Origin of the sequence: Kitasatospora sp. NPDC018058, assembly GCF_044327205.1 — a bacterium.
GTDB lineage: Bacteria > Actinomycetota > Actinomycetes > Streptomycetales > Streptomycetaceae > Kitasatospora.
Genome location: NZ_JBIRFA010000010.1, coordinates 164,610 through 220,519, shown reverse-complemented (window position 1 = coordinate 220,519; position 55,910 = coordinate 164,610). Strand labels below are relative to the sequence as shown.

The following is a 55,910-nucleotide window of genomic DNA, read 5'->3' as shown; positions in this document are numbered from 1 at the left end:
GGGTGGGCCAGCCCCGCGTAGGTGCCGCGGATCTCCTCGGGGATGCCCGGGTGCAGCTGGGTGAGGCCCTTGACGTGGGCCTCGTAGATGACGGTGCGGTGGTAGTCCGTGCGCGGCGGGTGGTCGGTGCCCCAGTCGAAGTACGGGTTGATCACCACCGAGTGCATGGTGTGCGGGGCGGAGTCGAGGTCATTGCGGCGCTCGGGGGCGCCGAAGTGGTAGCCGTAGACCGACTCGTCCCAGTCGATGTGCCCGCTCATCGCTTTGGCGTACGGGTCCAGCAGGAGTTTGGCGCTGTTGTGCCGCTGGCCGAGGCCCGGGTTGTACGGCCCGTGCACGCGGAAGCCGTAGCGCTGGCCGGGCTGGACGCCCGGGAGGTAGGCGTGGCGGACGAAGGCGTCCGTCTCGCGCAGTTCGACGGCGGTCTCCGAGCCGTCCTCGTCGATCAGGCACAGCTCGATCCGGTCGGCGCTCTCCGAGAACACCGCGAAGTTGGTGCCGGCCCCGTCGTAGGTGGCGCCGAGGGGGTAGGGCTTACCGGGCCAGACCTGCATGAGTCATCAACTTCCTTGCTGCCGACCAAAACTGACTTATAGTCCGAAAATCTGCCCGGACCCGGACGCTCTCTTCCCGGCCGGGCGGCCGGGCATGTGCGACGCTCGCGCGCCGTGACGCAACGCACAGCCCGCATACTCCCCGAGCCCTCCCCCGGCGGCCGGGAGATAGCGCCGGGGTTCGCCCGAACGGGTGTCCGGCGGCCGATCTTGTGAAGAGAAGGGGCCGGCGGTACGGGAGGGGCCCTCGGGCAACCGGCTGCGGGCGGCTCGCGGCGGGCAGTACCCTTGATCGTCCGGCCGCCCCGGCGGACTATCGACAGTCCGTCAACGGTCCCCGCGCCCGCGGGGGTCGGCCGCAGCAACCAGATGAGGTGGCGCATGGTGTTCCCCGCCGGCGGCCGTGGCCCCGGGCCCGACGGCCCCGACCGGGGCGGTGCCCGCAGCGAGGCGCCCACGATGGTTATGCGCCCCACCCTGACCGGCCGCGCCCTGGTGCCCGCGCAGGGCGGCCCGGTCGAGGTCCCCGCGCTCGCCTGGTCGGCCGGCGAGTGGGAGGACGCCTACCAGCGGGTGCGGCTGTCCGGCCGCGCCTACGTCTGGCTCAACCTGGTCGAACAGCGGCTGCGCTCCCTGGTCGACGAGGTGCTGCACCCCATCTACGCCCCCGCCCACGGCGAGGACTGGGTCACCGCCGCCGCCGGACCGGCCGGCGAGGAGTGGGCGCACCGGGCCGGCGCCGTACGCGAGGTCAGCCGCCGCAAGGGCTACCTGCTCGACCCGGCCGACGACGACCCGCTGGTCTTCCTCACCCTGCCCCAGCTGCGCGAGCTGATGGTCCAGCACTGGCCCTGCTTCGAGCCGTACCTCGCCGACCGGCGCGAGATCGAACTCGCCCTGGACGAGCTGGAGGTGGCCCGGCACGTGGTCTCCCGCAACCGGGTGCTCACCCAGACCGTGTTGGCCCAGACCGAGCGCGCCGCCGCCCGGCTGCTCGCCGTCCTGGACGGCGGCGCGGGCGGGGTGCCCGCCGACGTGGTGGAGTCCCTGGTCGCCGGGCGGTACGCGGACGTGGTCGCGGTGCACGCCGACCGGGTCCGGCTGCAGCGCGACCTGCCGGTGGAGGACCTGCTCGACGGCGCCCGGCGGCTCGACGCGCTCGGCATCGGCCTCGGCATGCTCTGCCAGAACTACACCGGCAAGCGCCTGGTGCGCCTCGCCGGCGAGGGCTGCCGGGTCCGGCTGCTCTTCCTCAATCCGGCGAGCAGCGCGGTGCGCCGCCGCGAACGCGAACTCGGGCTCTCCCGCAGCGAGTTGTCCCGCTCGATCGAGATGAACATCATGCATGTGCGCCGGGTCCGGGCCCGGCTGCGAGACCAGGGCGGCTTCGAGATCCGGGTCTTCGACGAGACCCCGCGCTTCACCGCCTACCTCGTCGAGGGCCCCCGCCCGACCGGCCAGGTCGGCGGCCGCCGGCAGAGCCGGGACCTCGGTGTCATCCAGCCCTACCTGCGCCGCTCCCGGGGCATGGAGTCCCCGGCCCTGATCCTGCGCGGCGGCGCCGGCCAGCAGCCGGGCGGCACCGAGCCGGGGCTGCTGGAGGTCTACCGCGAGGAGTTCGAAGGGGTCTGGGCGGACTCCCGGTCCGTATCCTGAGCAGTGTTCTTCAGGGATGAGGGGGCCGCTGGTCAGGGCGGTGTGGACGCTGGAAGACTGCGCGGCGTGAACAGCCTCCCCGCCTGGACCCTGGAACCCGCAGGCCCCGCAGACCTCGAACCCGTCGTCGAGCTCAAGGCCCAGGTCATGCGCGCCGACCTGGAACGCCTCGGCCGCTGGGACCCGGACCGGTCCCGGGAACGCGTGCGGAAGTCCTTCTCCACCCGGTACACCTCGGTGCTGCTGGTCGAGGGGGCCTTCGCCGGCTGCGCCACGATCCGCCCCGACGAGCAGGGCGGGCGCCACCTGGAGCTGTTCTACCTGGCCCCGCACCTCCAGGGCCGCGGCCTCGGCACCGCCGTGCTGCGCCACCTCCTCGCCGACGCCGACGCCGCCGGGGAACCGATGCGCCTCGTCGTCCTCCAGGGCGGCGCCGCCCGGCGGCTGTACGAGCGGCACGGCTTCACCGTCGTCCACGAGGACCCGATCGACGTCTTCATGCTCCGGGAGCCGGCGCCGCCCGCGGGTACCGGCCCGGACGCCGATGTCCTCGCCGGGCCCGCCGCCTGACGGAGGATCACCTGGTGCAGTAACGATTCACCCAAGTCAGCTGGCCTGTGCGACTTCGATCATGGTAGGTGTAGCCCCCGTGGAGATCACGGGGGAGAGCGGGGCCGTACTGCGCCTCGAAGACGTACACCGCACCTACGGAGCCGGGCCGGAGGCCGTACGGGCGCTCAGGGGGGTGGACGTCGCCTTCGACCGCGGCACCTTCACCGCGGTCATGGGGCCCTCCGGCTCCGGCAAGAGCACGCTGCTGCAGTGCGGCGCCGGCCTCGACCGGCCCGACAGCGGCCGGGTCACCCTGGACGGGACCGACCTCGCCGGGCTGAACGAGACCCAGCTGACGGTCCTCCGCCGACAGCAACTCGGCTTCGTCTTCCAGGCGTTCAACCTGGTCGGCTCGCTCACCGCGGAGCAGAACGTCGGCCTGCCGCTGCGCCTGGCCGGACGCCGCCCCGACCGCGCCGAGGTGCACCGCGCGCTCACCCAGGTCGGCCTCGGCGAGCGCGCCGGCCACCTGCCCTCCCAGCTCTCCGGCGGCCAGCAGCAGCGCGTCGCCATCGCCCGCGCCCTGATCACCCGGCCCCGGATGCTGTTCGCCGACGAGCCGACCGGCGCCCTGGACAGCTCCAGCAGCCGCGACGTGCTCGCCCTGCTGCGCGACCTGGTGGACCGTGAGGGCCAGAGCACCGTCATGGTCACCCACGACCCGGTCGCCGCCTCCTACGCCGACCGCGTGCTCCTCCTCGCCGACGGCCGGATCGTCGACGACATCCCCCACCCCACCGCCCAGCAGGTCGCCGAGCGGATGACCGCGCTGGAGACGGTCGCATGACCTCGCTCGGCACCCTCCTGCCCGTCGCCGCCGCCAGCCTGCGCCGCCGGAAAGCCGCCTTCGCCGGCTCGTACGTCGCCCTCACCCTCGGCGTCACCCTGGTCGCCACCACCGGCAGCCTGCTGGGCGAGACCGCCGGGGACGACTCCCCGCTCGGGGCGCCCTCGCTGCACAAGGTTCTCCAGTTCACCTCCGCGATGGCCGCCTTCGTCGCGGTCTTCGTCGTCGTCGGCACCTTCGCCTTCGCCGTCGCCCAGCGCCGCCAGGAGATCGCGATGCTGCGCGCCGTCGGCGCCACGCCCCGGCAGATCGTCTGGCTGATCACCGGCGAGGCCGCCGTCGTCGCCCTCGTCTCGGCCGTCAGCGGCTGCCTGCTGTCGCTGCCCGGCGCACCCGCGCTGGCCGCCTGGCTGGTGGACCGCGGCGCCGCGCCCGAAGGGTTCACCGCGCGGCCCGCCGTCGGCCCGATGCTGCTGGCCGCCGCCGTCGGCCTGCTGGTCGCCCTGCTCGGCGCCGTCACGGCCGCGCTGCGGGCCGGACGGGTGCGCGCCGTGGAAGCGCTCGGCGACGCGGCCGTCGACCACAGGGTCATGACCAAGCCGCGCTGGACCTTCGCCCTGCTCGGGCTGCTCGCCCTGGCCGGCAACGTCGGCTACTACCTGTCGGCGTCCACCATGCCGCCCGCCCCCGGCGACCAGCCGGACGACCCGCAGCTCGCCTCCCAGTGGGTGCTCGGCGCCGACCTGCTCACCATCACCGCGCTCGCCCTGTTCGCGCCGGTCGTCGTCCCGCCGCTGGTCCGGCTGCTCAGCGCGCCGCTGGCTCGCCTGACCGCCGCCGCCCCGCTGCTGGCCCGGCAGAACGCGCTCACCGCCGTGCGCCGCACCGTCTCCACCGCGACCCCGGCCTTCCTCACCATCGCGCTCACCGGCACCGTGGTCGGCTCCACCGCCGCCTTCGCCGACGCCATGACCGCCCAGGGCAAGGCCACCGCGGCCGCGCGGTACGTGCTGCGCCCCGGCGCCGCGCCGCTGCCCGCCGACGCCGTCCACCGGCTCACCGCCGGCACGCCCGGACTGCACGCCACCGCCACCACCTCCACCGTGGTCATGGGCCTGGGCGCCGACCGGCCCGCCTTCGACGACCACGGCGAGGACTCGGCCGCCGGCGTGCCGTCCGCCGCCACCGTCGTCGACGGCGACCTCGCCGCCGCCTGGACCCTGCCCGCCGTCGAGGGCAGCGCCGCCGAACTGCGCGGCGCCACCCTCGCCGCCTCCACCGACCAGGTCCGCGGCCACGGCTGGAAGCTCGGCGACCAGGTCAACCTGCGGCTGGCCGACGGCACCGTCACCAGCCTGCGGCTCGCCCTGGTCTACCGCACCCAACTCGGCCTGGACGAGGTCCTGCTCAGCGGCGAGGCCGTCTCCGCCCACCTGCCCGGCGCCCGCCCCGGGGCCGTCCACCTGAGCGCCGAACCCGCCGACCGGCTCGGCGGCGTGCTCACCGACGCCCACGCCCCCGGGCCCGACCCGAACGCCCACTACGCCTGGATCGCGACCACCACCATCCTCGGCCCGGCCCTGCTCTACGCGCTCATCGCCATCGTCAACACCATGGTGATGAGCACCGCCGACCGCCGCTGCGACTTCACGGTGCTGCGGCTGGCCGGGACGGTGCGCCGTCAGGTGCTGCAGATGGTCGCGCTGGAGGCCGTCCTGGTCGTCGCCACGGCCGCCGCGCTCGCCCTCGCCGTCACCGCGCTCACCCAGTACGGCACCACGGCGCTGCTCAACCACCGCATCCTGGCCGGGCAGACGAGCGTCGGGCTCGACCTGCCCTGGCTGCCGCTCGGCGCGGGCGCGGGCGTCTGCCTGGTGCTCGCCGTCACGGCCAGCCTGCTGCCCAGCAGGCTCGCCCTGGCCGGGCCGGCGGCGGCGCGCTAGGCCCGGCCGGTCATCGTCCGGGAGGACCGTTCGGCCCCGGCACGCTCCCGAGCGCGCCGGGGCCGCCCCCGTCCGGGCGGGCCCGGCTGCCACGGGTGGTTCGCAGCCGTCGACGGACACTCCCAACCTGCCGTCGGAAGGGGGGAGTCGTACCGGCCGGGGCGCCGTCGGCCACCGGCCTGCGTCCCCCCTCCCGGCCGCGGCTGAGCAGCCGGGCCGACTCCCCGGTAGGCCGGGTTGTCGGTGGGGCGGGTGATGATAGGGGCTGTTTCGAGCGGTTGGACGAAAGGACACACCTGATGAGCTGGTGGCAGCAGCCACTGGTCGGCTTCGACCTGGAGACCACGGGCACCGACCCGGCCGTGGACCGCATCGTCACGGCCGCGCTCGTGGACACGGTCGGCGCCGTGCGAGTGGAGGCCGTCAACTGGCTGCTCGATCCCGGGATGCCGATTCCCGCCGAGGCGGAGGCGATCCACGGGATCGGGGACGAGCTGGCCCGCGGCAAGGGGCGGCCGGCCAAGGAGGCGGTGGAGGAGATAGCCGCGGCGCTCTGCGAGCGGATCGCGGCCGGGCGGCCGGTGGTGGCGTTCAACGCGCCCTTCGACCTGTCGCTGCTGGACGCGGAACTGCGCCGGCACGGGCTGGCGACGCTGGCGGAGCGCCTGGGCGGGCCGGTCGGGCCGGTGCTGGACGCGCTGGTGATCGACCGGGCCGTGGACAAGTACCGCAAGGGCTCGCGCACCCTGCAACGGGTGTGCGAGGTGTACGGGGTGGAGCTGACGGACGCTCACGAGGCGGGCAGCGACGCGCTGGCCGCCGTACGGGTGGCCGTCGCGCTGGCCGGGCGCTATCCGACCGAGGTGGGGGAGGTCGCGCCGGCCGAGCTGCACCGGCGGCAGATCGACTGGTACCGCGAGTGGGCCGAGGGGCTGCAGGCCTGGCTGCGCCGCGGCAAGGACCCGCTGGCCGTGGTCGACTCGCGCTGGCCGTCCAGATCGACGGATCTGCCGGACGCGGCCGGATGACCGTACGCCTCGCCCGCCCCGGCGACCTGCCGGGCTTCCTCGCCCTGGCCGCCGAGGTCGAGCACTGGTTCGGCCCGATGGTGGCCGAGCCCGGCTTCCACCGGGCGGTGGGCAGGAGCATCGACCGGGGCCTGGCCACGGTCGCCGAGGACGGCCGAGGTGTGCTCGGCGGCCTGCTGTTCGGCGACCGGCCCCCGCTGCACCACCTGCACTGGCTGGTGGTCGCCGAGCGCGCCCGGGGCACCGGCGTCGGCCGCGCCCTCGTCGAGGACGCGCTGCGCCGGCACGTCCGCGCCCCGGCCACCGTCGAGGTGGTGACCTTCGGGCCGGACCACCCCGGCGCGGTGACCAGCGGCGCCCGGGTGTTCTACGAGCGGCTGGGCTTCACCCCGGCCGAGCCCGCCGCCCCCGGGCCCGAGGGCGGCTCCCGCCAGGTCTACCGGCTGCACGTGGCCTGACCGCTACTGCGGACCCAGCCCCGCCGGATGCGTCGTGCCCGCCGGGCGGACGAACACGTGCGGTCCGTCGGGCGGCGGGGCCCACCTTTCGCGGGGTAGCCCCAACTGCCTTATACGGCGGGGAAGTCGAAGGTGTACCCCTGCGCGATCAGCCACGGCAGCAGCTGCTTGAGCGCGGCCACGGTCTGGCTGCGGTCGCCGCCGCCGTCGTGCATCAGGATCACGCCGCCGGGCTTGAGCTGGCTCTGCACGGTGGAGACGATCGCGGGCACGCCCGGGCGGGACCAGTCGCGCGGGTCGACGGACCAGGCGAGCGAGGACATCCCCAGGCCCGCGGTGATGTGCTCGTTGTCCGCGTTGAAGCCGCCGCCGGGGGCGCGGAACCAGGTGACCTGGGTGCCCGGCCCGCCGGCCTGGACGATCATGTCGCGGGCGGCGGTGACCTCGTACACCGCCTTGTCGTGCGGGAGCTTCGCGAACGGCTGCGGGTGGTGGACGCTGTGGTCGCAGAGCCGGTGCCCCTCGGCGAGCACCCGCTTGACCATGGCCGGGTTGGCGGCGGCGTTCTGGCCGACCTCGCAGAAGGTGGCCTTGACGTGGTACTGGGCGAGCAGGTCGAGGATCTGGGGGGTTGCCGGGCCGGGGCCGTCGTCGAAGGTGAGCGCGACGGTACGGCCGCCGGAGGCGGTGGAGCCGATCACCGTGCCGGCCCCGGCGTGCGCGGGCGGCGCGGCCGGGGTGGCCGTGACGGGGGTGGCCGTGACGGGGGCGGTCGCGTCGGGCGTGGGGCTCCCGGTGGGCGACTTCGGGCTCTTCGGCTTCCCGGAGACCGGTGGGACCGCCGAGCCGGTGCCGCCGGCGGCGTCCGAGTCCGAGGTGGGCGCGATGGTGGTCGCCGCCGTCCCGGTCGGCTGCTGCGGCGAGGCGACGCCCGCGGACTGGCCGCCGGCCGGCGACGGCGCGTTGGCGCTCGGCGACTGCAGGGCTCCGCTGGCGGTGCCGCACGCGGACAGGCCCAGGAGGGCGGCCACCGCGACGCAGCCCGCGATCAGCTGGCGGCGGCCACGGGTCGGGCGGGTCGGGAGGGACGGGCGACGGGTGGCGGTCGCGGGCACGCGGCGGCTCCTGAGGTACGGGATGGGGGCCGATTCCTCGGTCAGGATGACTGTCCGATAGGACGCCGATCGTACGTGCCCAGGTTGCGCGCCGGACCGATCCGGCTTAAGAGCCTTCTCACACTCGCCCGGCTTGGCGCCCGCCCCTCAGTCGAGGTATCTCCGCACCGTCAGAACGGGTACCACCGCACCTCGGCGGCCCCCTCGCGCAGCGAGTCCACCCGGCGCCGGAACTCCGCCAGCGCGGCCGGGTTACTGGCCGCCTGCTGCGCCACCCAGGAGGCGCTGGCGGTCTCCCGGGCCCCGCGCAGCACCGCGAATCCGGGCCAGTCGCGCACGTCCCAGCCGTACGCCTCGGTGAACGCCCGGTACTCCTCGCCCGGCACGCCGTACCGGTCGTGGCTGAGCGCGAGGACCACCAGGTCGTGCTCGCGCAGGTCGTGCGAGACGTTCTCCAGGTCGAGCAGCACCGGCCCGTCCGGGCCGACGTGGACGTTGCGCGGCAGCGCGTCGCCGTGGATCATCCCGGCGTGCAGCCGCGGGGCGAGGTCGGGCAGGGCGGCCTCGAAGGCGTCCCGGCGGTGCCGCAGGAAGGCGACGTCCTCGGGGTCGACGTGGCCCTCGGCGGAGGCCAGCCAGCGCTCGACCGGCTCCAGCAGGTCGCGCCGCCCGAGCGGGAAGGGCGGCAGCGGCAGCCGGTGCAGGGCGCGCAGCAGCGGGGCGAGGTCGGCCGGGCGGGCCGGGCGGACGGCGGGGGCGAGCCGGTGCCAGAAGGTGACCGGGTGCCCGTGGGCGAGCTGCGGCTCGGGCGCCACCTCCCGGTACGGGCGGACCACCGGGACGCCCCGGCCGGCCAGCCAGTGCGCGACGGTCAGCTCGCGGTGCGCCCGGTCGTACAGCTCGGGACCGCGGCCGACCTTGGCGACCACGGCCGGGTCGCCGAGGTCGAAGACGGCGTTCTCACCGAGCGCGAGCAGCCGGGCACCGCCGGGGCCGGGCAGTCCGGCGGACTCGCAGGCGTGGGCGAGCAGCAGCCTGGCGCGGCCCTCGTCGAAGGGGATCATGGCTGGGCTCCGTTCCGCCGGCGGTCATCCGGAGGGCCCCGGACGGTGATCATCATGACGCACGGAGGCCGGGCCCCGCGCGCTGCGGGACCCGGCGTCGGTGTGAACGGAGAGGCCTCAGACCTCGACCCGGCGGTGCCCGGGGCCGTCGGCCGGCGTGGTCGGCCGCTCCTGCGGGGCGCGCCCGGCGCCGACCGGCGGGACGGACTCGCCGTGCGAGAGGTTCGGCAGCCAGCCCAGCCAGCGCGGCAGGTACCAGTTGTGTTCGCCGAGCAGGCTCATCACCGAGGGCAGCAGCACCGCGCGGATCACCGTGGCGTCGATCAGCACCGCGACCGCCAGGCCCACGCCCATCTGCTTCATCGCCTGCATGGACAGGGTGCCGAAGACCGCGAACACCGCCACCATGATCACCGCGGCGCTGGTGACCACCCCGGCCGTGGAACGGATGCCGTGGGCGATCGCGGCCCGGGTCGGCAGGCCGCGGTCCCGGCCCTCCTTGATCCGGGAGACCACGAAGACGTGGTAGTCCATCGAGAGCCCGAAGAGGATCACGAAGAGGAACAGCGGCACCCAGGACTCCACCGCGCCGACCCCGGCGGTGCCCAGGAGCGAGGCGCCCACGCCGTGCTGGAAGACCAGGGTCAGCACCCCGTACGCGGCGCCCACCGAGAGCAGGTTGAGCACGACGGCGGTGACGGCGATCGCGAGTGAGCGGAAGGAGGTGAGCATCAGCAGGAAGGCGAAGGCGACGACGAAGCCGAAGACCAGCGGCATCGAGCCGGTCATCTTGGCGTTGAAGTCGTACGACCCGGCGGTGCGGCCGGTGACCGGGGCCTCGGTGCCGGGCACCGTGAGGACGGTCGCGGGCACCAGGTCCTCGCGCAGGGTCTTCAGTGCGTCGTTGCTGGTGGCGTCGTTGCCGGTGCCGTTGAGCGGGATGTCGACGGTGGCGACGTTCCGGTCGGCGTGCACCGTGACCCCGATCGGGCCGTGCATCCGCCCGCTGGCCAGGGCCCTGGCCTTGAGGTCGGCGATCGCGGCGGTCATCGCGGGGGAGGAGATGTCGGCGGCCTTGACCACCACGGTGGCGGGGGCCGGGCTGCCGGGGAAGGCGGCCTCGATCTTCTGTGAGGCGGCGACCAACTCGTTGCCCTCGGGCAGCTGCTGCTGGAAGGTCAGGTTGGCGGTGTGCATGGTGAGCAGCGGTGCGGCCAGGCCCAGCAGCACGGCCCCGGCGAGCACGGTGGAGGCCAGCGGGCGGCCCAGCACCGGGGTGAGCACGGCGTTCCAGAACCGCCCGCCGGTGCGGACGGCGTCGGGGCGGCGGAGCTTGGCGAGGAAGGGCAGCCGGCCCTTCTCGACCCGGTCGCCGAGCATGGAGAGCAGTGCGGGCAGCACGGTGAGTGAGCCCAGCACGGCGGTGATCACGACCACGATGGTGGCGTAGGCCATCGCCCGGAAGTCGGCGATCCCGGTGAGGAACATGCCGGCCATGGCGACCACCACGGTGACGCCGGAGACCAGCACGGCCCGGCCGCTGGTGGCGGCGGCCACCGTCAGCGCGGTGGCCGCGTCGCGTCCGGCGGCCCGCTCCTCGCGCTCGCGGCGCAGGTAGAAGAGGCAGTAGTCGACGCCGACGGCGAGGCCGACCAGCAGCATCACCGAGCTGGCGTCGTTGCTGGTGTGCAGCAGGCCGCTGCTGAGCGCGACCAGCCCGCCGGCCGCGACGAAGGCGGTCAGCGCGAGCACCACCGGCAGGACGGCGGCGACCAGCGCGCCGAAGGCGATCAGCAGGATGCCGAGTGCCAGCGGCACGGCCGTCCACTCGGCGCGGGCGAAGTCGTTCTTGAACTGGTCCTGGATCCACTTGCCGGAGCTGGCGTCGCCCAGCTCGACCACGGTGAGGTCCGGGTGCTGCCGCTGCACCCCGGCGACCGCGTCCATGACGGACTGGACGCCGTCGACGGCCTCCTCCCGGTCGCCCTTGAGGGTGAGCAGGACCAGGACGGAGTGGCCGTCCCGGGAGACCGCCTTGGTGTCGTAGGGGGAGCGGACCTCGGCGGCCTTGCCGGTGCCGTCGACGGCGGCGACCACCTGGGAGACGACGGCCTTGAAGTCCGGATCGTCGGCGCTGCGGGTGGTGCTCTGGACCAGGACGGTCTCGCTCGCGGGGCTCTTCAGCCCGGCCTCGTCGAGGATCTTCGCGGCGCGGGAGACCTGGCCGGGCATCGACTCGGACTCGGTCACCTCGGTGCTGCCGTGGACGCCGCCGAGCACGGCGGCCAGGACGACGAAGAGCAGCCAGCCGAAGACGGCGGTCTTTCTGTGTCGGGCGCTCCAGGCGCCCATCGCGGCAGCCGTGCCGAGTCTGGTTTTCACGGGAGGTCCCCCCTGGGAGAGCGGCGGTGGGTCGCCGAGGTGAGCGGCGGTGGCCCGATCGCCCCGACCGCCGGGAATGTGTCCGCCGGGTACCGCGCCGGCGTCACAACCGACAGTAGGGAAGCGGGGGTTGAGCGGTAATCCGGCTGGCGGGTGAGCGCGCCCTGGTGCTCGCCTCGGGGGCGGGGTGGGGTTTTCCCTACCCCGCGACCCTGACGCCTCCTCCTCGGAGGTAGGGGGCAGACTCCACCCTGAGGGGGAGGTGTCTCCACCCGGAGCACGAGGTCAACCGGGGTCCGCCTGGGAGAAACTGGGTCGGGGCCGGTTCGGGGCGGCCCCGTACGGGGGTTGGAACACGGGGGCTCCTTGCCGGGCGGCAAGCGCGTACTCGTAGGATGGCGCCCACATTCACTTACCTGCCGACCGGCAAGGGAGCTGCCTCGCGCGCTTCCCGTGCCGGTCCTTACCGTTGCCCAGCGTCCCGTCCCCCAAGGGCTGCGGTGAACCATGCCCAGGAGGCATCGAGCATGTTCCACCGACTAGGACAATTCGCCGTACGCCGCGCTTGGTGGGTGATCGCCGCGTGGCTCGTCGCAATGGTCGCCATCTTCATCTCCTCGCCCAAGGTGAGCTCCCAGACGGACGAGGCGTCGTTCCTGCCCAAGCACTACGAGTCCATCCAGGCCGCAGAGGTGCAGGCACGGGCCTTCCCGGCCGCCTTCACGCCCGACGCCCTCATCCTCTTCGAGCGCAACGACGGCGCCGCGCTCACCGACGCCGACACCAAGGCCATGGGCAAGCTGACCCAGGACCTGATGGCCAAGAAGATCGACGGGGTCGAGACGGTCAACCCGCCGGTCGAGAAGCTGGGCTACTCGCAGGACCACAAGTACGCGATGGGTACGGTCGCCATCGCCAAGGACAAGCAGCAGGACCCGAACGTGATCGTGGACGTCGCCAAGGCGCTCCGCGACGACGGCAAGGAACTGGCCGCCGGCACCGACCTGAAGTTCCAGCTGGGCGGCTCCGCCGGCCAGGCCCTGGACCAGAAGGAGTCCTCCAACGACACCGAGGGCATCATCACGATGGCCACCCTGCTGCTGGTCATCGTGATCGTCGGCATCATCTTCCGCAGCGTCCTGGCCGGCCTGCTGCCGATCCTGGTCTCGCTGATCATCGCCCTGCCCACCTCCATGGGACTGATCAACTACGCCACCAAGGCCTTCGACCTCAAGAGCACGGCGATCCTCACGCCGATCCTCATCGTCGTCGTGCTCGGTGTCGGCACCGACTACTTCCTCTTCCTCGCCTTCCGCTACCGCGAGCGGCTGCGGGCCGGTGAGGAGCGCAAGGACGCCGTCGTCAGCGCCGTCGGCCGGGTCGGCGAGGCGATCGCCTCCGCGGCCGGCGCCGTCACCATCGCCTTCGCCGCGCTGATCCTCTCCAGCCTCGGCATGTTCCAGGCCCTCGGCCCGGCGCTGGCCATCGCGGTCGTCGTCACCGCCCTCGCCTCCGTCACCCTGGCCCCGGCGCTGCTCGCCGTCATCCCGGCCCGCGGCGTCTTCTGGCCCGGCAAGAAGTGGATGCGCGAGCCCAGCGACGCGCGCTTCACCGCGCTCGGCCGGGTCGTCCAGAAGCGCCCGGCGCTCACCGCCGTCGCCTCCGGCGGCGTGCTGGTCGCCCTGGCCTTCGGCGCCCTGGGCTACAACGGCCTGTTCGACATGGCCGGCAGCTCGATGCCGAAGGAGAAGGAGTCGATGGTCGTCCAGGACAAGATGTCCACCGCCTTCTCCAAGGGCGCGGCCTCTCCCAGCCAGGTCTTCCTGAGCAGCACCGACGGCAAGAAGCTCGACCCGGCCTCCTTCCAGGCCTACGCGGACAAGCTCCATGGCGTCGCCGGCGTCGCCCAGGTGTTCCCGCCCTCTCCCGCGGGCCAGAACAAGACCATCAGCGACGACGGCACCACGGCCCAGTTCACCGTGATGCTCAAGGACGAGCCGGCCAGCAACGAGGCCATCGACACCGTCACCGAGCTGCGCGAGGTCGCCCACGGCCAGGCCCCGGCCGGCACCGAGGCCAAGGTCGGCGGCCTCAGCTCGGTGTTCAAGGACATCAACCTGGCGATGACCCACGACTACAAGCTGGTCTTCCCGATCGCCGGGCTGCTCATCCTGCTCATCCTGGCGCTCCAGCTGCGCAGCGTGGTCGCCCCCTGGTACCTGATGGCCTCGGTCGGCCTCGGCTTCGGCGCCACCCTCGGCGCCACCACGCTGCTCTTCCAGAAGATCGGCCACGAGACCGGCCTGATGTTCATGATGCCGATCCTGATCTACCTCTTCGTGGTGGCGATCGGGACCGACTACAACATCCTGATCATCGCCCGCCTGCGCGAGGAGGCCCGCGCGGGCCGCTCCCCGCGCGAGGCGGCCCGCGAGGCGCTGCGCCACGGCGGCCCGACCGTCGCGGCGGCCGGCTTCATCCTGGCGGCCTCGTTCGCGACCTTCATGCTCGCGGGCAACACCTTCATGATGGAGTTCGGCTTCGCGATGGCCTTCGGCATCGTGCTGGCGGCCTTCGTGATGGCGATGTTCTTCACCCCGGCGCTCACCGCGTTGATCGGCAACAAGGCCTGGTGGCCCGGCCACGGCGGCGACGCCCGCCCCGGCCACGGCCCGGCCCCGCTGGCCGACGCCCACGGCGTGCCGGAGCCGGCCGGTCGGCGCTGAACCCGGCACCCGGCCACGGCCTGAACACGGGCTGAACGGCAGGCGGCGCCCCGCTCCGGCGGGGCGCCGCTCCCCGTTTCCCGGGGGCGGCAAACGTGATCTGTCGGGCAGAAAAGTGCCCGGTCAATCGGGGTGTCGCCGTGCTACAGTCGAAGCAGTTGCAGTTTTGGTTCCCATGAACGCTTGTGTGCGCCTGATGGTCCCAACCAACAGGCGCATTTGTTTTGTCCGGTGTTTCAGTCTCCGGATGGGGATCGCGGCTACTCCGGGATTCACGAGGTGTGAATCCCTGATGCCCCAATAGGAGGAGACGGTTATGGCTACCGGCACCGTGAAGTGGTTCAACAGCGAAAAGGGCTTCGGCTTCATCGAGCAGGACGGCGGCGGCCCGGACGTGTTCGCCCACTACTCGAACATCCAGGCCCAGGGCTTCCGTGAGCTCGTCGAGGGTCAGCGCGTCGAGTTCGACGTGACCCAGGGCCAGAAGGGCCCGCAGGGCGAGAACATCCAGGTCATCGGCTGACGTCAGTCACCACGCTGACGCGCGATCCTGTGATCTCGTGAAGCGGGGGCCCGCACCGCTCGACGGTGCGGGCCCTCGTTCATGCCGCCGAACGGCCGGGGCGGCGCACTCCAATCCGACGGCCGACCAGCCCGCACCCCGGGCTGCGGACCGATGGACGGAGACCCCATGACCACCCCTGCCCGCCCGCCGCGCGACCGCGGCTCCCGCACCGGCGACCAGCACCGCCCGGCCGACCAGGGCCGCCGCACCGACCGCCCGCGCCGCAGCGGGGAGAGCGCAGAGCGCCCCCGCAAGCCGCGCAGCCGCGCCGGTGCCCCCAAGGCCGGCACTCTCAAGAACGCCCGCACCACCGCCGCCGAGCCCGCCGACTTCACCGTCGTCGAGGGCACCCCGGCCCGGCCCCCGGCGGCCACCTTCGCCGAGCTCGACCTGCCCAAGGCGATCCTCACCGCGCTCACCCGCGAGGGCGTCACCGAGCCGTTCCCGATCCAGGCCGCCACCCTGCCCGACTCGATCGCCGGCCGCGACGTGCTCGGCCGCGGCCGCACCGGCTCCGGCAAGACCCTGGCCTTCGGCCTGCCGCTGCTCGCCCGCACCGCCGGCCGCCGAGCCGACGCCCGGCACCCGCTGGCGCTCGTCCTGGTGCCCACCCGTGAGCTCGCCCAGCAGGTCACCGAGGCGCTCACCCCCTACGCCAACGCCGTCAACCTGCGGATCACCACCGTCGTCGGCGGTATGGGGATCGGGCGGCAGGCCAACGCGGTGCGCCGCGGCACCGAGGTCCTGGTCGCCACCCCCGGCCGACTGGACGACCTGATCGGGCGCGGCGACGTCAACCTCTCCGACGTCGCGATCACCGTTCTCGACGAGGCCGACCAGATGGCCGACATGGGCTTCCTGCCGCAGGTCAGCAAGCTGCTGGAGCAGGTCGCCGAGAACGGGCAGCGGATGCTCTTCTCCGCCACCCTGGACCGCAACGTCGACCGGCTGGTCAAGCGCTTCCTGAACGACCCGGTCACCCACTCGGTCGACCCCTCGGCCGGCGCGGTCACCACCATGGACCACCACGTCCTGCAGCTCGAGCCGGCCGACAAGGCCTCCACCACCGCCCACATCGCCTCCCGCGACGGGCGCGTGATCATGTTCGTGCACACCAAGCACGGCGCCGACCGGCTCGCCAAGCAGCTGCGCGCCAGCGGCGTCCAGGCCGCCGCCCTGCACGGCGGCAAGTCCCAGCCGCAGCGCAACCGGGTCCTCGACCAGTTCCGCGACGGTGAGGTCAGCGCGCTGATCGCCACCAACGTGGCCGCCCGCGGCATCCACATCGACGGCCTCGACCTGGTCGTCAACGTCGACCCGCCGATCGACCACAAGGACTACCTGCACCGCGGCGGCCGCACCGCCCGGGCCGGCGAGTCCGGCACGGTCGTCACCCTCGTGCTGCCCGAGCAGCGCCGCGAGGTCAACCGGCTGATGACGGTCGCCGGGATCCGCCCCACCGTCACCAAGGTCCGCCCCGGCGACGCCGACCTGGCCCGGATCACCGGCGCCCGTACGCCCAGCGGCGTCCCGGTCCCCCTGGCCGTCCCGGCCGCCGCGGCCGTCGCGGACAAGTCGGCGGCGGAGAAGCCGGCCGACGGCAAGGCCGCGACCCCGCGCCGCCGCCCCGCCAAGCGCTCCGGGCTGCCCACCGACGTCGACATGAACGGCAACCCGCGCCGCCCGCGCCCCAAGCAGCGCCTCGGCGCGGCCGGCCAGGGCGAGCGGCCCCAGGCCGCCGGCTTCATCGGACGCTCCTCGGGTCGGGCCAAGCCCGGCAGCGGCTCCAAGTCCGGCTCCAACTACGGGACCGGGCGCCAGCGGCGCAAGGCCGACTGACGGTTGTCGTCGGGGCCCCTCGCGGTGAGGGGCCCCGGGCCCTTCGCGGTGAGGGGCCCCGGGCCCTTCGCGGCGTCAGGTGGTCACGGCCGCGGCGGCGGGTGCCAGCCTCCGCAGCCGCTCCGACGTCTCCGGATCGCGCGGCGCCATCACGATCAACTGCAGCCCCTCGGCGGCCAGCAGCACGTGCTGGTCGATCCGCAGCTCGCCCAACTCCTCGTGGCGCACCACCTTCTCGGCACCCGTACGCTCCGCGACCTGGTGCTCGTCCAGCCAGCGCTCCGCCTCCGGGTGCTCGCTGCGCACCTGCTGGATCATCCGGCCCAGCCGGCGGCCCACCGCCGTCGCCTCCCCGCCGCGCTCGGCGTAGGCGGAGCGCAGCTGGGCCAGGAAACGGCGGGCGTGCTCCTCCCAGTGCTCCACCCGCCGCCGGTGCAGCGGGTTGCCGAACACCACCCAGGCCAGGTTGCGCTCCTGCGGCGGCCGGGCGGACAGCCCGAACAGCGCGTCCGCGCCCGGATTCCAGGCCCGCACATCCCAGTTGGCGTCCATCACCCAGGCCGGCGACGGCCACTGGGCGTGCATCAGCCGCAGCAGCGCCGCCGGGACCTCGGCGGCCGCGGTCACCTCGCCGTCCAGCGGGTGGCTGCTCGCCAGCCGGAACAGGTACGCCGTCTCCGCCCGGTCCAGCCGCAGTGTCCGGGCCAGGCTCGCCAGCACCTCCGGGGACGGGTGGATGTCCCGCCCCTGCTCCAGCCACGTGTACCAGGTCACCCCCACCCCGGCCAGCAGCGCCAACTCCTCCCGCCGCAGCCCCGGCGTGCGCCGCCGAACCCCCGGCGCCAGCCCCACGTCCTGCGGCGTCAGCCGGGCCCGCCGGGTGCGCAGGAAGCTCGAAAGCTCCGCGCGGCGCTCCTCCACCTCGTTCATGTCCCCCGCCCTTCCTGGTGGTCGAACTACCAGTATCCCCACGCACTGCTGCGTCCCCGGCGGTCGAGCGAGGCTTGATCACGACAACGCACCGCATGCGCAAGGGACTCGTGATGAACCGTCAGAACCGTACTGTCCGCCGCGCCCTGGTCGCCCTCGCGGCCGCCACCCTCCTCGGTACCGCCGGTACGCTACCCGCCGCCGCGGCCGCCCACGGCCCGGTCCCGGCCGTGATCGCCGGCCACGCGCCCAGCCTGGTGCCCGAGACCGCCGTCTGGGACGCCGCCCACCACCGCTTCCTGGTCGGCTCGCTGCGGCACGGCACCGTCTCCGCCGTCGCCCCCGACGGCAGCGTCCGCACCCTGATCGACGACCCCGACACCCTGATCGAGATCGCCGGCCTGCGGATCGACCCGGTCCACCGCCGCGTCCTGGTCACCAACCTCGACAACGGCATCGGCGAGCGCACCGGCCCCGCCACCCTCGGCCGGGTCGCCGGCATCGCCGCCTACGACCTGGACACCGGCCGCCGCCTCTTCTACACCGACCTCGCCGCCGTCGCCGGAGACGGCGGCGGTCACCTCGCCAACGACATCGCCGTCGCCCCCGACGGCACCGCCTACGTCACCGACTCCTTCGCCCCGTACGTCTACCGGGTCGCCCCCGACGGCACCGGCTCCGTCCTGCTGCGCGACGACCGCCTCGCCGCCCCCGCCGGCTCCTACGGCCTCAACGGCATCGCCTACCAGGACGGCCGCCTCCTGCTCGGCAAGTGGAACGACGGCACCCTCTGGCGGCTCCCGCTGCGGGACCCGGCCGCCCTGCGCCGGGTCGAGATCGCCGACGGCGGCGCCCTGCTCCACCTCGACGGCATCCTCGCCCGCTCGAACGGCACCCTGGCCGGCGTCACCAACCTCTTCTACGGCGCCGGCCGCGACGCCGAGGTGGAGCTCAGCTCCGACGACCACTGGCGCACCGCCCGCCTCACCGCCGTCCACCCCTCCGCCGACCCCACCCCCACCGCCGTCACCAACGGCCCGGCCGGCGGCCTCTACCAGCTCTCCGGCGGTCTGACGGAGGCCGACGCCGGCCACCCGACGGACACCTTCACCCTGCGGCGGGTGTGACCGGCCTGAAACCACTCCGCCCGATCGATGTTGGCGAGATACAATGCTATGTACATCACCAACATCGATCGGAGGTGCCGGGTGTCCGTGACGCAGATCGACATCGACGAAGAGGCGCTGGAGCGCGCGATGGCCCTTGCCGGAGTGCGAACCAAGAAGGATGCCGTCAACCTCGCGCTGCGCTTCTACGCGGAACAGCAGGAACGCGCGGCTCGCATCAGCAGGCATTTCGAGCGTGCCCGGGACTGGGGAGCGGTTGAGCACGCCGAGCGGCTGCACCAGGCCGAGAAGGATGCTCGGTGATCTATCTCCTCGACACCTCCGCCCTGGTTCGAGTGCTGCGCGAGCCGAAGCTCCAGAACGCCTGGTACGACGCGATCGACGCAGGGTCGATCGCGTCGTGCTACCCGCAGCGTGCCGAGTTCCTCTACAGCGCGCGGGACGGCCGGGAGTACGACGAGATCTCCGAGATGTTCGCCGAGCTCTACCCGGATGTCTCGGTGCCGAAGAACGCGGGACGCTGGATCGACACGGTGCAGCGGCGGATGGCACTCGGCGGGCAGCACCGCAGTGCTTCGGCGGTCGACCTCATGATCGCGGCGACGGCTGCCCACCACGGACTCACGGTCCTCCACGACGATGCGGACTATCGCACTGTGGCGCGCTACGCCGCCGACCTCAGCGAGCACAGCATCCTGGACTGCGGGTGAATCGACCCGGGGCTCAGGCCGTGAGCGCTGGAACGGCCCGCGCCGCCCGCCGGGCCTCGTCGTAGCGCTCCAGCAGCAGGGCGGCCAGTTCCGGGGCGGGGCCGAGGGGGTCGGCCACGGTGTCCGCGCCGTGCGCCGCCGCCGCGATGCGGTCGGGGAGCAGGCCCGGGGCAAGCAGGTAGGGGGCGACCGCGGTGTGCGCGGCGCCCGCGGCGCGCAGGGCGGCGAGGGCGTCGGGGACGCGGGGGCCGGCGGCGGAGGCGTAGGCGACCTCGACGGCGGCCCAGCCGCGGGTGCGCCGCCACTCGGCGGCCACCGCTCGGGTCGCGGCGTCGGCGGCCGGGTCGGAGGAGCCCGCGGCGGCGAGCACCACGCCGGTGCGGGCGCGGACGGCGGGGCAGCCGGTGTCCACCCCGGCTTCGGCGAGGCGGCGGTCCAGGGCGGCGAGCAGTAGCGGGGAGGGGCCGAGCACGTCCGCGACGGGTAGCCGGGAGCCGGCGGCGCGCAGGGCGGCGGGGATGTCGTGCTTGGCGTGGAAGGCCCGGTTGAGCAGCAGCGGGACGGCCACCGCGTCCGCGAGCCGTCCGACCACCTGGGGGATCCGCGGCGCGCAGTGGTCCAGGTAGGCGGTGGCGACCTCGATGCCGGGCCGCCGGGCCCGCACCTCCTCGACGAGCGCGGCCACGGTCGCGGCGTGGCGCGGGTCGCGGCTGCCGTGGGCGATGAGGAGCAGGGCGGGCATCAGCGGGGCCTCACTTGGCGGAGGCCAGCAGGCCGCGGTTGCGCAGCACCCGGCGCTCGACCGGGGTGAATACCAGCAGCTCGATGGCGATGCCGACGAACAGGATGAGGATGATGCCGAGCAGCACCCCGGACATGTCGGAGAACTCGCGCTGGTCCTCCAGGAACCGGCCCAGGCCGCGGCCGAGGTCGGGGGAGGAGGCGACCAGCTCGGCGGCCATCAGCGAGCGCCAGGAGAACGCCCAGCCCTGCTTGAGGCCGGCCAGGTAGCCGGGCAGCGCGGCCGGGATCAGCACGTGCCGGGCGCCGGACAGGCCGGTGGCGCCGATGGTGCGCCCGGCCCGCAGGAACAGCGGCGGCACCTGGTCGATGCCGGCCACCAGGCCGTTGGCGATGGACGGGACGGCGCCGAGCAGGATCACCGCGTACATCATCGAGTCGTTGATGCCGAGCCAGATGACCGCGGCCGGCACCCAGGCGACCGAGGGCAGCGACTGCAGACCCTGCAGCACCGGGCCGATCGCGGTGCGCACCGGCCTGACCCGGGCGACCACCAGGCCGATCGGGGTGCCGATGACGACGGCGAGCAGGAAGCCGGACAGGCCGCGCCAGACGCTGGTCCAGATGATCGAGAACAGCGTGCCCTGGTACCAGAGGTCCTGCGCGGAGTGCCAGACGTCCGCCGGGCTGGGCAGCTTGTACGAGGAGGTGAGGTGCAGGCTGTACGCGCCCTGCCACAGCGCGAGCACCACCAGCACGCCGACCAGCGGCGGCAGCGCCTTGGTGCGCAGCACCTCGCCGAGCGAACTGCGCTGCGCGGAGACCGAGTCGAGGGCGTCCAGGCCGGCGCCGACGTCGGCGGTGTCGCTGTCGGGGCGGGACAGCGCGGTGTCAGTGCTGGACATGGCGACGGATCTCCCCACGCAGTTCTTCGGTGATCTCGATGGACAGGTCGGCCACGCCCGAGGACTCGATGCGGCGCGGCTGCGGCAGGTCGATCCGCCACTCGCGGGCGACCCGGCCGGGGCGGGAGGAGAGCAGCACGACGCGCTGGGCCAGGCGCACCGCCTCGCGCACGTTGTGGGTGACGAACAGGACGGACAGCTGCCGTTCGGCCCAGATCCGGGTGATCTCGTCGTGCAGCACGTCCCGGGTGATGGCGTCGAGCGCGGCGAACGGCTCGTCCATCAGCAGCACCTTGCTGCCCTGGGCGAGCGCCCGGGCCATCGCCACGCGCTGGCGCATGCCGCCGGACAGCTCGTGCACCCGCTTGCCGTAGGAGCCGTTCAGGCGGACGAGTTCGAGCAGGCGCTCGGCCTCGGTACGGCGCTCGGGGCGGGGCACGCCGGCCAGCTTGAGGGCGAGCTCGATGTTCTTCCCGGCGGTGAGCCAGGGGAACAGCGCGTGCTCCTGGAACATCAGGGCGGGGCGGCCGCCGGGCACCTCGATGGTGCCGCGGCTGGGCTTGTCCAGGCCGGCGACCAGGTTGAGCAGGGTGGACTTGCCGCAGCCGGAGGCGCCGAGCAGGGTGACGAACTCGCCGGGCGCGACGTCGAGGGTGATGTCGTCCAGGACGTGGGTCTGCGCGCCCGGGCGGCCGAAGGACTTGTGCACGTTCGCGATCCGGACGGCGGGCGCGGCGCCGGGGGTGTCGACGACGGGGGTGTTGGCCTCGGTGGTCAGTGCCGGGGTCATCCGGGGACCTCCTGCGTGAGTGGTCTTGGGCCCCTCCTGCGCGTCGGCGGGCAGGGAGGGAAGCGGCTTCGGAGCTGGGGCCGGGGCCCGGCCCCGCCCGTCCCGGTGGGCATCGATCGGGGATCGACCGGACGGGCGGGGGACCGGACCGCGGAATCGGGGGCGAACTTCCTCGCGGAGGGAGCTACTTGGCGCCGAGTCCGGCGTCCGCCACGGGGGCCTGGCCCTGGGCCGCGAGGACCTTGTTCAGCAGGGTGAGGTCGTAGATGCCGTTCAGGTTCGGCTTCTTGAGCAGCCCGGCGGTCACGGCGTGGTCGGCCTCGGCCTGCAGGGTGTTCGCCAGCGGGTCGTCCAGGAAGTCGATGTCCTGCCAGGCCGGGTCGAGGACGGTCGGCTCCAGGGCGTTGCCGGCCTCCTTCCTGATCGCCTCGTTGGCGTCGGCCTTGGCCTTGCCGGGGTCGGCCTTGATGAAGGCGTTGGTCTTCACCGAGCCGCGCAGCACGGCCTCCACCACGTCCGGGTGCTCCTTGAGGAACTTCTGCGAGACGATGATGTTGGTGATCACGAACTTCTTGTCCGGCCAGACGTCCTTCTCGTTGAGCAGGACCTTCGCGCCGAGCGTGACCAGCTTGGAGGCGGTCGGCTCGGGCACCCAGGCGCCGTCGATGGAGCCCTGCCGGTAGGCGTCGGGGGTGACCTTGTTGTCGGTGCGCACCACCGAGACGTCGCCCGCGCCGGAGGCCGCGTCGACCTTGTAGCCCTTGCCCGCGAGGTAGTTGAGCAGCGCCACGTCCTGGGTGTTGCCCAGCTGCGGGGTGGCGATCTTCTTGCCCTTGAGGTCGTCGAGCGAGGAGACCTTGTCCGGGTTGACGACCAGCTTGACCCCGCCGGAGGCCGAACCGCCGATGATCTTCAGCGACCTGCCGTCGGACTTGGTGTAGCCGTTGATCGCGGGGGAGGGGCCTATCCAGCCGATGTCGATGGAGCCGGCGTTGAGCGCCTCGATCTCGGCCGGGCCCGCGTTGAAGACCTGGGTCTTGACCTGGGTGGCGCCCAACTCCTTCTGGAAGATGCCCTCCTGGAGGCCGACCAGCGCGGTGCCGTGGGTCAGGTTGGCGAAGTAGCCGATCTTCACGGTGTCGGCGGAGAGCTTGGCGCCCGAACCGCCGGCCGCGGCCGCGGAGTCGGCGGAGCCCTTGTCGGCGGCCTTGGAACCGTAGCCGCAGGCCGACAGCAGGGCCACGGCGGTCAGGCCGGCGACGGCGGCCGCGGCGCGGCGTCTGATCCGCCCGGCGTCGGGGCGGGACAGCCTATGGGAGGGAACGCTGCGGGAGGGTGTCGGGTTCGGTGCCATGGTGAGTCCTGTTCGCGGACGGACCGTCAGGAGGCGGTCCCGGGCGGGAGGTCGGAAGGTGGTGCGCGCGGCATCGAGGTGCCGGGGCAGGCCGGGCTGCGGTGGGGGAAGCGGCCCGGTGACAGGGCGGTCAGCCCTGTCGGCCCACACATCGGGTCAAGCCGCCCTGGCCGCTGCCGAGGACGCCGCTGCCGATGCGGCCGCCTTCCTTGTCCATGCCCGAGAACGCCTCGCTGGGCATCAGACCCAGTCCTCCTCTTCGGATGCGTCGGGTACGTCGTCGGTGCGTACGGTCTCGAAGGCCTCGCCCGCCATGCCGGCGGTGAGGGTGGTGCCGTCGGCCGGGTCGATCAGCAGGAACGAGCCGGTGCGGCGGTTGTCGCTGTAGCCGTCGAGGGCCAGCGGCTCGGCGGTGCGCAGCACCACGTGGCCGATGTCGTTGACGTTCAACCCCTCGGCGCCGCTGCGCTGTTCGAGGCTGTCGATGTCGATGCGGTAGGAGATCTCCTTGACCAGCGCGCGCACGGTGCGGGTGGTGTGCTTGAGGAGCACCTTGTCCCCGGTGCGCAGCGGCCGCTCGTTGAGGTGGCTGACGGTGGCCTCGATGTCCTTGGTGGGGACGGGGGCCGTGCCGGCGGCGATCAGGTCGCCGCGGGAGATGTCGAGGTCGTCGGCGAGGCGGACGGTGACCGACTGCGGGGCCCAGGCGATGTCGGTCTCCCGGCCGAGCGCGTCGATCCCGGCGACGGTGGTGGTGTGTCCGGAGGGCAGTACGGTGACGGTGTCGCCGACGCGCAGCACGCCGGAGGCCAGCTGGCCCGCGTAGCCGCGGTAGTCGGGGTGTTCCTCGGTCTGCGGGCGGATCACGTACTGGACCGGGAAGCGGGCCGGTTCGACGCTCGGGTCGCTGCCGACCGGGACGGTCTCCAGGTGTTCCAACAGGGTCGGGCCGCCGTACCAGTCCAGGTGTGCGGACGGTTCGACGACGTTGTCGCCGGCGAGGGCGGAGATCGGGACGGCGAGGACGTCCTTGACGCCGAGGGAGGCGGCGTAGGCGGTGAACTCGGCGGCGATGGCGGCGAAGACGGGCTCGGCGTAGTCGACGAGGTCCATCTTGTTGACGGCCAGCACGACGTGCGGCACGCGCAGCAGCGCGGCGACGGCGGCGTGGCGGCGGGTCTGCTCGACGACGCCGTTGCGGGCGTCGACGAGGACGACGGCGAGTTCGGCGGTGGAGGCGCCGGTCACCATGTTGCGGGTGTACTGCACGTGGCCGGGGGTGTCGGCGAGGATGAACCGCCGCCGCGGGGTGGCGAAGTAGCGGTAGGCGACGTCGATGGTGATGCCCTGCTCGCGCTCGGCGCGCAGGCCGTCGGTGAGCAGCGCGAGGTCGGGCGCGTCCTGGCCGCGGCCCAGGGAGACGCGCTCGACGGCCTCCAGCTGGTCGGCGAGCACCGACTTGGAGTCGTGCAGCAGTCGGCCGACCAGGGTGGACTTGCCGTCGTCGACGGAGCCGGCGGTGGCGAAGCGCAGCAGCGATGTGGCGGTGGCTTCCTGGGTGGTGCTGGTCATCTTAGAAGTACCCCTCGCGCTTGCGGTCTTCCATCGCGGCCTCGGACAGCTTGTCGTCGGCGCGGGTGGCGCCGCGCTCGGTGAGGCGGCTGGCGGCGATCTCGGCGATCACGGCCTGGATGGTGGTGGCGTCGGAGTCGACGGCTCCGGTGCAGGACATGTCGCCGACGGTGCGGTAGCGGATCAGCCGCCGCTCGACGGGCTCGCTGTCCTTGGGGCCGCCCCACTCGCCGGCGGTCAGCCACATGCCGCCCCGGGCGAAGACGTCCCGCTCGTGGGCGTAGTAGATCTCGGGGAGGTCGATGCCCTCGCGCTCGATGTACTGCCAGACGTCCAGTTCGGTCCAGTTGGACAGCGGGAAGACCCGCACGTGCTCGCCGACCGCGTGCCGGCCGTTGTACAGCGACCACAGCTCGGGGCGCTGGCGGCGCGGGTCCCAGGCGCCGAACTCGTCGCGCAGGGAGAAGACGCGCTCCTTGGCGCGGGCCTTCTCCTCGTCCCGGCGGCCGCCGCCGAAGACGGCGTCGAAACGGTTCTTCTCGATCGCGTCGAGCAGCGGCACGGTCTGCAGCGGGTTGCGGGTGCCGTCCGGGCGCTCGCGCAGCACGCCGCGGTCGATGAAGTCCTGGACGTGGGCGACGTGCAGGCGCAGGTTGTGCTCCGCCACGACGCGGTCGCGGTAGGCGAGGACCTCGGGGAAGTTGTGCCCGGTGTCGACGTGCAGCAGCGAGAAGGGGATGGCGGCGGGCCGGAAGGCCTTGAGTGCCAGGTGCAGCATGACGATGGAGTCCTTGCCGCCGGAGAACAGGATCACCGGGCGCTCGAACTCCCCCGCGACCTCGCGGAAGATGTGCACCGACTCGGCCTCCAGCGCGTCCAGGTGGGACAGCGCGAACGGGTTGTCGTCGATACGGACCGGGCTGTCGGTCTCGGTGGTCATGCGAGTCCCCTCTCGGTCAGGAAGGCGTGCAGCTCGGCGGCGGACTCGGCGACCGCGCGGCCCTGCGTCTGGAGGCGCAACTCCGGGTTCTCCGGGGCCTCGTACGGGTCGTCCACGCCGGTCAGGCCGGAGATCTCGCCGGCCGCCTGCTTGGCGTACAGGCCCTTGACGTCCCGTTCGGCGCACAGCTCGACCGGGGTGGCGACGTGGATCTCCAGGAACTCGGTGCCGGCCGCCGCGTGCCGCTCGCGCACCGCGGCGCGGGAGTCGGCGAACGGGGCGATCACCGGGGCGAGCACCTTGACGCCGTTGGCGGCCAGCTTCTCGGCGACGAAGCCGATCCGGGTGACGTTGGTGTGCCGGTCCTCGCGGGAGAAGCCGAGGCCCTTGGAGAGGAACTCGCGGATCTCGTCGCCGTCCAGGACCTCGACCTTGTGGCCCTCGACGCGCAGCCGCTCGGCCAGGGCGAAGGCCAGCGTGGTCTTGCCCGCGCTGGGCAGCCCGGTCAGCCACACGGTGGCGCCGCGCTCGCAGGGGGCAGCCGTGCGGGCCGCCGCCGTGCCCTCGACGGAGCCGCGGCGACTCAGGGTGTGAGCTGTCACGGTTCTTTCCTTACGCAGTAGTTGGCAGGGGCTCAGAGATGGATGCCGCACTCGGTCTTGCCGGAGCCGGACCACCGGCCGGCCCGGGCGTCCTCGCCCTCGGCGGGCTTGCGGGTGCAGGACAGCGGGGAGCAGCCGATCGAGGTGTAGCCCTCCCACAGCAGCGGGTTGAGCAGCACGCCGTTGGCGGCGACGTAGGCGTCCACGTCCTCCTGCGTCCACCGGGCGATCGGGGCGATCTTGACCTTGCGGCGCTTGGCGTCCCAGGCCACCACCGGGGTGTTCGCCCGGGACGGCGACTCGTCGCGGCGCAGCCCGGTGGCCCAGGCGTCGTAGCCGCCGAGGCCGCGGTTCAGCGGCTCGACCTTGCGCAGCGAGCAGCACAGGTCCGGGTCGCGGTCGTGCAGGTTCGGTCCGTGCTCGGCGTCCTGCTCGGCGACGGTCTTCAGCGGGGTGAGCGTGATGACGTTGACCGGCATGGTCGCGGCCACCGCGTCGCGGGTGCCGATGGTCTCCGCGAAGTGGTAGCCGGTGTCCAGGAACACGACGTCCACGCCGGGGAACACCGAGGAGGCGAGGTGGGCGACCACCGCGTCCTCCATCGAGGAGGTGACACAGAACCGCGTGCCGAAGGTGTCGGCGGCCCAGCGCAGGATCTCCTGCGGCGTGGCCTCCTCCAGCTCGCGGCCGGCCCGGACGGCGATCTCCTCGTAGTCAGTCGTCGTGCTGCTCATGGGACGCACCCCCGTTGGTCGGTGACAGCAGGCCGAGGAACTTCAACTGGAAGGCGCGGCGGCAGCCGTGGCATTCCCAGGCGCCGTGCCCGGCCTCGGACGGGCGCAGGTCCTCGTCCCCGCAGTAGGGGCAGAAGAACGGGGCGGCACGCTCACTCACGACAGCTGTTCCTCGGTGGCCCGGGCCGTCCACTGGGCGAAGCGCTCGCCCTCGGTGCGGTCGGCCTGGTAGCGGGTCAGCAGGCGCTCCACGTAGTCGGGCAGGCCGGCGCTGGTGACCTTGAGGCCGCGGACCTTGCGGCCGAAGCCGGCCTCCAGGCCGAGCGCGCCGCCCAGGTGCACCTGGTAGCCCTCGACCTGGTTGCCGTGCTCGTCGGTGACCAGCTGGCCCTTGAGGCCGATGTCGGCGACCTGGATGCGGGCGCAGGCGTTCGGGCAGCCGTTGATGTTGATGGTCAGCGGCTCGGCGAACTCCGGCAGGCGCTGCTCCAGTTCGTCGATCAGGGTGCGGCCGCGCTCCTTGGTCTCGACGATGGCGAGCTTGCAGTACTCGATGCCGGTGCAGGCCATGGTGCCGCGGCGGAACGGCGAGGGGGTGACCCGCAGGTCGAGCGCCTCCAGGCCGGCCACCACCGACTCGACGTGCTCCTCGGCGATGTCGAGGATCAGCATCTTCTGCTCGGCGGTGGTGCGGACCCGGTCGCTGCCGTGGGCGGCGGCGAGGTCGGCGATCCGGCCGAGCAGCTTGCCGTCGACCCGGCCGACGCGCGGGGCGAAGCCGATGTAGTACCTGCCGTCCTTCTGCCGGTGGACGCCGACGTGGTCGCGCCAGCGGGCGGCGGGCTCGGCGGGCGCGGGGCCGTCGACCAGCTTGTGCTCGAGGTACTCGTCCTCCAGCACCTGACGGAACTTCTCCGCGCCCCAGTCGGCGACCAGGAACTTCAGCCGGGCGCGGTTGCGCAGGCGACGGTAGCCGTAGTCGCGGAAGATGCCGATCACGCCGCCGAAGACGTCCGGCACCTGCTCCAGCGGGACCCAGGCGCCCAGGCGCACGCCGAGCTTGGGGTTGGTGGACAGGCCGCCGCCGACCCACAGGTCGAAGCCGGGCCCGTGCTCGGGGTGGACCACGCCGACGAAGGCGACGTCGTTGATCTCGTGCGCGACGTCCAGCAGCGGGGAGCCGGAGACGGCGCTCTTGAACTTGCGCGGCAGGTTGGAGAAGTCCTTGTTGCCGATGAAGCGGCGGTTGATCTCCTCGATGGCCGGGGTGCCGTCGATGATCTCGTCCTCGGCGATGCCGGCCACCGGGGAGCCGAGGATGACGCGCGGGGTGTCGCCGCAGGCCTCGGTGGTGGACAGGCCGACGGCCTCCAGCTTCCGCCAGATCGCCGGGACGTCCTCGATCCGGATCCAGTGGTACTGGATGTTCTGGCGGTCGGTCAGGTCGGCGGTGCCCCGGGCGTACTGCTCGGAGACCTCGGCGACGGCCCGCAGCTGGGGGACGGTCAGCCGGCCGCCGTCGATGCGCACGCGGAGCATGAAGTACTCGGCGTCCAGCTCGTGCGGGTCCAGGATCGCGGTCTTGCCGCCGTCGATGCCCTCCTTGCGCTGGGTGTAGAGGCCCCACCAGCGCATCCGGCCGCGCAGGTCGGCGGGGTCGATCGAGTCGAAGCCCCGGTGCGCGTAGATCGTCTCAATACGTGTCCGCACATTGAGACCGTCGTCGTCCTTCTTGACCTGCTCGTTGGCGTTCAGAGGAGTGAAGTGGCCCATGCCCCACTGGCCCTCGCCGCGGTGGCGGGTCACCTTGCGGGCCGCGGCAGGGCGGCGCGCGGCGGCGCGGTCGGCCGTGGGCTCGACGGTCTCGGGGGAGGTGGCCATGGTGAAGTCCTTCGGGGCAGGTGGCTCTGACGCCGGGTCGGTCGCTGGGCGTGCTCGGCGGTGCGCTGCTGCTGTGACCTGCTGTTTCTCAGGACCGGGGGAGCAGTGACCGGGGCCGGGCGGGGCGCCTGCGCAGCCGCTTCAGCGGGGACGGCGGGGTGGGTGGCGCCGGGTGCGGTGGTGGCGGCGGGGTGGGGCTCAGGTCACCGGACAGATGGCGCTGGACACGCGAAGGAGATCGACGTGGAGTCGACCTACCAGGGTGGTTCCGGCGCTAGACATGGCAAGAGATTCGCACGGCGCGGGACTCGCGGTCCACTGACATCCAAATGGTGGACTCTGGAGTTTCACGATTCGGAACGCCGAACGGTTCCCGCCGCTCCCCGCCCGGTGTCCGGCCACACGCCCGTACCCCCGGGGGGAGATCAACCGGAGCGTCCCGGCCCGATACCGTTAGCCCTGTGCGAGCAGCAGGCGATACGAGCAGACCGAGCCCCGAGCGGCCCTCCCGGCGGCGGGGCAAGGGCTCCCGGCGCGCGGCCAAACAGGCCACCTGGCGCCGCACCGCGTGGGAACTGGTGAGGGACACCACCAACACCTGCGTGGAGTACCGGGTCACCGGCCTCGCCGCCGAGGCGGCCTTCTTCACCCTCCTGTCGATCCCACCGCTGCTGCTCGGCCTGGCCGCCACCCTCGGCTACCTCGACGAGTTCGTCGGCGCCGGCACCATCGACCGGCTCAAGCACGACATCGTCTCGGCCTCCGGGACGGTGCTGTCGGACTCCTCCGTCAACGAGGTCGTCAAGCCGCTGCTCAGCCAGGTCTTCGACCACACCCGGCCGGACCTGATCTCGCTCGGCTTCCTGCTGTCGCTGTGGTCCGGATCCCGGGCGCTCTACATCTTCATCGACACCATCACCGTGATGTACGGGCTGGACGGCAAGCGCGGCATCGTCAAGACCCGGCTGCTGTCGCTCGGCCTCTACCTCGGCGCCCTGGTGATCAGCTCGCTGGTGCTGCCGCTGATGATGGCCGGGCCCGGGCTGGTCGAGAACGCCGTGCACGGCATCGCGGGACTGGTCGGCGCCGCCTACTGGCCGGTCGCGATCCTGCTGCTGATCGTCTCCCTGACCACCCTCTACCACCTGGCCGTACCGGTCTCCACGCCCTGGCGCGAGGACATCCCCGGTGCCCTGGTCGCCCTGGTGGTGCTGGTCTTCTGCAGCGTCGGCCTGCGGCTCTACCTGGTCAGCTCGGTCGAGGGCCCCTCGGTGTACGGCTCGCTGGCCGCGCCGGTGGCCGTCCTGCTGTGGATCTTCGTGGTGGCCCTCGCGGTGCTCATCGGCGCCGCCATGAACGCCGCCATAGACCGCCGCTGGCCCACTCTGGAGACCGCCGACGCCCGCGCCGAGAACGAGCGCGCCCACGAGGAGGCGGCCGCCGCGGTGGTCCGCGAGGTGGCCGCCCGACGGGCCGTCGAGCGGGCCCGGCGCGCCCGCGAGCTGGGCCTGGCCGAGGGCGCCGAGGAGGAGTGGGGCGAGGAGGAGGTCGACGACGTCGACGTACCCGCCGAGTACCCCGAGCGGTGGGCCGACATACTGGCCGCCGACAACGTGCGCGGCCGCCTCACCGCCCGCGGCGGGCCGCACCACCGGCCCGCCCCGCCGCCGCCGGACAGCGACCGGCCGGCCGGGCCGCCGCCGCCGGAGCGGCCGGCGCCGAGCTACCCGCCCAGGCCGCCGCGCCCGCCGTGGGAGCAGCGGTAGCGGGCGATCGCAGTAACGGGCGATCCGGGACATACGGGCAGGGCCTCCCCCACGGGTGCGGGGGAGGCCCTGTGTGCGTCCGCGGCCGGATGTGACGACCGGGTGGTGATCAGGTGGCGGCCGGGTTCGGCGGATACGGCGACTGCGGGGGCTGGCCGTAGCCGTGGGTGGGCTGGTCGGCGACCGGGGGGTAGCCGTAGGAGGGCTGCGGGTCGCCCGGCCCAGGGCCTCCGGGCGGCGGGCCGGCGGGCGTGCGGCCGAACGCGGGGCGCAGCTCGGTGGGGGCGCCCGGGTCCGCGGCACCGGCCGGGGCGGGGCTCGGGTCGGTGCCCGGGGCCGTACCGGGGCCGGGGCCCGGGTCGGTGCCCGGCGCGGTCGGGGCGGGCGTCGCCGAGCGGGCGGCCGCGCCGACCTGCGCCGGGAGCGGCTCCGGGCTCGGCGGGGCCGGCTCCAGGGCGGTGCGCCCCGAGGAGTCGCTCAGCTTGATCAGCAGCGCGACCATCAGCCAGTTCGCCAGCAGTGAGGAACCACCGGCGGCCAGGAACGGCAGCGCCTTACCGGTCAGTGGGACCAGCCCGCTCACACCGCCGACGACCACGAACACCTGCAGCGCGAGCGCCGCCGACAGACCGGTGGCCAGCAGCTTGCCGAACGGGTCGGTCAGGCCGACCGCGGTGCGCAGCCCGCGCTGGATCAGCAGCACGTACACCAGCAGCACCGCCGTGACCCCGGCCAGGCCCAGTTCCTCGCCGATGGTGGTGAAGATGAAGTCGCTGCGCCCGGCGAAGCCGATCAGCCAGGGCCGGCCCGAGCCCAGGCCCGTCCCGGTCATGTGCCCGGTGCCGAGGCTGAACAGCGCCTCGGCGGGCTGCTCGGAGATCGCCGGGTCGTGCACCGGCTTGTAGTAGTCCATCGGGTGCAGCCAGGCCTCGACACGCCCGTGAACGTGCGGCTCCAGGGTGCCGACCACCGTCGCGCCGCCGACCGCCATCAGCACGCCGAGCACCACCCAGCTGGTGCGCTCGGTCGCCACGTACAGCATTACGATGAAGAGGCCGAAGAAGATCAGCGAGGTACCCAGGTCACGCTCGAAGATCAGCACCAGCAGGCTGATCGCCCAGATCGCCAGCACCGGCCCGGCGTGCCGACCGCGCGGCAGGGTCATCCCCCAGACCCTCCGCCCGGCCAGCGCCAGCGCGTCCCGGTTGGCCATCAGGTAGCCCGCGAAGAAGATCGTGATCGCGACCTTCACGAACTCGTCCGGCTCGAAGGAGGGCAGCCCGGGGAGCTTGATCCACCGCTTGGCGCCGAAGCTGTCGGTCGGCGAGAACACCGGCGCGGTCAGCAGGATCAGCGCGCCCGCCATGAGCACGTAGACGTACCGCTGGAAGAAGCGGTGGTGCTTGACGAAGACGATCAGTGCGAGCGCCGCCGCCACCGAGATGAACACCCACATCAGCTGGGACGGCGCGGCCGGGAGCTTCTGGTAGTCGCCCTTGACCGCGTGCGCGGCCTTGTAGCTGAAGTCCAGCCGGTCCAGCAGCATCAGCCCGAAGCCGGTCAGGAACACCCCGATCGGCAGGATCAGCGGGTCCGCGTACGGCGCGAACCGGCGCACCGCCAGGTGCGCCGCCGCGACCAGCGCCCCGAGGGACAGACCGTGGACGAGCAGCCCGGGCGGCAGCTTGCCGGTCAGCGCCAGCGAGGCGTCGATGTGTCCCGCCAGACAGACGGCCACCGCGAGGACCAGCAGGCCCAGCTCGATATTGCGGTGGCGCGCGGCCAGCCGGCGGCCCTCGCCGCGTGCAGTGCTTTGCACCTCTTGTCGTCCCCTTGTTGTCACCCACGTGGCCGGTATCGCCGACGGTGCATCCTGCCAGACGAACGTGGCTCTCCGCCGGTTGCGGTCCCGGGGCCGGCAAGGGCAGAACTTTGCCTTGGCAAAGCTTTGTTGGGACTGGGTAAAGCTTTGTTCAGGTCGGGGTATAGAGGTGGGCCCCGCCCGGGGCGGGCCGTGTGGGGAGGGTCATCATGGCCGGGCGCCGCGGCCTGTGCCCGGCGCCCTTCCCGGCGCCATCCGGCGACGGCCGGGTGGCGGCTGCGGACGAGGTGAGTGGACGGAATGGACGGCGCGGCGCTTGCGTACAGCGGACCGCCCGCGTGGCAGTGGTCCGACCTGGTCACCTCCTGGACCTTCGAACCGCTGGTGCCCGCGCTCTCGGTGCTGCTCGGCGGCTGGTACCTGGCCGCGGTGCGCACCGTCCACCGGGGCGGTGAGCGCTGGCAGCCCACCCGCACCGCCGCCTTCCTCGGCGGGCTGCTGCTGTGGATCTGGTGCACCTGCTCCGGCCTCGGCGTGTACGAGCGGATCCTCTTCACCGACCGGTCCGTGCAGGTCGTGCTGCTGCTCATGGTCGTCCCGCTGCTGCTGGCGCTCGGCGCGCCGATCTCGCTACTGGTCGAGTCCTCGCCGGAGCACCGCCGCGAGCGGATCCTGCGGGCGCTGCGCAGCCGGCCGTCCAAGGTGCTGATGTTCCCGGCGGTCTCCACCGCGCTGCTGATGGCGCCGCCGTGGCTGCTCTACTTCACGCCCTGGTACGAGTGGTCGCTCTCCAGCGGGGTCGGCAACGTGGTGCTGCACCTGGCACTGGTGTTGCTCGGCCTGGCGTACTTCTGGCCGCGGCTGCAGCTCGACCCGGTCGGGCACGAGTACCCGCACCTGGTCGGGCTGTTCATCACCTTCGCCGAGGTGATCTTCGACGCGGGCCTGGGGATCGTGCTGATCTACGGCGGCCACCTCGTCGCCGAGCACTACTACGTGGCGCTCGAGCGGCCCTGGGGACCGAGCCTGGCGCAGGACCAGACCTGGGGCGGCAACGCCTTCTGGGTGCTGGGGGACCTCGTCGGGCTGCCGTTCCTGGCCGCGCTGGTGCGGCGGATGGTGGTGCAGGGGCGCGAGGAGATCAAGGCCGTGGACGCCGAGCTGGACGCCCGCTTCGAGGCGGCCGCAGCGGAGGCCCGGGCGGCGGGGCTGCCGGAGGAGGAGGAGACCGGCATGCGGCCCTGGTGGCTGGACGACCCGAACCTCAAGCACCGGTACGGCGGCTGACGGCGGCCGTTCGGAGAGGGGCGACGTCGGCCTCTGGCTGGACTCGCTTCGGCCGCCGACCGGGCCCCATTCCGGCTCCTTTCCGGCTCCTTTCCGGCTCCTTTTCGGCCTCCGCGAGTGCGTTTGCGCAGGTCGAAAACAGGTTGGCCGTGCACCTGCCGCTTCGCTAGCGTGTGAGCGTCCGGTTCGGGGGCCGTTGGGCCACCCGAGGAGTAGAGAGCAGGAGGTGAACCCCGTGGTCGTTGTCGCCCCGATAGCTGCCCTGGGCAGCACTCGCGTTCACCTCCTTTTCCCGGCCGCAGGCTGAGCCTCCCGCGCCAGCCGTAGCCCGCCGGGACCATCTCCTCCCGAAGGGCCACTGCGTTGTTCAACGCTGCCTCCGTTCCGTCGTACGCTCCCCTCTCCGCCTCTTCGTCCTCCGCCGAGGACTCCCCGCTGTCCCGCTACGGCTGGACGCCCGAGCGCACGCAGCTCTTCGCCCCGCTCGCCGAGGCCGGACTGCTCCCCGCCCGGATCGTCCGGGTCGACCGCGGCCAGTGCGACGCCGTCCTGGCCGACCCGGAGACGGGCGGGCTGCGCACCGTCCGGCTCGACACCCGGCCGGTGGGCGACGCCGACATGATCAACTGCCCGTGCACGGGCGACTGGGCCGCCGTCGACCTGAACGCCCAGCCGATGGCCGCCGTCGCCACGCTGCTGCCGCGCTCCACCGCGATCATCCGCAAGGTGGCCGGCAAGCGCTCCGACGGCCAGGTGCTGGCGGCCAACGTCGACACCGTGCTGATCGCCGCCTCGCTCGCGGTCGATCCCGACCTCGGGCGGATCGAGCGCTTCCTCGCCCTGGCGTGGGAGTCCGGCGCCGAACCGCTGGTCGTCCTCACCAAGGCCGACCTGGTCGACGACGCCGAGTTCATCCGCGCCGACGTCGAGGCGGTCGCCCCCGGCGTCACCGTGCTGGTGGTCAGCGCCGAGACCGGCGAGGGCATCGACGTGCTCCGCGCCTGCGCCCCCGGCACCACCGTGGTGATCGGCCAGTCCGGCGTCGGCAAGTCCACCCTCACCAACGCCCTCGTCGGCACCGAGGTGATGGCCGTCCAGGAGGCCCGCTCGGTCGACCAGAAGGGCCGCCACACCACGACCACCCGCGAACTGACGGCGCTGCCCGGCGGTGGCGTGCTGATCGACACCCCCGGGCTGCGCGAGGTCGGCCTCTACGGTGGCGAGGGGGTGGACCTGGCCTTCGCGGACATAGCCGAGCTGGCCGAGGAATGCCGCTTCCACGACTGCAGTCACAACACCGAGCCCGGCTGCGCGGTCCGGGCGGCGCTGGCCGACGGCACCCTGCCGCAGCGCCGGATGGACAGCTACCTCAAGCTCCAGCGCGAGAACGAGTGGATCGCCTCCCGCTCGGACGCCCGGGTGGCCAAGGCCCGGTTGAACAAGTGGAAGACGATCACCAAGTCGATGCGGGCGGCGGGAGGTCCGGTGAAGCGCTGATCCGATCTGGCCTGGCCACGGCCTTCCGGGCGCGCGGTGGGCGCGGGCGGTCCGGACCGCCCGCGCCGCCAGCCGGCCCGGACGGCGTGGGCGGCACGTACGACAGGTGCCACAGGTGCGCCAGCGCGACAGGTGCGGCACCGGCGGCAGGCGCGGAATCCGGCGCCCTTCGGGCCCAGGCGTGGGCAGAGGGTGGGAAGGTGGTGGAGGAGGCGGCAGGAGGGCGGGCGGGGGAGGGGGAGGGCCCCGAACGGTGATGTCCGATTCCCGCCAGTCACCCCCCACCCGGTACCGCAGACTGGACAACGTGATCGACGACGACATCCGGTACCGAGCCGTGGACAGCCGCGACGCCCGCTTCGACGGCGTCTTCTTCACGGCCGTCACCTCCACCGGTATCTACTGCCGACCGAGCTGCCCCGCCGTGACCCCCAAGCGCGCCAACTGCCGCTTCTACCCCAGCGCCGCGGCCGCCCAGGGCGCCGGCTTCCGCGCCTGCCGCCGCTGCCGCCCCGACTCCGTGCCGGGCTCCCCGGAGTGGAACCACCGCGCCGACCTGGTCGGCCGCGCGATGCGCCTGATCGGCGACGGCGTGGTGGACCGCGAGGGCGTCGCCGGTCTGGCCGACCGGCTCGGCTACAGCTCCCGCCAGCTGCAGCGCCAGCTCACCGCCGAGCTCGGGGCCGGCCCGATCGCCCTGGCCCGCGCCCGCCGCGCCCAGACCGCCCGTCTGCTGCTGCAGACCACCGAGCTGCCCGTCACCGACATCGCCTTCGCGGCGGGCTTCGCCTCCGTCCGCCAGTTCAACGACACCGTCCGCGAGGTCTACGACCGCACCCCCACCGGCCTGCGCGCCGAGGTCGCGGCCGGCCGCCGCACCGCGACCCCGGCCGGCGGTCTCACCCTGCGCCTCGCCTACCGCGGCGCGATCGACAGCGACCACCTGATCGACTTCCTCGCCCTGCGCGCCGTCCCCGGCGTGGAGGAGGTCGTGCCCGGCACGCTCCCCGGCGTGCGCACCTACCGGCGCACCCTCGCGCTCCCGTACGGCCACGGCATCGCCGAGGTCGACGGCCTCGCGCCGGACCAGCCGCGCACGCGCGGCTGGCTCGACTGTCGTCTGTTGCTGGCCGACCTGCGTGACCTGCCGACCGCCGTCCAGCGGCTGCGGACCCTCTTCGACCTGGACGCCGACCCGGACACCGTCGACGAGCAGCTCGGCGCCGACCCGGTGCTCGGCCTGCTGGTCCGCGAGCGCCCGGGCCTGCGCTCGCCCGGCCACGTGGACCCGCATGAGCTCGCCGTCCGCGCCGTGCTCGGCCAACAGATCACGGTCGGCGCCGCGCGCACCCTGGCGGGCCGGCTCGCCGAGAAGTACGGCACCGCGCTGCCCGAGCCCAACGGCGGCCTGCGGCTGCTCTTCCCCACGGCGGCGGCCATGGCCACCGCCGACCCGGAGGACTTCGCGATGCCCGCCGCCCGCCGCCGCGCGCTCACCGGTCTGTGCGCCGCGCTGGCCGAGGGTGTGGTCCGGCTCGACGCCGGGGTCGACCGGGAGGAGGCCGCGGCCCAGCTGCTGGCCCTGCCCGGCATCGGCCCCTGGACGGTCGGCTACCTGCGGATGAGGGCCCTGGCCGACCCCGACGTCTTCCTCCCGAGCGATGTGGGCGTCAAGCACGGCCTCACCCGGCTGGGCGCCGACGGCGACCCGAAGTCCGCCGCTCGCGCGGCCGAGGCCTGGGCCCCGTGGCGCTCCTACGCCGTCCACCGGCTGTGGGCCGGCCTCGAGAACACCAGCCCGAGCCCGAACCCCAGCCCCACCAGCACCAGCCCGAGCCTCAGCTCTAGCACCAGCACCGGAACGGAGCACGACCCGGCATGACTACCACCGTCTACACCACCATGGAGAGCCCCTTCGGCCAGCTGTTGCTCAGCGGCGTGCTGCCCGAGGACGGCGGCCCGGCAGCCCTGGCCACCGTCACCGCGCCCGGGCAGAAGTACGCGCTGGCCGAGCCTGCCGACGACTGGGTGCTCGACCCCGAGGCCCTCGCCCAGCCGGTGGCGCAGCTGACCGCCTACTTCGCCGGCGAACGCACCACCTTCGACCTTCCGCTGGCGCCCGAGGGCACCGAGTTCCGGCGCCGGATCTGGGCCGCGCTGGACGAGATCCCGTACGGCAGGACCGTCACCTACGGCCAACTCGCCGAGCTGGCCGGGCAGGAGCCGCGGATGGTCCGGGCGGTCGGTGGCGCGGTGGGCGCCAACCCGCTGCTGATCGTCCGCCCCTGCCACCGGGTGCTGGGTGCCGGCGGCGCGCTCACCGGCTTCGCCGCGGGCGTGGACCGCAAGCGCTGGCTGCTGGAGCTGGAGAGCGGCACACTCTTCTGACTCCGGGGCCCGCGACCCGGGCCGGCCGTCTGACCCGGGCCGGGCGTCCGACCCGGGCCCGGGGTCGGTTCAACCGCGCAGGTCCACCCGCCAGTTGTTGCTGCGCATGAACCGCCCGGGCGGGAACTCGAAGTCCGTCTGGCCGAGCAGCGTGAACCCGGCCTTCGCGCAGACCGCGTTGGAGGCGGGGTTGTCCACCGACGGGAAGGCGTGCAGGTGGCGATGGGCGGCCTCGCGCCGGGCGGCGGCGACGGCGGCCCGGGTGGCGGCCACCGCGATGCCCCGACCCTGGTGGCCGGGCAGCACGTTCCACCCCATCTCGTGCACCGTCTCGCCCTCCCAGGTCCGGGTGCCGTAGCCGACCGTCCCGACCGCCTCCCCCTCGGGCAGCAGCACGATCCGGTACATGCAGCCCAGACCGGACGGGACGAAGTCCAGGTAGCGCCCGTGCCGGACGAGCAGCTGCTCCTCGGTCTCCGGCCCGCCGACGTGCTTCTTCATCTCCGGCGTGTTGACCCGGCGCAGCAGCGCGAGGTCGGCGTCGGTCCAGGGCTCGATCTGTACTGCCACGGTGGTCATACCCGGGGACGGTAGCGCCCGTCGGACTGCGTCGACCAGCGGTTTACCCGGCCGAACGCCCCTGCTCGGCGGTGCCCGGCTGGGCCAGGGCGCGGGCGAGCTGCTCCAGCGCGGGCAGTGCGTGGACGACCGCCGCGCGGTCGGCCGGGTCGAGGGTGTCCAGGGCGGTGGCGATCCGGCGCTCGTGGGCGCGCTGCCAGTCGTCCAGCTGGCGCCGCCCGGCCGGGGTGAGGGCGATCCGGGCGGTGCGCCGGTCGCCGGGGTCGGCCTGGCGGTCCACGAACCCGGCCTCCAGCAGCTTGCCGATCAGCCCGCTGACGGTGTTGGGTGCGAGTCGCTGCCGTGCGGCGAGTTCGCCGACCCGCAGCGGCGCGGCGGCGAGCGTCTGGAGGAGCTCGACCTGCGCCATCGGCAGGGACTCCCACGGGTAGTCGATGCGGATGCTGCTGCGCAGCGCGCGGCGCAGCCGGGTGACGGTGTCGGTCAGTCGCCGGGCGTGCTCGACCGCCGGGTCGGGGGTTTCGGCGGCGGGGTCGGGAACGTGCGGTGACGACGGCATGGCGGACAGCGTATCGCCTGGTACGGGGCGTTTTCGGGGGGCCGTCCGGCTCTCGGACGCGCCGTGGACGCAGTGTGAGACGTTTCGTGTCGCAGAGCGATCGGCTCGTAGAGGGAACATGTCTGCCTCCGATATATTTGAGGTATGAACGCCACCGCCCTTGCCGCGCGCCTGCTCACCGAGCGGCCCCGGCCCCGCGGCATCGCCGGCTGGCGCCACGCCCACTGGCTGGCCGTCGGCACGGTCTGTCTCGGCGCCTTCCTCGGCCAGCTCGACGCCAGCGTCATCGCCCTCGTCTTCCCCGCCCTCGGCCGCCACTTCGGCGCGGGATTCGCCGCCGTGGAGTGGGTCGCCCTCGCCTACCTGCTGGTCCTGGTGGCCCTGCTGGCCCCGATCGGCTGGCTGTCCGACCTGGTCGGCCGCAAGACCATGTACATCGGCGGCTTCGCCGTCTTCGGCCTCTCCTCGCTGGGCGCCGGATTCGCCGGCAGTCTGTGGATCCTGGTCGCCTGCCGGGCGGTCCAGGCCGTCGGCGCCGCGATGATGCAGGCCAACAGCGTCGCCCTGGTCGCCCGCGGCGTCCCGGAGCACGCGATGCGCCGCGCGCTCGGCATCCAGGCCGCCGCCCAGGGCCTCGGACTGGCGCTCGGCCCCAGCCTCGGCGGGCTGCTGGTGGAGCACGCCTCCTGGCAGTGGGTGTTCTGGGTCAACGTGCCGATCGCGGTGTTCGGCATCGTGGCCGGCTGGTACCTGCTGCCCCGCACCCGGACCTGTACCCCGGGGGCGGCTGCGACACCGCGCGACAGCGAGCCGCGGGCGCCCCGCTTCGACCTGCCCGGCATGCTGCTGCTCACCGGCGCGACCACCGCGCTGCTGCTCGCCCTGTCCACCGCCTCCGGCCTGCCCCTGCCCGGCTGGGCCGTCGCCGTGCTGCTGCTCGCCTCCGTCGTGCTGGCGCTGGCGCTGGTGCGCCAGGAGCGGCGGGCCGCCCGGCCGATCCTGGCGCCAGGGCTGGTGAACACCCCGGGCGTGCGGTCCGGGCTGGTGGTGGCGCTGATCGGCTACCTACTGCTGTTCTGCCCGCTGGTGCTGGGCCCGGTGCTGCTCACCGGTGCGGGTGTGTCGACGGCCGCCGCGGGCCTGGTGGTCACCCTGCTGCCGGCGGCGTTCGCGGTCGCCGCGACGGTCGGCGGCGCGCTGCTGCCCCGGGGCTGGTCGGACCTGGCCCGGTGCCGCTTCGGCGCGGGCCTCGCGGGTGTGGGACTGCTGCTGTTCGCCCTGCTGCCGGTCTCCGGCGCGACGGTGGCGGCCCCGCTGCTGGTCGCAGGGTACGGGCTGGGCCTGCTGCTGCCCGCCAACAACGCGCTGGTGATGCGGGCGATCCCGGCGGAGTGCTCGGCCGTCGGCGGCGGCATGGTGAACATGGCGCGCAGCCTCGGCACCGCGCTCGGCATGGCGCTGTCCGTCCTCGGTGTCCACCTGGCGGGCGCGGCGTCCGGTGGGCGGACGGTGCTGATCGTCCTCGCCGTGGTCGCGGTGGCCGCCACCGCGCTGACCCGGCCCGCCCCCACCGGGGCCCGCCCCTCCGCTGCTACGCGGTGACGTTCAGGGCGTCCTGGGCCCGGTTCAGGCCGAGCCGCACCAGCGTCTCCAGGGCGTCCGCGCAGCGGTCCAACACCCCCGGCATCGCGGCCAGTTCGTCGTCCGAGAACTTCTTCAGCACGTGGTCGCCGATGCTCTGCCCCTTCGGCGGGCGGCCGATGCCGAACCGCAGCCGGATGAAGTCGCGGGTGCCCAGCACCTCGCCCACCGAGCGCACCCCGTTGTGGCCGCCCGGCCCGCCGCCGCGCTTCAACTTGCCGGAGCCGTACGCGAAGTCCAGGTCGTCCTGGACGACCACCAGGCGCTCGACCGGCACCCCGTAGCGGCGCAGCAGGGCGGCCACCGGGCGGCCGGACAGGTTGATGAACCACAGCGGCTTGGCCAGCAGCACCCGGCGGCCGTCCACCTCGATCTCCGCGACCAGGGTGGCGAGCCCGCGCCGGCGGAACCGGGCGCCGTGCCGCTCGGCCAGCCGGTCCACGGTCAGGAAGCCGGCGTTGTGCCGGGTCAGCCGGAACCACGGGCCGGGGTTGCCCAGGCCGGCGATCAGCCAGGGCGCGTCGGCGGTGGTCGCACCAGCGGTCATACGGGGTCTCCAGAGGTCGGGACGGCGGACGGCCGGGGCGCGGTGCGGACGGTACGGGACCGCCGCCGCGCCCCGGCCGTCCGCCGTCCGGGAAAATCGGGCCGGCGCACTGCGGAACGGGGGAGTTGCGGTCGTCAGGACGCGGGCACGCCGGGGGCGGCGCCGCGCTCCTTGAGCATGTCGGTCATCAGCTCCAGCTCGGAGGTCTGGGCGACCACCATCGACTGGGCGAGCCGCTTCTCGACGTCGTTCTTCGCCAGGTCGACATAGCCCTGGGCCATCTCGACCCCGCCCTTGTGGTGCTCGATCATCAGCTGCAGGTAGTACACCTCGGCGTCCCGCCCGCTGAGCGAACGCAGCTTCGCCATCTGGGCGTTGGTGGCCATGCCGGGCATCAGTGAACCGTCGTGGGCCGCGTAGTCGTGGTCCATCCTCATCCACGCCATCGGCTTGGCGGTCGAGTGCTGCGACAGCCCCCACTGGTCGAGCCAGCCCGTCATCATCCCGCGCTGGTTGGCCTGAGTGTTGATGATGTCGAAGGCCAGGTTGCGGGTCGGCTCGTCGCCGGTGCGGTCCCGGACGATGAACGACAGGTCCACCGCCTGCTGGTGGTGGGTCGCCATGTCGCGGGCGAACCCGGCCTCGGGCGAGTCGTCCGCCGGGACGGCCACCGAGGCCGTGCCGGAGGCCGAAGAGCCGCTCGCCACCAGGGCCGGCACCCCGAGCGCCAGCGCCACCGCGGCGGCCAGCGCGGCCGGCCACCACAGCCGCCGACGGCCGGGACGGGCCGCCGACTCCTCGGCCGCCTTCGCCGCCGTCGCGTCCTCCTGCGGGAGGTCGGCCGCCGAGGCCTCCTCGGGGCGGGCCGCGTCGGCGGTCACATCTGCCCCATGGTGCAGGAGGCGCCCGGCTCCTGGGTCTGCTTGCCCTGGACGTACTTGGTGAAGAACTGGTTCACCCGCGGGTCGCTGGCGCTGTCCACGACCAGCTGGGTGCTCCAGGCGTTCAGGGTGATGGTGCCCTGCTCGTCCGGGTACGGGCTCATCAGCGAGTACGGGGTGGTCTTGACCTTGTCGGAGAGGGTCTTGATGTCCTCCGGGGTGGCCTTGCCGTTGTACGTCACCCAGACCGCGCCGTGTTCCAGCGAGTGGACGGCACGCTCGTTCTCGACCGGCTGGTCGTAGACGTGGCCCATGCAGTCCAGCCAGATCGCGTTGTGGTCGCCGCCGACGGGCGGGGTCATCGGGTAGTTGACCTTCTCCTTGACGTGGTTGCGGCTCAGGTCGCCGAAGGTCTTCACGCCCGGGATGTCCGCGTTGGCGGCGGCCTCCTTGTCCTTCTTCTTCTGGTTCTGGTCCATGACGATCCAGGTGCCGGTGGCGATCGCGCCGATCACCAGCACACCGGCCACCACCGAGGCGATGACCTTGTTGCGGCGGTCGCGGCGCTCCTCGGCGGCGCGCAGCTCGGCGATCCGGGTGCGGCGGTCGGCGACGCCCTTGGCGCCGGGCTTGTTGGACTGCTTCGAGGCGGAACCCATGATGGTTGTCCTTGTCCCCGCCGCGCACGGCTGGTGGCGGCGGTCGGCTGTAGTGGGGGGAGGGGCGGACCCGCCGACGGCGAGCGTCGGCGGTGGGTTCCGCTCAGGACCGGTGGACCTGGAGTTCGTGCAGATCGGGCGCCGGGTGCGGGCCGTCCAGCAGCCCCGCGGGCACCACGCGGGGCAGCGCCTCGGGCGCCGGCGCGACGAGTGGTGAGACGGCGGGCTGCGGTTGCGGCGGCGGGTTCGGCAGTTGCGCGTCCTGCGGGCAGAACGCGTGGCTGGAGCAGCCGTTGTTGCGCGGCGGCTGGCCGTCGGCGGTGCACAGGATCCAGTGGTCCTGCTCCGCGGCGAGCCGCTGGTGGTGCTCGGACGCCCTGGCGGCGTGGCCGGCGTGGGGAGTCTGCGCAGTGGCGTCCGCGGCGCTGACCACCGAGACGGCGCTCGCCGGGGCCGGCGCCGGGCGGACGGGAGCGTCCAACCCGTTCGCCTGGCCCGCGCAGGGCAGCGCCGTCAGCAGGGCGACCAGCAGCAGGACCAACAGCGCACCCGCCGGGCGGCCCGCCCGTGCGGCCCTCCCCGGTCGGAGCGAGCTGGGGGCCGACGCGGTCATGCGCACATTTAATCAGCCGAACGGGTGAAGCGATGCCCCTCCTCGGACCCAATTTTCAGCGGCCTGTGCCCCGCAATGTCCAGGAAACGCCCTGCTCGGGGCACATCCGGCAAGCCCGGACGGAACGGAAGTGAACGCCGTGACGACGGCCCCGCCACCGCCCGGCCGCGCCTTGACGAAACCGCCTGGTGAGCGCGGTGGCCGGGATGATCCGGTCGGTGACCGGTTGTCGCCGAAACCCGGACAGGGCCGTTGCGCTTGGAGACAATGACGCCAGTCCGGCCCCGCCGGGGGCGGCGCGACCACGGACCGACCAGGAGCCGCCAGATGAGCAAGCAGGGTGCACCCGCACAGCCGCCCCGGCCGGGCGACGGTTGGTGGGACACGGTCTACGACGGCCCGGCGGGCACCCTCCCCGACACCCCGCACGCCGACCCGGGCGAGGGCAGCGTGGACGACTGGTTCGACACGGCGGTCGGGCTGATCGGGCAGCAGCGCTCGGCGGCGCCGAAGGCTGCTCCGGGGGAGGACGCCGTGCCGGAGACGGTCGCGGAGGCCGTCGCGGAGCCCGAGCCCGTACCCGAGCCCGTATCCGTACCCGAGCCCGGGCCCGCGGCGGGTCGGGACAGCATCGACGACTGGTTCGACACCGCGGTCGGCGTGATCGAGGGGACCGGTGGGATCGGACGCCAGCGCACCTCGACGGAGACCCATCAGTTCCCCGCCCCCTCCTTCGCCGCCGACGCGCCGCGGGCGGAGGCCGCTCCTGCGCCCGAGCCCGCTCCTGCGCCCGAGCCCGCTCCTGCGCCCGAGCCCGCTCCTGCGCCCGAGCCCGCTCCTGCGCCCGAGCCCGCTCCTGCGCCCGAGCCCGGGCAGGAGGCCCAGCCGGAGCCGGAGCCCGACGTGCCGCCCGCCCCGGTCTCCCTGGAGAAGCCCGCCCCGGCCCCCGCTCCCGAACCCCCGGTCGCCGAGGAGCCCGCTCCCGAACCGGAGCCGGAACCCGCCCCCGAGCCGGAACCCGCTCGCGAGCCGGAACCCGCTCGTGAACCCGACCCCGACCCCGACCCGGAGCCCTCGCCCGCCCCGCAATCCCCGGTCGCCAGGACCCCCGCCCCCGAACCCGAGCCCGACCACGCCCCCCAGCCCGACCCCGAACCCGCGCCCCCCGTCCCCGACCCCCGTCTGGCCATCCGCGCCCCCCTCGCCGAGACCGGCCCCACCGTCCCGCACGTCGGCGAGCGCCCCCCGACCTACGGTCCCGAGCCGACGGCCGTACCGGAGACGGACCCGGGCTCGCTCGGCTCGGTCGTCCCGGACACCGCGCTGGAGGGCGCCCAGTACGGCGGCACCGTGCTGCGCGCCGTCTCCGTCCGGGGCGACTCCGCCCGGTACCGGGGCGAGCCGCGCCGCGACAGCCTGCTGGTGACCAGGTTCGGTGACGGCTCCGACGGTCTGCTGCTCGCCGTTCTCGCGGGCTTCGAGCGTACGGGCGACGCCGAGGACGAGGCGCTCGCCGCGGAGACGGTCGCCGCCGCCACCGGCGAGGCCTGCCGCCAGCTGGCCGCCGCGATCGGGCGCAGCCGGGCCGGCCTGGCCGCCGATCTGCGCGACGGCGCCCGGGACCGGCTGCGCTACGGCCTCCAGCGTCTGGCCATCAGTGCCGCGGCCCCGCTGCGCGCACTGGCGTCCCGGGCGGAGGGGGACGACCCGCCGTCCCCGGCCTCGCTGCACTGCCAGATGGTGTCGCTAGACCCGGCGGCGGGCTACCGTGCGGCCTTCGGCGTCGGCCCGGGCGGGCTCTACCTGCTGCGCTCCGGCCATTGGATCGACGCCTACGCGGCCCGGCTGCTCCACCACCCGGACGGCCGGCCGCCGGTGCCGGACGGCCCGGTGCCGGACCCGCGCCCGTTCCGTTTCCGGCTGGTCCCCGCCACCCCGGGCGACATCCTGCTGCTCTGCACGCCGGGCCTGGCCGGTCCGATCGCGGACGAGCCCGCCGTCGCCCACTTCCTCTCCGCGCACTGGGCGCATCCCCACCCGCCGGGCACGGTCGACTTCCTGCGCCAGGTCCAGGTCCGTGCCAAGGGCTACGCCGACGACCGCACGGCGGCCGCGATCTGGACCGAATGAGTCGACGCCCCTGCGCCGGAAGCCGGTCAGGCCGACGTCCGGTGCGTGCGGGCCTGAGCCCCCGCCGGTGATCAGGCCCGCAGCAGGATGGTCGCGACCGCGGTGGCCTGGCCGAGGGCGGCGGGCCGGTCGGCCTCGGGCAGGCCGATGGCGATCGGGACGGCGAGGCCGTCGAGCAGGGCGCGCAGCTGGACGGCGCGGTCGGCGGCGGGGCCGGGCGTGAAGTGGCCGGCGGCGGTGCCCTCCTCGATGAGGGCGACCAGGTCGGCCTGCCAGGGGGCCTCGATCTCCTGCTGGCCCTGGCGGATCTCGGCACTGGCGGGGGAGCGGCCCCACACCTCGACCCAGAGGATCCAGCGCGGGTCGCCGGGCCCCTCGGGCAGGTAGAGACGCAGGTAGGCGTCGAGGCGCTGCCAGGGGTCGGGGGCGTGGTCGGCGAGGGCCTCGCGGCGGCGGGCGCCGAGCTGCTCCTCGCTCCAGCGGAGGGTCTCCAGCAGCAGCTGGTCCTTGCTGCCGAAGTAGTAGAGCAGGTGCCCGGCGCTCATCTGGAGCTGCTTGCCGAGCCCGGCCATGGTGAGCTTGGCGAGCCCGTGTTCGGCGATCGCGGCCCGGGCGGTGGCGAAGACCTCCTCGCGGGGGCGCGCCGGCCGGCGCGGGCGGGCGTCCGCCATGTGCAGTGCTCTCCCTCGGTGGTGCGGAGCTCAGAAGGCTACCCGGGCGGGAGCGCGCGGCTCCCGCCCGGGGGCGGACGTCAGAGCGCCTTCGGCTGCTGCTGGGTGATGCAGTGGATGCCGCCGCCGTTGGCGAAGATCTCCCGGGCGTCGACGAGTTCGACGGTGCGGCCCGGGTAGGCCTTGGCGAGGATGTCGGCGGCCTCCTGGTCGCGCGGGTCGTCGAAGGCGCACAGCACGACCGCGCCGTTGGCCACGTAGTGGTTGATGTAGGAGTAGTCGACCGGCTCGCCGTCCTCGTCCAGCAGGACGGTGGGGGCGGGCAGTTCGATGACCTCCAGCGGGCGGCCCTGGGCGTCGGTGGAGGCGCGCAGGACGGCGACCAGCTCCCGGCAGACCTCGTGGTCCGGGTGGGCCGGGTCCGGCTGGACGTGGGCGACCACGACGCCCGGGCGGACGAAGGAGGCGACGATGTCGATGTGGCCGCGGGTGCCGAACTCGTCGTAGTCGCGGGTGAGTCCGCGCGGCAGCCAGATCGCCTTGGTGGTGCCGAGGAAGGCGTGCAGCTCGGCTTCGACCTCCTCCTTGGTCCAGTCGGCGTTGCGGCCCTCGCCCAGCTGGACGGTCTCGGTGACCAGCACCGTGCCCTCGCCGTCGACGTGGATGCCGCCGCCCTCGTTGATCAGCCGGGAGGCGAAGCGCTGAACACCCGTCAGTTCGCCGATGTGTTCGGCGATGTGCTGGTCCTTGTCCCAGCGGGCCCAGGACTGCGCGCCCCAGCCGTTGAAGATCCAGTCGGCGGCGGCGACCGTGCCCTCGCCGTCGATCAGGAAGGACGGGCCGATGTCGCGCATCCAGGCGTCGTTGAGCGGGCGCTCGACGATCTCGACCCGGTCGGAGACGTACCGGCGGGCGTCCGCCGTCTCGCCGGTGTTGACGATCAGCGTCACCGGCTCGTACCGGACGATGGTGTCGGCGACGGCCGCCCAGGCCTGGCGGGCCGCGTGCAGCTGCTCGGGGCCGTCGAAGGTGGGGTTGGCGGTCGGGAAGGCCATCCAGGTGCGGTCGTGGGGGTGCCACTCGGCGGGCATCCGGTAGCCGAGGGAGGCGGGCGTGGGGGTGGTCATCATCAGGTCCTTGAGGGGGAGGATCAGAGGAAGTAGAGGCGGCTGAGCGAGACGCTGTCCGCGGGTTCGGAGCGCAGCGGCGAGCCGTCCAGCGAGACCAGCCCGGTCTCGGTGACCTCGACCTGGCCGATCCGGGCGTTGCGCACCATGTCGCGTGGCCCGATGCCGCGGGTGCCCCGGACGCCGACGCGGCGGCGGCGGGTGGGCAGTCCGTCGGCGGGGCGGTCGAGGTAGGCGCCGTCGGCGGCGGCCTGGGCGACGAAGGCCACCGAGATGTCGGCGGCGGTCGCGCCGTGGGCGCCGAACTGCGGCCCCAGGACGAGCGGTTCGCAGCGGTCGGTGGAGGCGTTGGGGTCGCCGACCACGCCGTACGCGGGGAAGCCTGCCTTGAGGACGAGCTGCGGCTTGGCACCGAAGTGGTCCGGGCGCCACAGCACGATGTCGGCGAGCTTGCCGACCTCGATCGAGCCGACCTCGTGGGAAAGGCCGTGCGCGATGGCCGGGTTGATCGTCAGCTTGGCGATGTAGCGCAGCACGCGCTCGTTGTCGTCGCCGCTCTCGGCCGTCCCGTACGAGCCGGTGCCGTCCAGCGGGCCGAGCTCGGTCTTCATCTTGCCGGCCATGGCGAAGGTACGGCGCACCGTCTCGCCGGCCCGGCCCATGCCCTGGGCGTCGGAGGAGGTGATGCCGATGACCCCGAGGTCGTGCAGCACGTCCTCGGCGCCCATGGTGCCGGCCCGGATGCGGTCGCGGGCCATCGCGGCGTCACCGGGCAGGTCGACCTTGAGGTCGTGCGCGGAGACGATCATGTCGAAGTGCTCGCCCAGCGCGTCCCGGCCGAAGGGGAGGGTGGGGTTGGTGGAGGAGCCGATGACGTTCGGCACGCCCGCCATCTTCAGCACGTTGGGGACGTGCCCGCCGCCGCAGCCCTCGATGTGGAAGGCGTGGATGGTCCGGCCCTCCAGCACCTTCAGGGTGTCCTCGACCGACAGGCACTCGTTCAGGCCGTCGGTGTGCAGGGCGACCTGGACGTCGTACTCCTCGGCGACCCGCAGCGCGGTGTCCAGGGCGCGGGTGTGGGCGCCCATGTCCTCGTGCACCTTGAAGCCGGAGGCGCCGCCCTCGGCCAGCGCCTCGATCAGCGGGGCGTCGTCGGAGGACGAACCGCGGCCCAGGAAGCCGATGTTGACGGGCCAGGCGTCGAAGGCGTTGAACGCGTGGCGCAGCGCCCAGGGTGAGTTGACGCCCACGCCCCAGACCGGGCCGAACTCCTGGCCGATGATCGTGGTGACACCGGAGGCCAGCGAGGCCTCCATGATCCGCGGCGAGAGCAGGTGGACATGGGTGTCGATGGCGCCGGCGGTGGCGATCAGGCCCTCGCCGGAGACGATCGTGGTGCCGGTGCCGACCACCACGTCCACGCCGTCCAGGGTGTCCGGGTTGCCGGCCCGGCCGATCGAGGCGATCCGGCCGCCGATCAGACCGATGGACGTCTTGCGGATGCCCTGGACCGCGTCGATCACCAGTACGTTGCTGATCACCACGTCGCAGGTGTCGCGGACGGCGGCGGGCTTGAGGTGCAGGCCGTCGCGGGCGGTCTTGCCGAAGCCGGCCAGGAACTCGTCGCCGGGCGCCTGGGAGTCGGACTCCACGCGGACGATCAGGCCGCTGTCGCCGAGCCGGATCCGGTCCCCGGCGCGCGGACCGTGCACGGAGATGTAGTCGTGGGGGGAAATGGCCGTCATGATCCCACCTCGCTGCGCTCGGCGGGGCACGCCCGCGTGGCAGCTCTGTTCGACTGCTCGCCTCGCTCGCTCATGAGGGCACCTCCGTGTCGTCGAAGCTGGTCAGGTAGCCGGTCGCGCGGGCCTTCGCGAGGGCGGCCTCCTTCGCGCCGGGCGCGTCCAGGGGCCCGTCCACGAGCCCCGCGAAGCCGATCGCGACCCGCTGGCCGCCGATCGGCACCAGGCCGACCTCGACGGTGGCGCCCGGGTCGAAGCGCACCGAGGAGCCGGCCGGGACGGCCAGGTGGGTGCCGTAGGCGGCGGCGCGGTCGAAGGCCAGACGCGGGTTGGCCTCGAAGAAGTGGAAGTGCGAGGTGACCGAGATCGGCACCTCGGAGGTGTTGTGGACGGGGAGCAGCAGCGTCTCCTCGATCGGGTCGTAGCCGACGCCGTCGCCGATCAGCGCGCCGCCGGGGGCGTCGTCGCCGAGCGAGCCGGCGCCCTTGAACGGGTCGTTGACGACGGCGAGGCGGGTGCCGTCCTCGAACACGGCCTCGACCTGGACGACGGTGACCACGTCCGGCACGCCGGGCAGTACGTCGTCGGCGGTCAGCACGGAGCGGCCGGCCTCGATGGCCTCGGCCAGGCGCAGGCCGTCGCGGGCGGCCTCGCAGACGGTGTCCGCGATCAGGGCGGTCGCCTCGGGGATGTTGAGGCGTACGCCCCGGGCGCGGCGGGCGCGGGCCAGTTCGGCTGCTGTGAAGATCAGCAGCCGGTCCCGCTCGGTGGGGGTCAGTCGCACGGTTCCTCGCTCGCTCGTCGCCGGGGAGGGGGTCGGCTCAGGGCCGGGGGGCTTCCGGGGTGATGTTCGGACCATCGTTTAGAACGTCGTTCAAACATCTCGGGACATTGAACCCGGACCGGGCCGCCCTGTCCAGCGTTGCCGCTCCGGCCGGGTCCGGCCTGTCGGGCGGGCGGCGAGGGTGAGGACGGGCGTCCGACGGGGTGGGGAGGGCGTTCGGCGGGGGAGCGGGGCCCGGCGCGCGGCGGTAGCGGAGACGGGGCGCGCGGTCCGGCGCACGATCCGAACGGGCGCCGGGTGTGCGCGGGATCGAGTGGGGGCGGGCTCGAAAACCGCCTCTGCGCTTCGCAAACCTGTCCGGCGCGGGCAGTTGGATCACGCGAACCTCCCCGTGCCCCTTTCACCCCACGTGATCGGACGCACACTGTTGCAAACGCCGTCAACTGGGCATGAGGATGGTGGTCAGAACGAGGGGGCCACCCGGCCGGCGGGGGATCCGGAGGCGGGGGCCCGGATTTGAGGGCGGGGGCATGTGTTGATGGACGGTCAGTCGCGATTCCCGAGGCAGCGGACGAGTTCGGGCGACGCCTACCGGTCCGGGCCGGCCCAGGGCCCGGCGGTCGGCACCGGGACGACCGTGTCGGGCGCGTCGGCGCCCGGGTGCGCCTTGCACCGCCGGCTGCATCTGACGCTCGACCCGGCCGACCTGATCGCGGTCGGCGCGGTCCGGCACCGGCTGCGTACGGCGCTGAGCCACTGGGGGGTGCCGGAGCTGTCCGACACCGCCGAGCTGCTCTCCTCCGAGCTGGTCACCAACGCGCTGCTGCACACCGGCAAGGGCGCCGTCTTCGACGCGGTGCTCGGCTCGGACAGCCGGCTGCGGGTCGAGGTGCAGGACGGCGCGAGCCGGCTGCCCGGGCGCCGCCGCGATCCGGAGGCCGAGTACGCGACCTCGGGGCGCGGCCTGACGCTGGTGGAGGCGCTCGCGGACTCCTGGGGGGTGCAGCTGAGAGGCGACGGCAAGGTCACCTGGTTCGAGCTCGCCCTGCCGTAGGCGCTGTCGCGGGTCCCGCCGTGAGCCCGAGCGCCGCGTCACTCGTGCACGCCGCCCGCGCGATTGTTCGTCATCGATTGATCCGTTCTCGAAGCAAGCCCTGAACAGAAGGCGGAACGCAAGATTTCCGGCCCGTTGCCATTGCCGCTCGGCCGAACATTGGCCAGGATGGTGGGAATGTGTGTCCACGTGCGGGAAGCAGCGGGGAGACCGAACCTCGACTGACCACCGTCCGTCGGCACCGTCCGATCCAGCACGACCCATCACATCGCCACACGGCCCGTCCGAACGGTCGGCGCGGTCCGCCATGGCGGCGGCAGGAGCAGCATGCCCACTGAGCCCGAGTCGCCGGGGCCGGCGCTTCCTCCCGGCGCGTCCGCCGTGGAGCCGCTGCCAGCCGCCCGCCCGCCCGCGCAGGCCACGCGTCGGAACCCGCTGCGCACGCCGCCCGTGCTCGCCTCCGGTCGGCTGGCCCCGGTGCTGTCCGGCGGACTGCCGCCCTCCTCCGCCGACACCATGCCGGACTGGCTGGAGCCCGCGATGGCCGCCAACGGCATCGGCTCCTTCGACTGGGACATCCGCCGCGACATCCTGGAGGGCGACCAGCGCGCCTGCACGATCATCGGCCTGGACGACGTCGAGCGCGGCCGCTTCGACCGCACCGCCGCCTCCTTTCTCTCCCTGCTGCACCCCGAGGACGCGCCCGTGGTGCGCCGCCGGGTCGAGCGCGCGGTGACCGAGCTGGGCCAGTGCGGCGCCTACTACCGCACCGTCGGGCCGAACGGCACCATGCGCGCGGTGCGCTTCCGCGGCCGGGTGCTCGCCGACGCCTTCGGCCGCGCCTCCCGGATGGTGGGCTTCGTCTGGGACGCCACCGTCGAACTGCACAAGCGCGACCGCGCCGACCGGCTCGCCCTGCTGCGCGAGGAGCGCTCCCGGTTCATCAAGGAGGCCGCCCGCGCCCTCTCCGAGGCGGTCACCGTCCGGGACGTGGCCCGGGTCTTCACCGAGCTGCCGCTGCCCGGGCTGCCGCCGGACGGCCTGGTGCTCGCCTCCTTCGAGGCCGGCCGGGCGCAGATCCTCGGCGCCTCCGGCTACCGCTCCGAGTCGCTCGCGGTCTGGGACCGCGCCGTGCTGCCGCCCGGCCACCCCGCCGCCGAGGCGCTCCGGTACCGCGCCCCGGTCTTCATCTCCAACCGCGAGGAGTTCCGCGAGCGCCACGGCGACGTCTGGGAGCAGACCAGCCGCACCGGCCGCGGCTCCTGGGCCTACCTGCCGCTGGTGGCCAGCGGCCGGGCGATCGGCGTCTGCGTGGTCAGCTTCGACGACGAGCGCGAACTGGACGCGGACGAGCGCACCCTGCTCACCACCCTGGGCGGCCTGGTCGCCCAGTCGCTGGCCCGGGCCCGTCTGCACGACGCCGAGCACGAGCTGGCGGCCGGCCTGCAGCGGGTGATGCTGCCGCGCACCGTCCCCTCCATCCCCGGGGTGACCACCGCCGTGCGCTACCTCGCGGCCGGCTCCGGCCTGCAGATCGGCGGCGACTGGTACGACGTGGTGCCGCTGCCCGGCGGGCACGTCGGCCTGGTGATCGGCGACGTCCAGGGCCACGACGTGCACGCCGCCGGCATCATGGGCCAGCTGCGGATCGCGCTGCGCGCCTACGCCGCCGAGGGCCACCCGCCCGCCGCGGTGATGGCCCGTGCCTCCCGCTTCCTCGCCGACCTGGACACCGACCACTTCGCCACCTGCACCTACGCCGAGGTCAACGTGGACTACGGCGTGGTCTACGCGGTGCGGGCCGGCCACCTCGACCCGGTGGTGCGCCGCGCCGACGGCACCGCCGCGGTGCTGCCGGTGGCCGGCGGGCTGCCACTGGGCATCGACCCGGACCAGGAGTACCGGGTCACCCGGTTCAGCCTGGACCCGGGCGAGACCGTGCTGCTGTGCACCGACGGCCTGGTCGAGGCACGCGGCATGGACCTGGACGAGGGCATCGCCCGGCTCACCCGCGCGCTCGCCCGTCCGCTGCCGGCCGTCGAGGAGGCGGCCCGCGACCCGCTGGAGGACCTGGCCGACCGGATCGCCTCCCAGGCCGCCGACTCCAGCGAGCGCGAGGACGACATAGCACTGCTGCTCCTGCGCTGGGACGGCCCCGCGGACGGGCTCACCACCCAGCAGCTGCGCCGCCGGATCGGCCAGGCCGACCTGGCGCGGATCGCCGAGGTCCGCGCCGAACTGCGCGACGCGCTGCGCCGCTGGGGCGTCGCCGAGTTCATCGACACCGCCGAACTGCTCTCCTCCGAGCTGGTCACCAACGCCATCCGGCACACCGACCGGGACGCCATGTTCACCGCCCGGCTCTACCGCGAGTCGGCCTCGGACGGCGGCCGGGCCCGGCTGCGGGTCGAGGTGGAGGACGAGTCCGATCTGTGGCCCACCCGCCGCACGCCGGGGGAGCAGGCCTCCTCCGGCCGCGGCCTGATGCTGGTCGAGGCACTGGCGGACGCCTGGGGCGTGGAGCCGCGGGGCTCCGGCAAGCGGATGTGGTTCGAACTCAGCGGGGCGAGTGCCGCATAGGGCGTGGCCCGAAGGAGCGTAACCTGAAGACAGGTCACGCGCCCCGGCGCGTCCCGGCAGCCGACGAGGGTGTGTGGCTCGGGCCCGCCGCTCGAAGGCGGGCAGCCATGACCACTCTGCGGAACCCGAGGATCACGCCATGGTGTCGATCTTCCATCACTACGCGGACACGGACGGCGAAGCCGCCGAGTCCCCCACCCTCCCGCTGCCGCCCCCGCAACGGCAGCCCGTCCCGCCCCGCGACACCACCGAAGGCGTCACCCGCCTCCCGCTGATCTACGTGCGCGGCTTCGCCGGCGGCACCAGCGGCATCGACAAGCAGGTCGACGACCCCTTCTACGGATTCAACGACGGCTCGACCCACATCCGGGTCGGCGGCGACGGCAACGCCCAGTACTACCAGTTCGAGAGCCCGCTGCTGCGGCTCTTCGCCGAGGACGGCTACCACCCGCTGATGGCCGGTGACCCGAAGGCCTACCTGGAATCCCGTGCGGCCGGGACGGTGGACCCGGCGACCATCTGGATCCACCGCTTCTACGACGCCTCCGCCGACACCTTCAGCAAGCAGGCCACCGACTTCGACGTCGAAGCGGCGGCCCGCGACCTGTACGAACTCGTCCAACTGGTCCGCGAGAAGACCGGTGTGGACAAGGTCGATCTGATCGCCCACTCGATGGGCGGCCTGATCTGCCGCAGCATGCTCCAGAAGTGGTCGTACGAAGGCCTCGGCGACTTCCGGCCCACCGTTCCCGGCAAGGACTTGGTCGACCGGCTGTTCACCTACGGCACACCGCACGGCGGGATCACCTTCGCGGTCGGCGGCGGTCTGCTCGACGAGTTCATGGAGGACCTCGGCCCGGTCGGCTCCGACATCTTCTCGCCCGAGAAGATGTACGGCTACCTGGTGCCGCGCGTCGAGTACGGCACCGAGGCTCCGGAAGGCTGGCAGGCGAACCGGATCCCGGCCGAGGCCTTCGATCCCGACCGGATCTTCTGCCTGATCGGCACGGACCCCGGCGACTACGGCATGGCGCAGAAGGTGGTGGGCCCTCAGAGTGACGGCCTGGTCGCGATCCGGAACGCCGCCGTGGAAGGCGCCCACCGCGCCTACGTCCACCGCTCGCATTCGGGCCGCTACGGTCTGGTCAACTCGGAGGAGGGGTACCAGAACCTGCGCCGCTTCCTGTTCGGCCGCAAGCGGGTCGCGGTCGAACTCGCCGGCCTGGAGCCCTGCCCGCCCGACGCCGCCGGCCGCCGGCCGTTCTGGCAGGGCGAACTCCAGCTGTCGGTCCGCGGACTGCCCGTCGTGCTGCACCAGCAGCTGGCGGCGCACTACTGCCCCGTCACGCTGGAGCCCGACCCCGACGGCGCCCCCATCCCGCTCACCACGGTCTTCCTGTTGGACCCGCTGACCATGCCCGCCGACGGCACGAACACGCCCGTGTCGCCACCGTCGCGCTACGCGCTGCACCTGAGGGTCTCCCGGCTGACCGAGGAGCACGGACTACTGTTCTGGCGCGACCACCTCGCCCAGACGGCGGACTGGGACGACACGCTGATCGTCGACGTCGGTCACGAGGCCGACGACCCCAAGGGCGAGCTGCGTCTCTGGGCCGCCTGGAACTCCCAGCTGCCGGTCGCGATCGCCGACCGGAATCCGGTCGGCGACAGCCCGCTCGACGTGGAACGGGACGCGGTGTCCGTGCCCCTCCCGCCGAGCGCGGGTCGGCTCCTCGGAACCGACACGGCGCTCGTCCTCAAGCCCTCGGTCTGGGAGTGATGCCGTCGACGTGAACCCCCGTAGCCCGTCAGCCGAACTGCTGCTCCAGGTCCTTGAGTTTGCGCTCCAGCGAGTCCAGCCGGGGCAGCGTGACGGTGTCCTCGTCCACGGTGAGGTCGATGGTGCGCCGCTCCGGACGGGCCGGCAGGCCCGGCTGGACGACGGCGCCCTCGGCCGCGCCGGCCTCGCGCGGCCCGCCCTCACGGGATCCGGTGGCACCGACCCCGGGCCGCTCCGGCCCGGGCCCGCCGGCTATGGAGGGCTCCGAGCCGGACTCCAACTGCCGTGGGGCGCCGCCGCGTCCGCGCCAGTGGCCGCTGCTCCGGTTGATCGCCCGGATCTCGGCCCGCTCGCGGCGGCCCGCCAGCTTGCGGCGTTCCTTCTCCAGCACGCGTTCCCGCTTGTCCTCGCGGACCTCGTCGACCGCCTCGTCCAGGCTGCGCACGCCCTCCAGGAGCATCAGCGACCAGGCCGCGTAGGTCTCGCGCGGGGCGCGCAGCCAGCGGACTATGCGGATCTGCGGCAGCGGGCGGGGTACCAGGCCCTGTTCGCGCAGCGCGGCCCGGCGGGTCTGCTTGAGCGCGCGGTCGAACAGGACCGCCGCGGACAGCGACATGCCGGAGAAGAACTGCGGGGCGCCGGCGTGGCCGAAGCCGCGCGGGGCGTGCACCCAGTTGAACCAGGCCGAGGCGCCGGCGAACAGCCAGACCAGCAACCGGGAGCCGAGCGCGGCGTCGCCGTGGCTGGCCTCGCGCACGGCGAGCACCGAGCAGAACATCGCGGCGCCG

General features: G+C 73.5%; 50 protein-coding genes (2 of these 50 cut by a window edge). 22 read left to right on the top strand and 28 right to left on the bottom strand.

Annotated features, from left to right (window positions below; all coding sequences use genetic code 11):
• A protein-coding gene (gene glgX, locus ACH4E7_RS16945) for a glycogen debranching protein GlgX (RefSeq protein WP_396249825.1) crosses the window boundary here: on the bottom strand, positions 1-554 show its start. It extends 1,570 nt beyond the left edge of the window; the window shows 554 of its 2,124 coding nt (coding positions 1-554); the start codon lies at positions 552-554; its stop codon lies off the left edge, out of view.
• Between the two features lie 381 nt (positions 555-935).
• On the opposite strand from glgX, the gene ACH4E7_RS16940 reads away from it, so the two are divergent.
• The 6 genes from ACH4E7_RS16940 to ACH4E7_RS16915 all read left to right on the top strand — a co-directional run bounded on the left by ACH4E7_RS16940 (position 936) and on the right by ACH4E7_RS16915 (position 7,038).
• Entirely contained in the window at positions 936-2,210 is a 1,275-nt protein-coding gene (locus tag ACH4E7_RS16940; RefSeq protein WP_396249824.1) for an SAV2148 family HEPN domain-containing protein, read from the top strand.
• 66 nt (positions 2,211-2,276) lie between these two features.
• Positions 2,277-2,780, top strand: a complete 504-nt coding sequence (locus tag ACH4E7_RS16935) for a GNAT family N-acetyltransferase (protein WP_396249823.1) — start codon at positions 2,277-2,279, stop codon at positions 2,778-2,780.
• A gap of 61 nt (positions 2,781-2,841) precedes the next feature.
• The gene (locus tag ACH4E7_RS16930; RefSeq protein ID WP_396249822.1) at positions 2,842-3,609 is read left to right on the top strand and encodes an ABC transporter ATP-binding protein; all 768 of its coding nucleotides are present in this window, start codon (positions 2,842-2,844) and stop codon (positions 3,607-3,609) included.
• Entirely contained in the window at positions 3,606-5,552 is a 1,947-nt protein-coding gene (locus ACH4E7_RS16925; protein ID WP_396249821.1) for an FtsX-like permease family protein, read from the top strand. The genes ACH4E7_RS16930 and ACH4E7_RS16925 overlap by 4 nt, the downstream gene beginning before the upstream one ends.
• Before the next feature lie 299 nt (positions 5,553-5,851).
• Positions 5,852-6,580 carry an exonuclease domain-containing protein gene (locus ACH4E7_RS16920; RefSeq protein WP_396249820.1) on the top strand — a complete coding sequence of 243 codons (729 nt, stop codon included), beginning with the start codon at positions 5,852-5,854 and terminating at the stop codon, positions 6,578-6,580.
• Complete coding sequence (locus ACH4E7_RS16915; RefSeq protein WP_396249819.1) at positions 6,577-7,038, top strand: GNAT family N-acetyltransferase; 462 nt, start codon at positions 6,577-6,579, stop codon at positions 7,036-7,038. The genes ACH4E7_RS16920 and ACH4E7_RS16915 overlap by 4 nt, the downstream gene beginning before the upstream one ends.
• A gap of 110 nt (positions 7,039-7,148) precedes the next feature.
• Here ACH4E7_RS16915 and ACH4E7_RS16910 read toward each other — a convergent pair whose 3' ends face one another.
• The 3 genes from ACH4E7_RS16910 to ACH4E7_RS16900 all read right to left on the bottom strand — a co-directional run bounded on the left by ACH4E7_RS16910 (position 7,149) and on the right by ACH4E7_RS16900 (position 11,569).
• Positions 7,149-8,153: a polysaccharide deacetylase family protein gene (locus ACH4E7_RS16910; RefSeq protein ID WP_396249818.1), complete on the bottom strand. Its 1,005-nt coding sequence runs from the start codon at positions 8,151-8,153 to the stop codon at positions 7,149-7,151.
• Positions 8,154-8,323: 170 nt separating this feature from the next.
• Positions 8,324-9,217 carry a phosphotransferase enzyme family protein gene (locus tag ACH4E7_RS16905; protein ID WP_396249817.1) on the bottom strand — a complete coding sequence of 298 codons (894 nt, stop codon included), beginning with the start codon at positions 9,215-9,217 and terminating at the stop codon, positions 8,324-8,326.
• Between the two features lie 117 nt (positions 9,218-9,334).
• Positions 9,335-11,569, bottom strand: coding sequence for an MMPL family transporter (locus ACH4E7_RS16900; RefSeq protein WP_396249885.1), 2,235 nt, complete (start codon positions 11,567-11,569; stop codon positions 9,335-9,337).
• Positions 11,570-12,126: 557 nt separating this feature from the next.
• Between ACH4E7_RS16900 and ACH4E7_RS16895 the strand changes: the two genes are divergently transcribed.
• The 3 genes from ACH4E7_RS16895 (at position 12,127) to ACH4E7_RS16885 (ending at position 16,729) form a co-directional block, all read left to right on the top strand.
• Positions 12,127-14,325 carry an MMPL family transporter gene (locus tag ACH4E7_RS16895; protein WP_396249816.1) on the top strand — a complete coding sequence of 733 codons (2,199 nt, stop codon included), beginning with the start codon at positions 12,127-12,129 and terminating at the stop codon, positions 14,323-14,325.
• A 316-nt stretch (positions 14,326-14,641) separates the two neighbouring features.
• A complete protein-coding gene (locus ACH4E7_RS16890) occupies positions 14,642-14,848 on the top strand; it encodes a cold-shock protein (RefSeq protein ID WP_207816199.1) in 207 nt (68 codons plus the stop codon).
• 168 nt (positions 14,849-15,016) lie between these two features.
• Positions 15,017-16,729: a DEAD/DEAH box helicase gene (locus tag ACH4E7_RS16885; protein WP_396249815.1), complete on the top strand. Its 1,713-nt coding sequence runs from the start codon at positions 15,017-15,019 to the stop codon at positions 16,727-16,729.
• Between the two features lie 75 nt (positions 16,730-16,804).
• Here ACH4E7_RS16885 and ACH4E7_RS16880 read toward each other — a convergent pair whose 3' ends face one another.
• Positions 16,805-17,659, bottom strand: coding sequence for a helix-turn-helix transcriptional regulator (locus tag ACH4E7_RS16880; protein ID WP_396249814.1), 855 nt, complete (start codon positions 17,657-17,659; stop codon positions 16,805-16,807).
• Positions 17,660-17,754: 95 nt separating this feature from the next.
• On the opposite strand from ACH4E7_RS16880, the gene ACH4E7_RS16875 reads away from it, so the two are divergent.
• The 3 genes from ACH4E7_RS16875 (at position 17,755) to ACH4E7_RS16865 (ending at position 19,496) form a co-directional block, all read left to right on the top strand.
• The gene (locus tag ACH4E7_RS16875) at positions 17,755-18,786 is read left to right on the top strand and encodes a hypothetical protein (RefSeq protein WP_396249813.1); all 1,032 of its coding nucleotides are present in this window, start codon (positions 17,755-17,757) and stop codon (positions 18,784-18,786) included.
• A gap of 81 nt (positions 18,787-18,867) precedes the next feature.
• Entirely contained in the window at positions 18,868-19,089 is a 222-nt protein-coding gene (locus ACH4E7_RS16870; protein ID WP_396249884.1) for a type II toxin-antitoxin system VapB family antitoxin, read from the top strand.
• The gene (locus tag ACH4E7_RS16865) at positions 19,086-19,496 is read left to right on the top strand and encodes a PIN domain-containing protein (protein WP_396249812.1); all 411 of its coding nucleotides are present in this window, start codon (positions 19,086-19,088) and stop codon (positions 19,494-19,496) included. The genes ACH4E7_RS16870 and ACH4E7_RS16865 overlap by 4 nt, the downstream gene beginning before the upstream one ends.
• Positions 19,497-19,509: 13 nt before the next feature.
• On the opposite strand, the gene ACH4E7_RS16860 is transcribed toward ACH4E7_RS16865, so the two are convergent.
• The 11 genes from ACH4E7_RS16860 to ACH4E7_RS16810 all read right to left on the bottom strand — a co-directional run bounded on the left by ACH4E7_RS16860 (position 19,510) and on the right by ACH4E7_RS16810 (position 29,297).
• Positions 19,510-20,238 carry a sirohydrochlorin chelatase gene (locus tag ACH4E7_RS16860; protein WP_396249811.1) on the bottom strand — a complete coding sequence of 243 codons (729 nt, stop codon included), beginning with the start codon at positions 20,236-20,238 and terminating at the stop codon, positions 19,510-19,512.
• A 10-nt stretch (positions 20,239-20,248) separates the two neighbouring features.
• Positions 20,249-21,142 carry an ABC transporter permease gene (locus ACH4E7_RS16855; RefSeq protein WP_396249810.1) on the bottom strand — a complete coding sequence of 298 codons (894 nt, stop codon included), beginning with the start codon at positions 21,140-21,142 and terminating at the stop codon, positions 20,249-20,251.
• Complete coding sequence (locus tag ACH4E7_RS16850) at positions 21,129-21,932, bottom strand: ABC transporter ATP-binding protein (protein WP_396249809.1); 804 nt, start codon at positions 21,930-21,932, stop codon at positions 21,129-21,131. The genes ACH4E7_RS16855 and ACH4E7_RS16850 overlap by 14 nt, the downstream gene beginning before the upstream one ends.
• Before the next feature lie 184 nt (positions 21,933-22,116).
• Positions 22,117-23,286 carry an aliphatic sulfonate ABC transporter substrate-binding protein gene (locus ACH4E7_RS16845; RefSeq protein ID WP_396249807.1) on the bottom strand — a complete coding sequence of 390 codons (1,170 nt, stop codon included), beginning with the start codon at positions 23,284-23,286 and terminating at the stop codon, positions 22,117-22,119.
• Positions 23,287-23,526: 240 nt separating this feature from the next.
• Positions 23,527-24,858, bottom strand: coding sequence for a sulfate adenylyltransferase subunit 1 (locus ACH4E7_RS16840; RefSeq protein ID WP_396249806.1), 1,332 nt, complete (start codon positions 24,856-24,858; stop codon positions 23,527-23,529).
• A 1-nt stretch (position 24,859) separates the two neighbouring features.
• Positions 24,860-25,798 (bottom strand): sulfate adenylyltransferase subunit CysD, encoded by a 939-nt coding sequence (gene cysD, locus ACH4E7_RS16835; protein WP_396249805.1) that lies wholly within the window; start codon positions 25,796-25,798, stop codon positions 24,860-24,862.
• Positions 25,795-26,385, bottom strand: coding sequence for an adenylyl-sulfate kinase (gene cysC, locus ACH4E7_RS16830; RefSeq protein ID WP_396249883.1), 591 nt, complete (start codon positions 26,383-26,385; stop codon positions 25,795-25,797). Before cysC ends, cysD begins: the two co-directional genes overlap by 4 nt.
• Positions 26,386-26,432: 47 nt before the next feature.
• Positions 26,433-27,134, bottom strand: coding sequence for a phosphoadenylyl-sulfate reductase (locus ACH4E7_RS16825; protein ID WP_396249804.1), 702 nt, complete (start codon positions 27,132-27,134; stop codon positions 26,433-26,435).
• Positions 27,115-27,294 carry a hypothetical protein gene (locus ACH4E7_RS16820; protein ID WP_380614287.1) on the bottom strand — a complete coding sequence of 60 codons (180 nt, stop codon included), beginning with the start codon at positions 27,292-27,294 and terminating at the stop codon, positions 27,115-27,117. The genes ACH4E7_RS16825 and ACH4E7_RS16820 overlap by 20 nt, the downstream gene beginning before the upstream one ends.
• Positions 27,291-29,015: a nitrite/sulfite reductase gene (locus ACH4E7_RS16815; protein ID WP_396249803.1), complete on the bottom strand. Its 1,725-nt coding sequence runs from the start codon at positions 29,013-29,015 to the stop codon at positions 27,291-27,293. The genes ACH4E7_RS16820 and ACH4E7_RS16815 overlap by 4 nt, the downstream gene beginning before the upstream one ends.
• A 198-nt stretch (positions 29,016-29,213) precedes the next feature.
• Complete coding sequence (locus ACH4E7_RS16810) at positions 29,214-29,297, bottom strand: putative leader peptide (RefSeq protein ID WP_318264789.1); 84 nt, start codon at positions 29,295-29,297, stop codon at positions 29,214-29,216.
• A gap of 179 nt (positions 29,298-29,476) precedes the next feature.
• Between ACH4E7_RS16810 and ACH4E7_RS16805 the strand changes: the two genes are divergently transcribed.
• Positions 29,477-30,781, top strand: coding sequence for a YihY/virulence factor BrkB family protein (locus tag ACH4E7_RS16805; protein ID WP_396249802.1), 1,305 nt, complete (start codon positions 29,477-29,479; stop codon positions 30,779-30,781).
• Positions 30,782-30,890: 109 nt separating this feature from the next.
• On the opposite strand, the gene ACH4E7_RS16800 is transcribed toward ACH4E7_RS16805, so the two are convergent.
• Positions 30,891-32,600 carry an FtsW/RodA/SpoVE family cell cycle protein gene (locus tag ACH4E7_RS16800; protein WP_396249801.1) on the bottom strand — a complete coding sequence of 570 codons (1,710 nt, stop codon included), beginning with the start codon at positions 32,598-32,600 and terminating at the stop codon, positions 30,891-30,893.
• A gap of 303 nt (positions 32,601-32,903) precedes the next feature.
• Here ACH4E7_RS16800 and ACH4E7_RS16795 point away from each other — a divergent pair, with 303 nt between their 5' ends.
• From ACH4E7_RS16795 to ACH4E7_RS16780, 4 genes are all read left to right on the top strand, one after another.
• A complete protein-coding gene (locus ACH4E7_RS16795) occupies positions 32,904-33,890 on the top strand; it encodes a cytochrome c oxidase assembly protein (protein ID WP_396249800.1) in 987 nt (328 codons plus the stop codon).
• A 363-nt stretch (positions 33,891-34,253) separates the two neighbouring features.
• On the top strand, positions 34,254-35,387 hold the full coding sequence (gene rsgA / locus ACH4E7_RS16790) for a ribosome small subunit-dependent GTPase A (protein WP_396249799.1): 1,134 nt from the start codon (positions 34,254-34,256) through the stop codon (positions 35,385-35,387).
• 256 nt (positions 35,388-35,643) lie between these two features.
• On the top strand, positions 35,644-37,269 hold the full coding sequence (locus ACH4E7_RS16785; protein WP_396249798.1) for a DNA-3-methyladenine glycosylase 2 family protein: 1,626 nt from the start codon (positions 35,644-35,646) through the stop codon (positions 37,267-37,269).
• The gene (locus ACH4E7_RS16780) at positions 37,266-37,775 is read left to right on the top strand and encodes a methylated-DNA--[protein]-cysteine S-methyltransferase (protein ID WP_396249797.1); all 510 of its coding nucleotides are present in this window, start codon (positions 37,266-37,268) and stop codon (positions 37,773-37,775) included. Before ACH4E7_RS16785 ends, ACH4E7_RS16780 begins: the two co-directional genes overlap by 4 nt.
• Before the next feature lie 69 nt (positions 37,776-37,844).
• Here ACH4E7_RS16780 and ACH4E7_RS16775 read toward each other — a convergent pair whose 3' ends face one another.
• Entirely contained in the window at positions 37,845-38,354 is a 510-nt protein-coding gene (locus ACH4E7_RS16775; RefSeq protein ID WP_396249796.1) for a GNAT family N-acetyltransferase, read from the bottom strand.
• Positions 38,355-38,397: 43 nt separating this feature from the next.
• Complete coding sequence (locus tag ACH4E7_RS16770; protein ID WP_396249795.1) at positions 38,398-38,913, bottom strand: MarR family winged helix-turn-helix transcriptional regulator; 516 nt, start codon at positions 38,911-38,913, stop codon at positions 38,398-38,400.
• Between the two features lie 144 nt (positions 38,914-39,057).
• On the opposite strand from ACH4E7_RS16770, the gene ACH4E7_RS16765 reads away from it, so the two are divergent.
• The gene (locus ACH4E7_RS16765; RefSeq protein WP_396249794.1) at positions 39,058-40,515 is read left to right on the top strand and encodes an MFS transporter; all 1,458 of its coding nucleotides are present in this window, start codon (positions 39,058-39,060) and stop codon (positions 40,513-40,515) included.
• Here the strand turns inward: ACH4E7_RS16765 and pth are convergent.
• The 4 genes from pth to ACH4E7_RS16745 form a co-directional block, all read right to left on the bottom strand.
• Positions 40,505-41,101 (bottom strand): aminoacyl-tRNA hydrolase, encoded by a 597-nt coding sequence (gene pth / locus ACH4E7_RS16760; RefSeq protein WP_396249793.1) that lies wholly within the window; start codon positions 41,099-41,101, stop codon positions 40,505-40,507. The two genes, ACH4E7_RS16765 and pth, sit on opposite strands and share 11 nt — an antisense overlap.
• 134 nt (positions 41,102-41,235) lie before the next feature.
• Positions 41,236-41,868 (bottom strand): DUF305 domain-containing protein, encoded by a 633-nt coding sequence (locus ACH4E7_RS16755; RefSeq protein WP_396249882.1) that lies wholly within the window; start codon positions 41,866-41,868, stop codon positions 41,236-41,238.
• 110 nt (positions 41,869-41,978) lie between these two features.
• On the bottom strand, positions 41,979-42,641 hold the full coding sequence (locus ACH4E7_RS16750) for a DUF3105 domain-containing protein (protein WP_396249792.1): 663 nt from the start codon (positions 42,639-42,641) through the stop codon (positions 41,979-41,981).
• A gap of 103 nt (positions 42,642-42,744) precedes the next feature.
• A complete protein-coding gene (locus ACH4E7_RS16745; RefSeq protein ID WP_396249791.1) occupies positions 42,745-43,254 on the bottom strand; it encodes a hypothetical protein in 510 nt (169 codons plus the stop codon).
• 327 nt (positions 43,255-43,581) lie between these two features.
• On the opposite strand from ACH4E7_RS16745, the gene ACH4E7_RS16740 reads away from it, so the two are divergent.
• On the top strand, positions 43,582-45,384 hold the full coding sequence (locus ACH4E7_RS16740) for a hypothetical protein (RefSeq protein WP_396249790.1): 1,803 nt from the start codon (positions 43,582-43,584) through the stop codon (positions 45,382-45,384).
• 71 nt (positions 45,385-45,455) lie between these two features.
• Here ACH4E7_RS16740 and ACH4E7_RS16735 read toward each other — a convergent pair whose 3' ends face one another.
• From ACH4E7_RS16735 to ureA, 4 genes are all read right to left on the bottom strand, one after another.
• The gene (locus tag ACH4E7_RS16735; protein ID WP_396249789.1) at positions 45,456-46,055 is read right to left on the bottom strand and encodes a TetR/AcrR family transcriptional regulator; all 600 of its coding nucleotides are present in this window, start codon (positions 46,053-46,055) and stop codon (positions 45,456-45,458) included.
• Between the two features lie 80 nt (positions 46,056-46,135).
• Positions 46,136-47,185: an agmatine/peptidylarginine deiminase gene (locus ACH4E7_RS16730; protein WP_396249788.1), complete on the bottom strand. Its 1,050-nt coding sequence runs from the start codon at positions 47,183-47,185 to the stop codon at positions 46,136-46,138.
• A 20-nt stretch (positions 47,186-47,205) separates the two neighbouring features.
• Positions 47,206-48,927, bottom strand: a complete 1,722-nt coding sequence (locus tag ACH4E7_RS16725) for an urease subunit alpha (RefSeq protein WP_396249787.1) — start codon at positions 48,925-48,927, stop codon at positions 47,206-47,208.
• Positions 48,928-48,997: 70 nt separating this feature from the next.
• Positions 48,998-49,708, bottom strand: coding sequence for an urease subunit gamma (gene ureA / locus ACH4E7_RS16720; protein ID WP_396249786.1), 711 nt, complete (start codon positions 49,706-49,708; stop codon positions 48,998-49,000).
• A 667-nt stretch (positions 49,709-50,375) separates the two neighbouring features.
• Between ureA and ACH4E7_RS16715 the strand changes: the two genes are divergently transcribed.
• The 3 genes from ACH4E7_RS16715 (at position 50,376) to ACH4E7_RS16705 (ending at position 55,122) form a co-directional block, all read left to right on the top strand.
• Positions 50,376-50,762 (top strand): ATP-binding protein, encoded by a 387-nt coding sequence (locus ACH4E7_RS16715; protein WP_396249785.1) that lies wholly within the window; start codon positions 50,376-50,378, stop codon positions 50,760-50,762.
• Between the two features lie 327 nt (positions 50,763-51,089).
• On the top strand, positions 51,090-53,342 hold the full coding sequence (locus ACH4E7_RS16710; protein WP_396249784.1) for a SpoIIE family protein phosphatase: 2,253 nt from the start codon (positions 51,090-51,092) through the stop codon (positions 53,340-53,342).
• 139 nt (positions 53,343-53,481) lie between these two features.
• Positions 53,482-55,122 carry an esterase/lipase family protein gene (locus ACH4E7_RS16705; RefSeq protein ID WP_396249783.1) on the top strand — a complete coding sequence of 547 codons (1,641 nt, stop codon included), beginning with the start codon at positions 53,482-53,484 and terminating at the stop codon, positions 55,120-55,122.
• A 28-nt stretch (positions 55,123-55,150) separates the two neighbouring features.
• Here ACH4E7_RS16705 and ACH4E7_RS16700 read toward each other — a convergent pair whose 3' ends face one another.
• Positions 55,151-55,910: the 3' portion of a DUF2637 domain-containing protein gene (locus ACH4E7_RS16700; RefSeq protein WP_396249782.1), read on the bottom strand. The gene runs 305 nt beyond the window's last position; 760 of the gene's 1,065 nt are visible here — the last part of the coding sequence; its start codon lies beyond the right edge, outside the window; the stop codon is at positions 55,151-55,153.

Excerpts from the sequence above, each read along its gene's own strand:
- ACH4E7_RS16775 (WP_396249796.1), bottom strand. The coding sequence starts at position 38,354 with ATGACCACCGTGGCAGTACAGATCGAGCCCTGGACCGACGCCGACCTC.
- ACH4E7_RS16810 (WP_318264789.1), bottom strand. The coding sequence starts at position 29,297 with ATGTCTAGCGCCGGAACCACCCTGGTAGGTCGACTCCACGTCGATCTC.
- ACH4E7_RS16705 (WP_396249783.1), top strand. The coding sequence starts at position 53,482 with ATGGTGTCGATCTTCCATCACTACGCGGACACGGACGGCGAAGCCGCC.
- ACH4E7_RS16925 (WP_396249821.1), top strand. The coding sequence starts at position 3,606 with ATGACCTCGCTCGGCACCCTCCTGCCCGTCGCCGCCGCCAGCCTGCGC.
- ACH4E7_RS16880 (WP_396249814.1), bottom strand. The coding sequence starts at position 17,659 with ATGAACGAGGTGGAGGAGCGCCGCGCGGAGCTTTCGAGCTTCCTGCGC.
- ACH4E7_RS16850 (WP_396249809.1), bottom strand. The coding sequence starts at position 21,932 with ATGACCCCGGCACTGACCACCGAGGCCAACACCCCCGTCGTCGACACC.
- ACH4E7_RS16710 (WP_396249784.1), top strand. The coding sequence starts at position 51,090 with ATGCCCACTGAGCCCGAGTCGCCGGGGCCGGCGCTTCCTCCCGGCGCG.
- pth (WP_396249793.1), bottom strand. The coding sequence starts at position 41,101 with ATGACCGCTGGTGCGACCACCGCCGACGCGCCCTGGCTGATCGCCGGC.
- ACH4E7_RS16890 (WP_207816199.1), top strand. The coding sequence starts at position 14,642 with ATGGCTACCGGCACCGTGAAGTGGTTCAACAGCGAAAAGGGCTTCGGC.
- ACH4E7_RS16780 (WP_396249797.1), top strand. The coding sequence starts at position 37,266 with ATGACTACCACCGTCTACACCACCATGGAGAGCCCCTTCGGCCAGCTG.
- ACH4E7_RS16725 (WP_396249787.1), bottom strand. The coding sequence starts at position 48,927 with ATGACGGCCATTTCCCCCCACGACTACATCTCCGTGCACGGTCCGCGC.
- ACH4E7_RS16905 (WP_396249817.1), bottom strand. The coding sequence starts at position 9,217 with ATGATCCCCTTCGACGAGGGCCGCGCCAGGCTGCTGCTCGCCCACGCC.
- ACH4E7_RS16730 (WP_396249788.1), bottom strand. The coding sequence starts at position 47,185 with ATGATGACCACCCCCACGCCCGCCTCCCTCGGCTACCGGATGCCCGCC.
- ACH4E7_RS16885 (WP_396249815.1), top strand. The coding sequence starts at position 15,017 with ATGACCACCCCTGCCCGCCCGCCGCGCGACCGCGGCTCCCGCACCGGC.
- ACH4E7_RS16860 (WP_396249811.1), bottom strand. The coding sequence starts at position 20,238 with ATGCCCGCCCTGCTCCTCATCGCCCACGGCAGCCGCGACCCGCGCCAC.
- ACH4E7_RS16785 (WP_396249798.1), top strand. The coding sequence starts at position 35,644 with ATGTCCGATTCCCGCCAGTCACCCCCCACCCGGTACCGCAGACTGGAC.
- ACH4E7_RS16840 (WP_396249806.1), bottom strand. The coding sequence starts at position 24,858 with ATGACCAGCACCACCCAGGAAGCCACCGCCACATCGCTGCTGCGCTTC.
- ACH4E7_RS16895 (WP_396249816.1), top strand. The coding sequence starts at position 12,127 with ATGTTCCACCGACTAGGACAATTCGCCGTACGCCGCGCTTGGTGGGTG.
- ACH4E7_RS16735 (WP_396249789.1), bottom strand. The coding sequence starts at position 46,055 with ATGGCGGACGCCCGCCCGCGCCGGCCGGCGCGCCCCCGCGAGGAGGTC.
- ACH4E7_RS16745 (WP_396249791.1), bottom strand. The coding sequence starts at position 43,254 with ATGACCGCGTCGGCCCCCAGCTCGCTCCGACCGGGGAGGGCCGCACGG.
- ACH4E7_RS16900 (WP_396249885.1), bottom strand. The coding sequence starts at position 11,569 with ATGGGCGCCTGGAGCGCCCGACACAGAAAGACCGCCGTCTTCGGCTGG.
- ACH4E7_RS16795 (WP_396249800.1), top strand. The coding sequence starts at position 32,904 with ATGGACGGCGCGGCGCTTGCGTACAGCGGACCGCCCGCGTGGCAGTGG.
- ACH4E7_RS16920 (WP_396249820.1), top strand. The coding sequence starts at position 5,852 with ATGAGCTGGTGGCAGCAGCCACTGGTCGGCTTCGACCTGGAGACCACG.
- ACH4E7_RS16875 (WP_396249813.1), top strand. The coding sequence starts at position 17,755 with ATGCGCAAGGGACTCGTGATGAACCGTCAGAACCGTACTGTCCGCCGC.
- ACH4E7_RS16815 (WP_396249803.1), bottom strand. The coding sequence starts at position 29,015 with ATGGCCACCTCCCCCGAGACCGTCGAGCCCACGGCCGACCGCGCCGCC.
- ACH4E7_RS16765 (WP_396249794.1), top strand. The coding sequence starts at position 39,058 with ATGAACGCCACCGCCCTTGCCGCGCGCCTGCTCACCGAGCGGCCCCGG.
- ACH4E7_RS16750 (WP_396249792.1), bottom strand. The coding sequence starts at position 42,641 with ATGGGTTCCGCCTCGAAGCAGTCCAACAAGCCCGGCGCCAAGGGCGTC.
- ACH4E7_RS16740 (WP_396249790.1), top strand. The coding sequence starts at position 43,582 with ATGAGCAAGCAGGGTGCACCCGCACAGCCGCCCCGGCCGGGCGACGGT.
- ACH4E7_RS16855 (WP_396249810.1), bottom strand. The coding sequence starts at position 21,142 with ATGTCCAGCACTGACACCGCGCTGTCCCGCCCCGACAGCGACACCGCC.
- cysD (WP_396249805.1), bottom strand. The coding sequence starts at position 25,798 with ATGACCACCGAGACCGACAGCCCGGTCCGTATCGACGACAACCCGTTC.
- ACH4E7_RS16825 (WP_396249804.1), bottom strand. The coding sequence starts at position 27,134 with ATGAGCAGCACGACGACTGACTACGAGGAGATCGCCGTCCGGGCCGGC.
- ACH4E7_RS16940 (WP_396249824.1), top strand. The coding sequence starts at position 936 with ATGGTGTTCCCCGCCGGCGGCCGTGGCCCCGGGCCCGACGGCCCCGAC.
- ACH4E7_RS16915 (WP_396249819.1), top strand. The coding sequence starts at position 6,577 with ATGACCGTACGCCTCGCCCGCCCCGGCGACCTGCCGGGCTTCCTCGCC.
- ACH4E7_RS16845 (WP_396249807.1), bottom strand. The coding sequence starts at position 23,286 with ATGGCACCGAACCCGACACCCTCCCGCAGCGTTCCCTCCCATAGGCTG.
- ACH4E7_RS16770 (WP_396249795.1), bottom strand. The coding sequence starts at position 38,913 with ATGCCGTCGTCACCGCACGTTCCCGACCCCGCCGCCGAAACCCCCGAC.
- ACH4E7_RS16930 (WP_396249822.1), top strand. The coding sequence starts at position 2,842 with ATGGTAGGTGTAGCCCCCGTGGAGATCACGGGGGAGAGCGGGGCCGTA.